Raw genomic sequence first — 54,987 nt, 5'->3', positions numbered from 1 at the left:
ATCATGCGAATCCTGGGGAGCAGACAGTGATCGATCGGTGGGCAGCTTTACAGCACACCCCCAAAACCCGGAAAATGGCCGGAAGATTCAATGATAGCCCCGACAAGGATGGCGCAACAAGCGAACCAACCTCTTCCCGCCGGTTTCAAGATCGACGAGTACTGCATCGAGCGTCAGCTCTCGATGGGCGGTTTTTCGATCGTGTACGTCGCTGCCGACCGCGACCAGAAGCGTGTCGCGATCAAGGAGTACCTGCCAAACACCCTCGCCCTGCGCAGCGAGGGACGAACGGCACCGATCATTTCCGAGGAGCATCTGCCAGCCTTCCGCTACGGCATGAAGTGCTTCTTCGAGGAGGGAAGGACGCTGGCCGCACTTTCTCACCCGAATGTCATCAGGGTGCTCAATTTCTTCCGCGCCAACGATACCGTCTACATGGTCATGGAGTACGAGCACGGGCGGACGCTGCAGGATCTGATCCAGAAGAGTCCGGCGGTGGTGACGGAAAACTTCATACGCAACGTGTTCACCAAGATGCTCAACGGGCTGCGCGAGGTGCACGCGCACCGCCTGCTGCACCTCGACCTGAAGCCGTCGAACATCTACATGCGCAACAGCCACACGCCGGTGCTGATCGACTTTGGTGCCGCCAGGCAGACCCTTGCCTGTGACACGCCGATGCTGAAGCCCATGTACACGCCCGGATTCGCCTCGCCCGAGCACTACAACCGGCGCGACTTGCTCGGCCCGTGGAGTGACATCTACAGCGTCGGCGCATCGATGTACGCCAGCATCTCGGGCAGCACGCCGCAGCCGGCCGACGAACGCCTGGAGAAGGACCGTCTGGTCCCGGCCATGGTGCGCTGGCAGGGCCTCTATTCGGATCAGCTGCTCGAGACGATCGACTGGTGCCTGAGCCTGAACCACGGCTACCGCCCGCAAAGCGTCTTCGCGCTGCAGAAAGCGCTCACCGAGCCCGTCATCGCGCCCGCGTCGACCTCGGTCGGGCAGAAGGACAGCCTCCTGCGGCAGGTCGTGGGCAAGCTGAAGAAGACAAGGGACCAATGAAGTTTACCATCTACCAGGATTCTCGGACCGGCAAGCGTGCCAACAATGAGGACCGCCTCGCCTACTGCTATTCACGCGAAGCCCTGCTGATGGTCGTCGCCGATGGCATGGGAGGTCACTACTATGGCGAGGTGGCTGCACAGATCGCCGTCCAGACGATGACCGAGGCGTTCCCCAGCGAGTTCAAGCCGCGCGCCCGAGACCCATTCATGTTTCTTCAGAAGGGAATGCAGAATGCCCATCACGCGATTCTCGACTTTGCCGGCAAGCACCACCTGCTCGACTCGCCGCGCACCACCTGCGTCGCCTGCATCATCCAGAACAACGTCGCCTACTGGGCACACTCGGGGGATTCGCGGCTCTACCTGATCCGCAACGGCAAGGTTCTTGCACAGACCAAGGACCACTCGCGGGTGCGCATGCTGGTCGACCAGGGAGTGATCAGCGAGGCCGAGATGATCACCCATCCGGAACGTAACAAGATCTACGGCTGTCTGGGGGGCAAGCAGACGCCAGAGATCGAGTACTCGCGCAAGGCCACCCTCGAAGCTGGCGACCTGCTGGTCCTGTGCACGGACGGGGTCTGGAGCGCGTTCCCGGGTGACATGCTGGCGGTTGCTCTGAAGTCGGCCGACCTGATGCGGACGGTGCCGACGCTGCTCAACCAGGCCGAGACCCGTGGCGGCCCGACTGCCGACAACCTCTCGATCATTGCCGTGCGTTGGGGCGACACCTACAACGACGACAGCGGTCTTGGCAGCAGTGGACTGGTTTCGACGAAGACGATGCCGCGGGATACGGTGACGACCCGCCTGGACGAATTCGGGCGCCACCCGAACCGCAAGACCGACCTCAGCGACGACGAGATCGAACGGGCCATCGAGGAGATCCGATCGACCATCCAGAAGTACTCGAAATAGGAGTCTGCATGCGTCCCAGCCAACGTCAGCCGTCGCAACTCCGCCCGGTGCGCATTGCCCGCAGTTTCACCTGCCACGCCGAGGGGTCTGTACTGATCGAGATGGGCGCGACGCGAGTGCTGTGCACCGCAAGCGTCGGTGACAGCGTGCCACCATTCCTGCGCGGCCGCGGACAGGGCTGGGTGACGGCCGAATACGGCATGCTGCCCCGTTCCACCCACACCCGCACCGGGCGTGAGGCGGCGAAGGGCAAACAGAGTGGCCGCACGCAGGAGATTCAGCGGCTGGTGGGCCGTGCGCTGCGCGCGGTGACTGATCTGCAAGCGCTCGGCGAGCGCCAGATCACCCTCGATTGCGACGTCCTGCAGGCCGACGGCGGTACCCGCTGCGCAGCCATCACCGGCGCCTGGCTGGCGCTCAACGATGCCTGCGTGCACTTGCTGGACAGCGGCCGGATCGCCGTCAATCCGCTGCGTGATCACGTCGCAGCCGTGTCGGTGGGAATCTACCGCGGCGTCCCGGTACTTGATCTCGACTACGCCGAGGACGCCAACTGCGAAACCGACATGAACGTCGTGATGACCGGCGAGCGTGGTCTGGTCGAGGTGCAGGGGACGGCCGAGGGTGACCCCTTCTCGCGCAGCGAACTGAACCACTTGCTCGACCTCGCGGAAAAGGGAATCGTCGAACTTGTTGCCCACCAGAAGGTTGCTCTCGGCCTGTGAGACCCGCCATGAAACTCGTCCTCGCCTCCAACAATGCCAAGAAACTCGGCGAACTCGACGCGATCCTCGCGCCGCTGGGCTGGGAACCCGTGCCACAGGGGCTGCTTGGCGTTGTCGAAGCCGAGGAGCCGCACGGGACCTTTGTCGAGAATGCCCTCGCCAAGGCCCGCCATGCTTCGCGGATGACCGGCCTGCCGGCGCTCGCGGACGACTCCGGACTGTGCGTGGACGCCTTGGGCGGCGCTCCCGGGGTGCACTCCGCACGCTTTGCCGGCGATCCGCGATCGGACGCTCGCAACAACCGGAAGCTCCTCGCCGAACTGGGCGACAACTGTCAGCGCAGCGCCCGCTTCGTCGCGGTGATCGTCTTCGTTCGCCAGGCCGATGACCCGCAACCGATCATCGCCGAGGGTGAATGGGCAGGCGAGATCCTGCGGGAGGAGCGCGGCAACGATGGTTTCGGCTACGACCCGCTGTTCTACCTGCGCGAACTCGATCGCACCGCCGCCGAACTCGAAGCGGGCGAGAAGAACCGCCGGTCGCACCGCGGCCAGGCCCTGGCCCGCCTCGTCGAGCGTCTGCAGAACCGGCGCTGATGCCCGCCACGCGCGAGCGCAGCTTCATTCCGCTGCGCGCCGCCGGTGGCGGCCGTGCGGAGTTTCGCCGGCAGCCACCGCTATCGCTCTACGTCCACATCCCGTGGTGCGTGCGCAAGTGCCCGTACTGCGACTTCAATTCACATGCGCTGGCAGCCCAGGGCGCGAAGACGGCAGCTTCTCCGGCGATCCCGCAGGACGACTACCTGACCGCCCTGATCGCCGATCTCGAATCGGCCCTGCCGCTGGTCTGGGGTCGCCGTATCGACAGCATCTTCATCGGCGGCGGTACGCCCAGCCTGCTCTCCGGAGGGGCGGTCGAAGAGTTGCTGGCAGCGCTGCGCAGCCGCCTGCCGCTGCTGCCCGGCGCCGAAATCACGCTCGAGGCGAATCCCGGAACGATCGAAAGCGGCAGCTTCGCCGCCTACCGGGCCGCCGGGGTCAACCGCCTGTCGCTCGGCGTCCAGAGCTTCAATCGGCAGCATCTGCAGGCACTCGGCCGCATCCACGACGGTCATCAGGCCCGCCAGGCGATCGCTGAGGCGGTGCGCCACTTCGACAACCTCAACCTCGACCTGATGTACGGCCTGCCCGGGCAGGAGATCGAGCAGGCGCTGGCGGACATCGAAACGGCGCTGTCGTTCGCACCGGCCCACCTCTCCTGCTATCAACTGACGATCGAAGCCAATACCGCCTTTGCCGCCCAACCGCCGCTCCTGCCGGAACCCGACCTGTGTGCCGACATGCAGGATGCGATCGAAGGAAGACTGGCGGCGGCCGGTTACCGGCATTACGAAACCTCGGCCTTCGCGCAACCCGGTCGCCAGTGCCAGCACAACCTCAACTACTGGCACTTCGGCGACTATCTGGGCATCGGCGCCGGTGCGCACGGCAAGCTGACCCTGCACGACCGGGTGCTGCGCCAGATGCGCTGGAAGCGGCCGGAGCAGTACCTGGCGCAAGCCGCGGCCGGCACGCCGGTCCAGGAAGAGTTCACGGTCGCCGCCGCCGAGCTGCCCTGCGAGTTCATGCTCAATGCGCTGCGCCTGGTCGATGGCTTCGACGCACGACTGTTCGAGTCGCGCTGCGCCCTGCCGCTGCAGCTCATCGAGCCGCAACTGCTGCAGGCCGAACGCGCGGGACTGCTCGAACGCAACGGGCAGCGAATCGCGCCCACCGAGCAGGGGAGGCGCTTTCTCAACCGGATGCTCGAATTCTTCCTCGTCGACCGGGACTGACTTTCGCCGCCAGCCGGCGCAGCGACGGACTGCCGCGACTACGGTTTCAGCGCGTCGACCGCCTGCCGCAGTTGCTGGTGAAGCGCTTCGCTGGGCAACCCCTGCGCCTCGCGAACGCGGATCTGGCGCAGCAGATCGGCCGCCTGAGCCGCCGCCAGGCTGCGCTCGCGCGCTGCCGCGGCCCCGCCCGATGGCTTCCCGCCGACCACGGCCGAACCCCCCGCCGCGCCGCCCGGCGCACCATCGACGACCACCTGCACACGTTCCGCCGCGGGCTGCGCACGGCGAGCCGTGATGACCATCGAGCGCGGCTGGTAGGGCCGTGGCATCGGTCGCTGTGCCAGCGGCTGCGGGCTGCCTCGACGCAACTCGCCGACCGCGGCACGCAAGCGTTCGTGCAGTTCCGCACTGGGCCGCCCCTCGGCCTCGGCTGCCCTGATCTCCCGCATGATCGCCTCCACCGTCGGTGGCAGCGCCGCCGATCGACTCGCTTCGCCAAAGCTCTCCGGTGGTGCCTTGACCACCACGGCGAACTCTTCCGGCGACGCAATCATCTTCGCCAGACGGAGATGGTTGTAGCGCATCGCCATCGTCAGCGCATTGTCGCCCCAGTCGCTCTGCAGGCTTGCGTTGGCCCCCGCTTCGAGCAGTTCACGCGCCTGCTCGAGATGTCCTTCGCGCGCCGCCATCATCAATGGCGTGGCGCCGTTGGGCGCCCGCGCGTTGACGTTGGCGCCCCGCGCGATGAGATCCCTGGCCACCTTGCCATGGCCGTTGAAGGCGGCATAGTGCAGCGCGCTCCACTGGTTGCCCTGACGATCGAGCGGGGCACCCCGGTCGAGCAGCCACTGCACTGCCGGCAGATGTCCGCCCCAGGCCGCGAGTTGCAACGCCTGCTCCCCATGGCGATTGACCCGCCGCACGTCGGCGCCGTGCTCGACGAACAGCGCCATCATCTCGATGTTCCCATACCAGGCGGCAACCATCAGGCCGGTACCGATGTGCGCCGCCTCGTACTCCGGGTTCAGCCCCTGCTCCAGCCAGCTCCGGACGGTTCGCAGGTCACCCCGCTCGACCGCGAACTCGAAGCTGGCCGGACTGGGTGTCGGCACCTGCGCCGCCAACGGCGACGCCAGCAGGCAGCAGATCAGCAGCAGGCAGGCGCCCGGCCTGGCCAGCGAGTAGCTCACGGTCCTTTCCTCCACCCGGTTCCGGTCACAGCCATCAGTCACTCCTCGCGTTGTCGCCTTCGGCACTTTTGCTTCACAATGTCAGGCTCATGTCGTTTCAGCTCCTTCCCGCGCTTGCCCTGTCGCTCCTTCTGCACGCCGCCGTGCTGTGGTGGAACGTTGTCGCATTCGACTTTCGGCCAGCGCCGACGCCACGGCTGCAGGCCTCACTGCAACCGCCAATCCGGCCGGAGCCCGCCAGTTATGATCCGCTGCTGAAGAACACGCTGTCGAGCGGCGATCCGTCGCCGGCAACCGCGACACCGCCACCGCAACCGACCGCCACGCCGACGTCGCGGGCAGTGGCGCGACGTCAGGTCGAGGCCGCACAACGCAAGATCTCGCAACATCTTTACTATCCACCCGAAGCCGTCGCTCGTGGCATCGAGGGCGAGGTCCGCCTGCTCCTCCGGCTGGGCGACGATGGCAGCATCGTCGACGTCCAGGTCGCTGCCGGCAGTGGCCACGCCATCCTCGACCAGGCGGCGGTGAAGGCGGCCTATGCGATGGGGCGGGCCAACTGGGCGCAGTCACGCGAGCTGATCCTGCCGGTGATCTTCCGCCTGCAGTGAATCCTGCCGCCGGCGGAAGATCAGATCCCACACTCCGTGCCCCAGGCGCAGGCCTCGCTGCTCGAAGCGGGTCGGTTGACGATCGGCGGGACGCGGCGCAAAAGCGGTCGCCGTGTTCTCCAGCAGGCTGTCGGCCGACAGGACGGCCAGCATCTGCTGTGCGTACTCCTCCCAGTCGGTGGCACAGTGGATGTAGCCGTCCGCACGCAGGCGACCGGCGAGCAGTTCGACGAAGGCCGGCTGCAGCAGGCGCCGCTTGTGATGGCGCGTCTTCGGCCAGGGATCGGGGAAGAAGATGTGCACGCCGTCGAGCGAGCCCGGCGGCAGCATGTCACGCAGCACCTCGACGGCGTCGTGCTGGACGATGCGCAGGTTGGTCAGCCCCATTTCGGCGACCAGCTTGCACAGGCTGCCGACTCCGGGCGTATGCACTTCGACGCCGAGGTAATCGTTCTCCGGATGTGCCGCGGCGATCGCCGCCGAGGTCTCGCCCATGCCAAAGCCTATTTCGAGGATGCGGGCTGCCCGACGCCCGAACAGCAGGTCGAGGTCCACCGCCGCCGCACGATAGGGCACGCCGATCCGCGCCATCATGTGCTGATGGTAGCGCTGCTGGGCATTCGACAGGCGCCCCTGCCGCCGCACGAAACTGCGGATGTGCGCCGCACGGCCGGTGCGCTCCACATCTTCGCTACCGGCCATGGCTAGGAGCCGATCAGGCCGCTCGTCGGTGATGAGGGGTCCGCCGAGTAATGCTTGCGTGCCATACGTCCGGCCAGGAAGGCCTCGCGCCCTGCCTCGACAGCCTTCTTCATCGCACTCGCCATCAGTACCGGATCCCGCGCATGGGCAATGGCGGTGTTCATCAGCACGCCGTCGCAACCGAGTTCCATCGCGATCGCCGCATCGGATGCCGTACCGACGCCGGCATCGACGAGCACGGGCACCTTCGCATTGTCGATGATCAGGCGCAGGTTCCAGGGATTGACGATCCCCATCCCGGAGCCGATCAGCGAGGCGAGAGGCATCACCGCGACGCAACCGATGTCCTCGAGCATGCGGGCCTGGATCGGATCGTCGGCACAATAGACCATCACCTCGAAGCCCTCGCCGACGAGCGTCTGCGCCGCCTTGAGCGTTTCCGGCATGTTCGGGAAGAGCGTCGCCGGATCGCCCAGGACCTCGAGCTTGCACAGCGGGTGCCCATCGAGCAGTTCGCGCGCCAGGCGCAGGGTCCGCACCGCATCGGCCGCTGTGTAGCAGCCGGCGGTATTCGGCAGGATGGTGAACTGCGACGGCGGCAGCACGTCGAGCAGGTTCGGCGCAGCGGCATCCTGGCCGATGTTGGTGCGACGGATCGCGACGGTGACGATCTCGGCGCCGGCAGCTTCGATCGCTGCCCGCGTCTCGGCAAAATCCTTGTACTTGCCGGTACCGACGAGCAGGCGCGAGCGGTAGGTCCGGCCAGCGACCGTCAGGCCATGGATTGCAGGATGCATTGGTCTTTCACTGGTTGATGGGGCTCAGCCGCCACCGACGGCAACCACGATCTCGATCCGGTCACCATCGAGCAGCGCGGTCTCGCCGTGCAGGCCACGCGGAACGATCTCGCCGTTGCGTTCGACAGCGATCCGCTTGCCGCCGTACGCGAGGGCCGCGATGAGTTCGGCGACCGTCAGCGACGAGGGAAAGCTGCGGCTTTCGCCGTTGATCACGAGTTCCATAGGGGGTCCATTCTAGCACGCCGCCCGACGGCAGCACGTTTGCCGCCGCGGCGGGTCCGGCACTCGGGCGCCGCACGGCGAACAAGAATCCTGCTGAACGACAGCGGGCGTTCGCTGTCTCGTTGCATCATCGTTCACGCTCGACTTCATGAACCTCCTGCGCCCCCGGCTCCTTTGCTGCGGGCTGCTGCTCGCCGGCTGCACCGGCATCCCGGACGGCATCGAGCCGGTCGGCAACTTCCAGCTCGAGCGCTACCTCGGCAAGTGGTACGAGATTGCCCGCCTCGACCATTCGTTCGAGCGAGGGCTGAGCGACGTTTCGGCACGCTATCGACTGTTGCCGGACGGCAGCATCGAGGTGCTCAATCGCGGCTACAGCGCGCAACGGCAAGGCTGGAAGGAAGCGATCGGCAAGGCCTTGCCACTTGGCGATGGCAGCACCGGATCGCTCAAGGTCTCCTTTTTCGGCCCGTTCTACGGCGGCTACCACATTGCCGCGCTCGATGAGCGCGATTACCGTTGGGCGCTGGTCGTCGGCCCAAACCGCGACTATCTCTGGATCCTGTCGCGCGAGCGCGAGCTGGCGCCAGGGATCCGGCAGTGGCTCGTCGACAAGGCCAGCGCGCTCGGTTTCGACACCAGTCGCCTGATCTGGGTCAGCCAGGAGCGCCCGGACGCCTGACCGTGACGCAGGCGCCGGGGCAGACAGGGATGCCCGGCGGCAGCAAGCGGGCGATGCGGCGAATCGGTCGTATGGTCGATTGATTCACAGTCTGCGGGCGGAGCGTGGCCGGCGAGGGCCGGGCGGCGTACCGCCGCCGCGCTAGGCAGGCTCGAACGGCGGCGCGAGGACGATCCGGAAACCGATGTCGCCGTCGCGCTCGTCGGGCGGGAAGGCTTCCCGCCTGCCGCAGCGCAGATCGCCCGGGAAGTCGAGCCACGATCCGCCACGCAGGGCGCGTGGCTGATTGCCACCGACCTGCGTGTTGCCCGGCACATGATACTCGTTGAGGCACCACTCCCAGACGTTGCCGGCCAGATCGTAGACACCAGCGGCCGCCCCGAGCGGATACATCCCGACGGCAACGGTACGGCCAACACCGCTCTCGTGACTGTTGGCGAGCGCCGGCTGCCAGTCGTCACCCCACGGGTAACGGCGACGACTGGCGCCCCCTTGGGCAATCCACTGCCACTCCCACTCCGTCGGCAGACGCACCACCTGCGCGCCCGCGAGGCCCCAGCGTGCGCTGAGCCAGCGACAGAAAGCGACCGCATCGGCCCAGCAGACGTTGATCGCCGGGTAGTTGTTGCCCGCCCAGCGCGCCTCGCCCGGCTGCTTGCGCTGCACCAGCCGCCGCCACCAGCGCCGGTCACGATAGCCGTCGCTGGCCATGACGAAGGCGCCGTACTGCTGCCAGGTGACCGGATAGCGCGCCACGCGCAGGGGATCGACGACGAAGCGGTGCTGCACCAGTCCTTCGATCTCGACCTCGCCGGCAGCGATGTCGACCCAGGCGATGTCCGGCAGACCGTCGGCAGCGAGGCCAACGCCACGCCGAGGATCACCCATCTGGTTGAGGCGCAGACCGATTTCCTCACGGCGCTCATGCGTCGTACCGTCGACCGCCAGTTCGTCGATGAGGATCAGCGGCTCCGGTCGCAGGAAACCGTGCAGGTACTTCTCCATGCCGGCGGCGAGTCCGCGCCAGGCGGCGATGCCGGCATCGCCGAAATCCTCGTCGCCTGGTGGCGTCGGCCGGTGGGCAAGTTCGTGCAATGCCAGCAAGGCCGGTCGCTGCTGCTCCCAGTGCCAACGCCCGGCACTTCCCTCGCTGCCGCCGGCAGCCTGCTGCCACGCGCTCGGCTCGCCGCTGCGACGCCAGTCACGTGCCGCCTGTTTGGCCTGCCGGCGCAACGCCAGGCTGTCGCGATAACGGGTGCACCACTGGCGCAGGCGTGGCCAGTGGCTGAGCAGCGTCTCATGCGCGAGCTCGATATGCCTCTCGTCGCTATCGACGATGAAGCCCTGCCGGCGCAGCAGATCCACCAGACGCGCCAGCGGCGGATCGGCGCGCAACGCAGCAACGTCGAAGATGCGGCGTGCAGGTACCTGGTCGATCACCGTCGCCAGTTCGGCGAACAGCCGTGAGCACGCCGCATCCAGTTCGACGTCGTGCGCGATCAGGCTCTCGATGTCGGCGGCGACACTGCCGACGGCGCTCGCCAGGCCGCCCATGCGCTGATAGGCGTCGAGAGTCAGGCCTTTTTCGGGATGGCGCTGCTCGTAGAGCCGCTCCAGGGTCAGCGAGATCAACGGCAGCGCCCCACGGGCAGCGATCGCCGCCGGCAGCAGGACGGCCAGCAGATCGGCCTGCACCGGCACCCCCAGAGCGGCCGCCGGTCCGGTGATGATGGCAAGCAGCGCCGCCTCGTCGGTGACGGGGTCGAGGACGAGCAGAGAGGCACGCAGGAGATCCTCGCCGAGCCACTCCAGCAGACGAGCCGTGAACTCGCTGCGCACGGTCAGCACGATGTGCAGCGCATCGACGCCGAGCAGTGACTCGACGAGGACGCGGAAACGGCGCGCACTCGCCAGCGGGGTGCCGGTGAACAGATCCTCGAACTGATCGAGCAGCAAGAGCGCCGGCTGCGGCATCTGGCGCAACGACGTCGCGATCGCCTGCGACAGGCGATCCTCACTGGCTGCCGACAGATCATGCGCGAGCAGCGCGGCCCGCAGATCAGTGCGTGCCGGCAGTGGCCCCGAGCGCAGCAGGAGTTCCCCCAACTGCCGAAACGGGCTCGCCTGCAGCTCGCATGGAAGGTAAGCGAGCCCACCCGGCCTCTCGGCCAGTCTGGCGACGACACCGGCGGCGACGAGCGACGACTTGCCGACTCCGGATCGGCCAACGATGCTCACCAGGCGGCTGTCGGCCAGTCGCGCGAGCACGCGCTCGGTGTCGCGCTCGCGGCCGAAGAAGAAGCGCTGTCCGGCCGGTCTGAAAGCGGCCAGGCCGGGATAGGGATTGACAACACCCTCCGCGGCAGACGCCCCACTGACCGAGTGCCGCCTGCCGGCCTTCCCGTCCGGTGCGGCCCGCTTGGCGTTCATCGGCTGGGCCTCGGCTGCCGGGTCTGCGAATCGATTGCCTGCCGACCAATCATCTCGTTCCGCCTGCTGCTCGACCACTTGGCCACCATTGTACGGAGCTCGACCAGGGTTGGCCAGCTCGAACGAAGTGCAAACAGGGATGGTCAGGAAGCCCGTCGCCACCCCTGCCGCAGCGTATGTGGAATATGTCCTTCAGCGCGCCGGCAGGCCGCCGATAGAATTCAAACATGTCCAGACAGATCCCACCCGCCACACCGGAAATCAACCGCCTGCGTGCCGCGGCGGCACTCATCCCGATCATCGAGGCCGGCCTCGAAGCATCCCGGTTCACTGCCGAACGAGCCGCTCTGATGGCATCCTTCTGCGAATGGACGACGCAGGAGCCCTACGAAGATCCCGAAGCCATCCGCCTGGCGGAAAGAGTCCGCCATGGTCTGCAACGCATCAAGCTGCCGCTCGCTGCGCGCTGAACACGAACGGCGGCGGCCATCGGGTGACCGCCGGCGGGGCCATTCAGGTCGGCGCTGAGGCCGCTTCGGCGAGGTCCGGGCGAGTCAGCAGTGCCAGGGCATCGGCCAGGTTGCGCACCGTGCGGTCAGGATTGTGCAGCTTCTCGAGGCCGAAGAGACCGATGCGGAAGCTGCTGAAATCGGCCGGCTCGTCGCACTGCAACGGCACGCCGGCAGCGGTCTGCACGCCGATGGCGACAAACCGGCGACCCGACTGGATCTCGGGATCATCCGTGTAGCTGACGACCACTCCCGGCGCCTGGAAACCCTCGGCAGCAACGCTCGCGAAGCCCTTGCCGGCCAGCAGCGCACGCACGCGCAGACCGACCTCCTGTTGCTCCTGGCGGACGCGCTCGAAACCGTAGTTCTCGGTCTCGCGCATGACGTCGCGCAGCGCCGCCAGGGCATCGGTCGGCATGGTGGCGTGGTAGGCGTGTCCTCCGTTCTCGTAGGTTTCCATGATCTGCATCCACTTTTTCAGGTCGCAGGCGAAGCTGCTGCTGCTCGTTGCGTCGATGCGGGCACGTGCACGCTCGCCAAGCACGACCAGCGCGCAACAGGGAATCCCGGTCCAGCCCTTTTGCGGCGCGCTGATCAGGACATCGATGTGGTGCGCGACCATGTCCACCCAGATCGCACCGGAAGCGACGCAGTCAAGCACGAACAAGCCGTCGACGGAACGTACCGCCTCGCCGATCGCACGCAGGTAGTCGCTCGGCAGGATCATGCCCGATGCGGTTTCGACATGCGGCGCGAAGACGAGGTCCGGTTTCTCTTCCAGGATGCGCGCCACCACCTCCTCGATCGGCGGTGGAACGAAGGGCGAGTGCCTCTCGTCGCCGACCCGCCGCGCCTTGAGGACAATGCTCGCCGACGGGATCTGCCCCATTTCGAGAATCTGCGTCCAGCGGAAGCTGAACCAGCCGTTGCGGATGATCAGGCACTTGCGGCCGCTCGCGAACTGGCGCGCGACGGCTTCCATGCCGAAGGTTCCGCTGCCGGGCACGACGATGGCCGTCGTGCCGTTGTAGACCGTCTTGAGGATGCGCCCGATGTCGCGCATGACTCCCTGAAAGCGTTGCGACATGTGGTTGAGGGAGCGATCGGTGTAGACCACCGAATACTCGAGCAGACCCTCTGGATCGGGTTGGGGCAGCAGTGCAGGCACGATTGTCTCCAGTTCTCTGGTTGGGTTTGTTGATTGGATTGCGGCTGACGAAGGAGCGCGAGCATAACGCCAAGTCCGCCCCCGGCGCTAGTCGGCGCCCTGCCTCCCGGGGCCATCACAGATCCTTTAGAATTCGCCGAACGCGCAGCGCCGCTGCCAGCGGCGCCGTGGTCGCACCCACCACACCGGAAACGCCCATGGCCGGAGCCAGCCTGCTCGCCCTGATCGATGACATCGCCACCGTCCTCGACGATGTCGCCCTGATGACCAAGGTGGCAGCAAAGAAGACCGCCGGTGTCCTCGGCGACGACCTGGCGCTGAACGCGCAACAGGTGTCGGGCGTGCGCGCCGAGCGCGAACTGCCCGTCGTCTGGGCGGTTGCCGTCGGTTCCCTGAAGAACAAGCTGATCCTGGTGCCCGCTGCCCTGGCGATCAGCCGCTTCATGCCTTGGGCGGTGACCCCGCTGCTCATGCTGGGCGGCCTCTACCTGTGCCTGGAAGGGGTCGAGAAACTGGCGCACAAGTGGTTGCAGCACGCGCACGACGGCAATGCTGACGCAGCCGAACTGGCGGCCCTCGCCGGCGGCGACGCCGACCTGCGGGCCCTCGAGGCCGACAGGATCAGGGGCGCCATTCGCACGGACTTCGTGCTTTCGGCCGAAATCGTCGTCATCGCCCTCGGCACGGTCGCCGGACAGCCGTTCACGACGCAGGTGGCCGTGCTTTCCGGGATCGGTCTGCTGATGACCGCCGGGGTCTATGGCCTCGTCGCCGGCATCGTCAAACTCGATGACCTCGGCTGCCACCTGCTGAAGCGACCCGGCGTGCTGGCGCAAACGATCGGTAATGGCCTGTTGCTGGCTGCGCCGCGACTGATGCGCGCACTGACGGTGCTCGGGACGGCAGCGATGTTCCTCGTCGGCGGCGGCATCCTGACGCACGGCATCGCGCCGCTGCATCACGCCATCGAGCATGCGGCGGCGCTGGCGGGCGAGGTCAGGCTGGCAGGCAGCGCCCTCAGGATGCTGACCTCGGCCCTGCTCGACGCCCTCATCGGCATCTCCGCCGGCGGCCTGGCATTGCTTGGCGTGAAGGCCATCGCCGCGGCGCGGCGAGTGCTCGGCGCTGCCGGCAGGACGCCGCCGAGCGCCTGAACCCGCCCAGCCCCCTAGCTCCTGGGCAGGCGGCCCATGAGGAAGAACTCCTCGTTCGGCCGCATCGAGGTCATGTTGGCCAATCGATTCGACATCGCGAAGAAGGCGGCTACCGCACCGATGTCCCAGATGTCCGGGTCGGCGAAACCGTGCTCGCGCAGTGCCGCGAGATCGTCATCGCCGATTTCAGCCGAATGCAAAGCCACTTTCAGGGCGAACGTGAGCATCGCCCGCTGCCGCGGCGTGATATCCGCCTTGCGGTAATTCACCGCCACCTGGTCGGCCAGCAACGGATTGCGCGCCCGAACGCGCAGGATCGCTCCGTGTGCGACGACACAGTACTGGCACTGGTTGGCACCACTGGTTGCCACGACGATCATCTCGCGCTCGGCCTTGCTGAGCCCGCTCTCCTTCTCCATCAGCGCGTCGTGGTATGCGAAGAAGGCGCGGAACTCATCGGGGCGGTGGGCCAGCGTGAGGAAGACGTTGGGAACGAAACCGGCCTTCTCCTGCACCTCGAGGATGCGGTTGCGGACATCCGCGGGCAATTCGTCGAGCGCGGGCACGGGGAAGCGACTGATCGGTGAGTGCATGGCCATCTCCATGGTGGGCGGGTGGTTCGATCGCGACATGATACACAATGGCCGCGACCGGCAGAGAAAGCGCCGGCCGGGACGCCGCTGTCAGACGCTCCTCGCCGCCACCCAAGCGATCCCTGACGCCCGGTGCCCGGGGCCCGGTGACGGCTGGCGGCGACCGCGCGCGCGACATCGGATCGTTCGCCTCCGCCACCAGCCGCGCCGGAAATCGCGGCGGCAGCGCCAGTCGGAAAATGCTGTCGCGGCGGCTGCGGAACGGGTTAGACTGCAGTCTTCCTGCAGACTGCCGAGCCGAACCGATGACTCCATCACCGCTGCGATCCCTTCTCCTGCTTCTGCTGCTGCTTTTCCTCGGTGGCTGTGCCAGCCGCCCGGTGAATCCGCCTCTCGCCGAGGCCGACCCACATGCTGGTTACCGTTTCCAGGTGCGCCACGCGCAGCAGGCCAAGGGAAAGGAAAATCTGGTCATTCTCGCCTTCTCGGGAGGCGGCACGCGCGCCGCGGCATTCTCTTACGGCGCGCTCGAGTTTCTCCGGCGTACCGAAGTGGTGGGACAGCAGGGCCAGACTGTCCGCCTGCTGGATACAGTAGACATCATCACCGGCGTCTCCGGCGGCAGCTTCACCGCGCTCGCCTATGGACTCTACGGCGACCGCCTGTTCGCCGAGTACGAACATCGCTTTCTCAAGCGCGACGTGCAAGGCGAGATCATCGCCCGTGTCTTCAGCCCAAAGAACTGGGGCGCCCTCTGGTCGCTCGGCTGGGGTCGTTCTGAGCTGGCGGCCGAACTGTACGACGAGATCCTGTTTCAAGGAGCCACCTTCGGCGATCTGGATCGTGGCCGCGGACCGCTGATCCTGGCGTCGGCGACCGACATCTCGACCGGCGCCCGTTTCGTCTTCAACCAGAAAACCTTTGACGTCATCTGCTCGGAGCTCAATGCCGTACGACTGTCGCGCGCCGCCGCAGCATCGTCGGCAGTACCGGTGGTCCTCTCACCAGTGACGCTCAACAACTACGGTGGCACCTGCCGCACGCAAATGCCCCCGTGGGTGAAACTCTTCACCGACGCCGCCGAGCCGCCACGACCGGCGGCACGGGCGATCCGTTCTCTGCGCGACCTGCAGGGCTTCGGCGATGGCGCCCACCGACCTTTCCTGCACCTGGTCGATGGCGGCGTCTCGGACAACGTCGGCATGCGCGCGGTACTCGACGCGCTCGAAATCTCGCAAGCGCTGCACGAGGCCGGCGCACCAACGCCGCTCGATGGCATCCGCCGCGTCATCGTCTTCATCGTCAATTCACTCTCCTCGCCGCCGACCGACTGGGACGAATCGGAGAGCCCACCGGGCCCCGTCAGCATCCTGCTGAAGTCGGCTGGTGTGCCGATCGACCGCTACTCCTATGAAGCGGTCGAACTGCTGCGGGACATGGCGGCGCGCTGGAAGACCCTGCGCCTGATCGGCCAGTCGTCGGCAATGGCTGCCAACAGGGATCCCGCAGTGGCCTCGGCTCTGCGCGTTCCGGATGCCGAGATCTATGCCATCGACGTGTCGTTTGGCGAGTTGCACGACAAGGAGGAAGAGGCTTATCTCAACGCCCAGCCGACTTCGTTCGTGCTGCCCGACGAGGCCGTCGATCGTCTGCGCGCGGCGGCGGGACGGATCATCATGGACTCGCCCGAATTCCAGCGAGTGCTGCGCGACGTCGGCGCGCGCATCGTCGCCGACCCGGCGCCGCCGCCGGTATCGACGGGTGCGCGCATGCCGTAGAACGGACGGGCAGCAAGGCCGCCGTTCCCGGAGGGCAGGCGAGCGCGCGACCTGCCGCCGACCATGTCCGTCGCGCCCATCGCCCGCCGTCCGGATACCCAGTGGCCCGATCCCGCGTCGGTAGTGTCTGCCTGACCGAGGCGGCAATCCTATGTCGGGCGACTTGAAGGCCAGCGCAGCACCCCTGTTGCCAGAGCCGTCCCGAGCACGACGATGGCGCCACCGAAAAGCATCCCGGCATCGAGGCGCTCGGCAAGGAAGATGCTGCCCCAGATGATGCCGAAAAGCGGGATGAGGAAGGTCACGGTCACCGCACGCGCGGCGCCAACGTTGGCGATCAGTCGGAAGAAGATGAGGAAGGCGAAAGCGGTGCAGCCCACGCCGAGCGCGATTGCCGCCGCCCACGCCAGGCGGCCGGGCGACTCCGCCGGCCAGAACCAGAGCGCCAGGGGCGTCAGGACAATCGCGGCGGCGATCTGCGAACCGGCGGCGCTGACCAGCGCCGGCACCTCGCCGAGAAGCCGTCGCGTCAGATGGGCGGCAAGGCCGTAAGACAGGGTGGCCAGCAGCATGGCGATGATCGCCCAGCCGCTGCCGCCGGGCTTGAAGTCCGCCTGCCCGACGGCGAGCACGAGAACACCGACGAAACCGACGACGAGGCCGGCAGCACGCGCCGCGCCGAGGCGCTCGCGCAGCCACACGGCGCCGATCAGCGCGGTAAAGATCGGCACAGTCGCATTGAGGATCGACGCCAGACCGGCGGTGATCGACAGCATCGCCCAGGCGATCAGCGCAAAAGGCAGCGCCGAGCTGAAGACACCGACGACGACGATGCCGACCGCGTGCGCGCGCAGGGCCCCGACCTGCCGCCGCAGCAGCAGCACGGGCGCCAGGCAGGCCGCTGCCACCGCAACGCGCAGCCAGATCAGCGGCAGCGGACCGAAGGCCGGCGCCGCGTAGCGCATGAACAGGAAGGAGCCGCCCCAGAGAGCGGCCAGCAGGACCAGGTCGCACAGGTCGCGCACGCGCATCAGTTCGCCCTCTCCACAGACACCCGCTGAGCCGCCGGCGTGACCGACCCCAGCAATCGGACTGCCGCCAGCCAAAGAAGCAGGTCGCCGGCGCTGACCTGTCGGCATGCGGGCGACGCACTCCGACCACATCGCCGACACCCCGGCACGCCGTGCCCCCGGCTCACCTTCCGCGACGCGCCTGAGACTCCCGACCGGGGCCGGCCCTACGGACCGAAAATGCGCGAGCCTACGGCATGCAGCTGCCCGCTGTCCAGGGAATCCCGCTTTGTCACCCGCCGGCAATGCCTGTTATCCTGCGCAGTGGCCGCACTCTTCCCGGCAGGCGAGCGGTCCGACCGCCCCACCGGCGACCCGGCGCGATCGCCCGCATCTGCCGACGCAATCACTGGCCGAGCGCCGCCGCGCCGAGCGGCCAACCCGCCGCGATGCCGCACTGCCACCAGCAGCGGCGTCACCACCAGCCAGAGTGAAAACGAATGAGTTATACCTTTGCCTCTGCCACCATCCTGCTGATCCTCATCACCGACCCGATCGGCAACATTCCCATCTTCGCCAACGCGCTGCGGCACGTGGCGCCGGCTCGGCGGCCGTGGGTGATCCTGCGCGAGGTGCTCATCGCTTTCGTCCTCCTGCTGCTCTTCATGTTCGTCGGCGAGGCTTTCCTGCGCCTGATGAACCTCAGCGAACTGTCGCTGCAGATTGGCGGCGGCGTGATCCTCTTCCTGATCGCGCTGCGGATGATCTTTCCGTCGCCTGGAACCAATGCCATCGACCCCGCAGGGGAACCGCTGATCGTGCCGCTCGCCGTTCCCGCCATCGCCGGACCGTCGGCACTGGCGACCGTTCTGCTGCTGGTGTCGCAGGCACCCGATCGCCGGCTGGAATGGATCGGCGCCCTGTGCATCACGATGGCGGTCAGCGCCATCATCCTCGTCCTCGCCGAGCGCATTCAGCGCATCGCCGGTGAGCGCATCGTCATCGCGCTGGAACGGCTGATGGGTCTGGTGCTGGTGGCAATGGCAATCGAGATGATCCTGCGTGGCATCAAGACCTTCGCCCTGCAGATCTCACAGGCTCACCCCTGAGACTTCGCCGCTTGCGCTGCCGTCCCGGGCAGCGCGCAGCAACGGCCGCGCACAAGGAATGCGGCATGGTGGGGATGCTCGCTCGCCAGGATCAGGAAGCACGCTGACGACGCCGCCATGCGCGGATCAGATACAGACGCCAGACGACACTGGTCACCAGGAAGCCGAGCGCCGAGAGGCTGCTGGCGAGTGCGATCAGGCCGACTGCCAACGGCTTGGAAACGGCCAGCATCCAAACCTGCATCGCCGCCGCCCAGCCGGTGAACGCGCCGGCACTGAACGCGGGAGGGGCGACGAAGCCGCTGCTGTCGCCGATCAGCAGGCGACCGAACTGGTAGGCGACGAGGTAGAGCGGCACGATGGTGAACGGGTTGGTGTAGAGCGTGACGAGCAGGGCAAGCGGCAGGTTGACGCGCAGGAGCAGGGCGCTGACCGCCGCGCCGATCATTTGCAGCGGTCCGGGAATCAGGCCGCAGAACATGCCGACGGCAACCGCCCCGGCCGCCGAGTGACGGTTCAGATGCCACAGCCGCGGATGCAGAAGCCACGGCGCGAACGGACGCAACCAGCGGTTGTTGCGGATCGAGTCGTGGTCGGGAAGGTACTTTCTCAGGAAACGGCGCATGCCGGCATTATCGCAGGCTGCGCCCGGCGATGGTCGATCGCGCGGCGGCGACGCTGCAAGCGACTCCACTGGCGCCGGCAGGCCGGATGCGCGCGCTTGCCGGCCCAGATCAAAGACAGGAGCACAGCACGGGCGCAGACTGGCGGCCCATTCCCATCACCACCGGAGACCACCATGCACGCCTGCGATCAGCCCCGTATCGATGCCATCCACGCCTTCGACGCTCGCGGTGTCGCGAAGCGCTTTCGCCACGCGGCGATCTTCGGTGCTCTCGATGTTCTGGTGCCGGGAGAGACCATGCGCTTCTGCAACGACCACGACCCCCTGCCACTGCTCGCGCAGCTCCAGAGCCGCTATGGCAGCGCATTGCAGGTCAGCTACGTGCAGCGTGAACCCGGCGCCGTCGTCATCGACTTCCTGCGAACCGCTTGAGGACCCCTGTCGTCTGCCGTATGCGCCCGCCTGTCCCCGGCTGCATGCGCAGGCCGTGAAGCCGGCGCGGTGTACCGGCACGCGCTCAGCCGGGCGTACGGAATGAGATCTTGCTGATCTACCTCGGTCTCGCGGCCCTGGCGAGCTTCGTCGCCGCGCTGGTGTTGCTGCTTCTCGGCCAGGCATCGCTGCCAGCGATCACACACCTGCTGCTGGCGGCGGGAATCATGCCGCTGATCTTCGGCGCCATCACCCATTTCATACCCGTCCTGACGCGCAGCAGCGCCGCACCACGAAGCCTGCTGCTGGCGCCGATCCTCCTGCAGCTTGCGGGCGTGGTGTCCGTTCTCGGCGTCCTCGGCGAAGCGCCACCGCCAGCCCTCACGACCGCAGCCAGCGGCACGCTGCTGCTGGCTGCGGCTCTCGCCGCCTGGATGAACCAGCGCGCGAGGCGGGCGCTCGGCACCCCGCATCCGTGCTGGCACTGGTACTTGGCAGCGGTCAGCATGCTTGGCGTGGGGCTGCTGCTGGTAGCCGCCATGGCACCGTGGCCACAGGCGCGCAACACACTAAGGCTGCTCCACCTGCACCTCAACGTCCTCGGCTTCGTCGGCCTGACCGCCTTGGGAACGCTGCAGGTCCTGCTGCCAACCGTACTGAACACCGCCGACCCGACCGTCAGCCAGCGCCTGCGGCGACACTTGCCAGTCGCGGTTGGCGCCGTCCTGCTGATCGCCATCGGTGCGGCCCTATCGCTGCCCTTGGCGCTGACGGGCGCTCTCCTGCTGTCAGTCGTCGTCCTCACTCTTGGGCGCGCCATCCTGACTTGCCACGGCTGGCGCCGGCTGCTCGGCGATGGTGCGGCGGCGCCCCTTGCCGGCGCACTGGCAGGGTTTCTGCTGCTGCTTGCCCTCGGAGCCGGCCACGCTGTCGGAACGCTCGACGGCCGTGACAGCACCCTCGCCTTCATCGTCGGCTTTCTCCTGCCCCTGGTCACCGGCGCCCTGACGCACCTGCTCCCGGTCTGGCTGCTGCGCGGCAAGCGGACGGCGCGTCGTGACCGGCTGCACACCGCCCTGCGCCACGGCGGCACGCAACGGGCATCACTGTTCCTGACAGCCGGCGCTCTGCTCGGCCTCGACATTTCGGCTGGCCTGTGGCCAGCACTGTTGGCGCTTCTCCACTTTCTTGGAGTTGCTCTGAGGGCGCTCTGCACAGACCGAGAGTAACCCGACAATGAGCTATTTTTGTACTTTAAAACAACATACTCCGAGAGTTTTGTGAAAAAAGTCTCAAGATCTGCGAGGTGCCTCCGTTGACCGGGATATGATCCACTCGGTCAAGCACCAACCACGGAGCGAGAGATGTTCAAGCACGATCATTTCCCTCAGATGCACTCATCGCGCCATGCATCGCGTCGGCTGCATCGTCGTCCGGCCCTCCCCGGCGACCTGCCGACGGGCCACTCGCATGCTGCGAGCGCCGTCGCGGAAGGCGGGGCGCACCACAGGCGGATGCGGCGCAGCAGGATCATGGCGACGCAAGCGACGATGCTCGAGCTGCTGGCAGCCGAGGCACGCATCGCGGATCTCGAGCGTGCCCTGAGCAGCGCGGAGGCGGCAGCGATGACCGATACGCTGACCGGCGCGCTCAATCGCCGTGGCTTCGAGCAGGCGCACGGGCGTGAGGTCGCCCGCTCGCGCCGCAACGGAAGTCCGCTGGCTCTGGCCCTGATCGACCTCGACGATTTCAAGCGTCTGAACGACACGCTTGGCCATCACGCCGGTGACGAGGCACTGATCCATCTCGTCCGCATCCTGCGCTCTGCACTGCGGCCATCCGACGTCCTCGGCCGGTTCGGCGGTGAGGAATTCGTCGTGATGCTGCCCGACACCGGGCTCGACGCGGCCGTGACCGCCCTCATCCGCTTTCAGCGCCAACTCGCGGACTGCCGCGTCGCGGGCAGTGGCGTCGCCTTGACCTTCAGCGCCGGCGTCGTCGTGCAGGAACCCGGCGAGTCACTCGTCGACTCGATCGAGCGCGCCGACGCCGCGACCTACGCCGCCAAGCGGGCAGGAAAGAACCGCGTACTCGCCGGCTGAGGCCTGGCGGCGTCGCACGCCGCCGGAGCAAGGGCCTGGATCGGCATGGTAGACTGGGTGCTCTCCCATCTGCCCGACAGCCATAGCCATGCGCTACATCTCGACTCGTGCCCAAACCGCCGGTGCGGCGGATTCGTCCAACCGAACGTTCTCGGAAATCCTCCTTGGCGGTCTGGCACCTGACGGAGGCCTCTATCTCCCGGCCAGATACCCCAGGATCGACGAGTCCGATCTCGCCCAGTGGCGCGAGTTGTCCTATGCCGATCTGGCCTGCGCCGTTCTGGCGCGTTTCATCGATGACATTCCGCTCGACGATCTGCGGACCCTGACGCACAGGACCTACACACCCGCCATCTACGGCAACGGGCGCAACGATTCCGCTGCCGGCGAGATCACGCCGCTGCGCTGGCTCGAGCCGCCGGCGCAGGGACGTGGCGAGGGCGGACTGGCGATCCTTGAACTGTCCAATGGGCCGACCCTGGCCTTCAAGGACATGGCCATGCAGTTGCTCGGCAACCTGTTCGAGTACGTCCTGGAGCGCAACGGCGAGGAGATCAACATTCTCGGCGCCACTTCGGGCGATACCGGCTCGTCAGCCGAGTACGCGATGCGTGGCAAGCGCGGCGTGCGCGTGTTCATGCTCTCGCCGCATCAGCGAATGAGCCCCTTCCAGCGCGCCCAGATGTACTCGCTGCAGGATCCCAACATCTACAACATCGCAGTGCGCGGAACGTTCGACGACGCCCAGGACATAGTCAAGGCGGTGTCGAACGACCAGGCGTTCAAGACGCGCTACCGGATCGGTGCAGTCAATTCGATCAACTGGGCACGCGTCGCCGCCCAAGTGATCTACTACTTCAAGGGGTACTTCGCAGCGACGCGTGAGCTCGGCGGCAGCGGCGGGCGACAGGTCGCCTTCGCCGTTCCCTCGGGCAACTTCGGCAACATCTGCGCTGGCCATATCGCGCGCATGATGGGGCTGCCGATCGGCCGTCTGGTCCTGGCAACGAACGAGAACGACGTCCTCGACGAGTTTTTCCGCAGCGGCGTCTACCGCCCGCGCGCCACCAGCGAAACCGCAGCCACCTCGAGTCCGTCGATGGACATCTCGAAGGCTTCCAACTTCGAGCGCTTCGTCTTCGATCTGGTCGGCCGCGACCCGGACCTCATTCGCCAACTGTGGTCGCAAGTCGACGCCGGCGGCAGTTTCGACCTGTCGTCAATGCCCTGCTTCGCCCGTTTGCCCGACTTCGGCTTTGTCTCTGGTCGCAGCACACATGCCGACCGCCTTGCGACGATACGCCGCACCCATGACCGTTACGGACTGGTCATCGACCCGCACACCGCCGACGGGCTCAAGGTCGGCAGCGAATACCGCACGGCCGATATGCCGATGGTCGTTCTGGAAACCGCCCTGCCGGCGAAGTTCGAGGCGACGATCGTCGAAGCGCTCGGGCACAGACCCGATCGACCCGCAGGCATGGAAGGCCTCGAGACACTGCCGCAGCGCGTCGAGGTCATGGACGTCAATGTGAACCAAGTACAGCGCTTCATCGCGCGACACGTGCAGTGAAGGGGCGCCGACCGGGCTTCAGAGGTAGATGACCGCTGGGAAGACGGCCGCAGCCAGGACCAGGACCAGCCATTCGAGATTGTGTCGCGCCAGGAACCCCGTGAAGTGCATGATCAGTATCGTGATCGCCAGTACGTAGAACAGCGCAAATAGCATCAGACCACCCTCTCCCTGTTGGCGGAAGCCACAACCTCCGGCCCGCTCGCGTCGTCCGGATGATATCACCGCGGCAGCCGCAGTTGGCAGCACGGACATCCCGCTGCCGCGGTGCTGCCCCCATGCGGCCCACCGCTTGAAGGCGTGGCCGGTCAGCCCTGGAAACGCATGGACAGATCGAGCGCCCGGACATCCTTCGTCAGGCCTCCGATCGAGATGCGATCCACACCGGTTTCGGCGATTGCGCGGACGGTCTCGAGGCTGACGTTGCCCGATGCCTCGAGCACCGCGCCGCCAGCCGCAAGCGCCACCGCCGCGCGCAGCTGATCCAGGCTCATGTTGTCCAGCAGGACCATCTCGGCACCACAGGCGAGCGCCTGGCGCAGCTCGTCGAGGTTCTCGACCTCGATCTGCACGAACTGGCAGACCCCGCCGCTGGCGGCTGCGACCTGCTTCGCCGCCGCCAGGGCCGCAGCGATGCTGCCGGCGGCAAGGATATGGTTCTCCTTGATCAGGATTCCGTCGTAGAGACCGAGCCGATGATTGCCGCCACCACCGCAGCGGACGGCATACTTCTGCGCCAGCCGCAGTCCGGGAATCGTCTTGCGCGTGTCGACCACCTGCGCCCGTGTCCCCGCAACCCGCCCGGCATACTCCCCGGCCCTGGTCGCGACGCCGGACAGCAGTTGCAGGAAATTCAGAGCGCTGCGCTCGCCGGTCAGCAGGGCACGCGCCGGTCCCTCGACCTCGCACAGCGACTGGCCCGGCCTGATCCGTTCGCCATCACCCGCCTGCCAAGCGATCCGCACCGCCGGGTCGAGTTGCCGGAAGCAGGCGGTGAACCAGGCAGAACCGCAGAGGATGGCGTCCTCGCGCGCAACGACCGTCGCCCGCCCGATCCCCGCAGCCGGTACCAGTTGCGCCGTCAGGTCGCCGCTGCCAACATCCTCGGCCAGTGCTGCGGCAACATTGCGCTCGACTTCGCCTTCGAGCATGGCTGCAAAGGTCATGAGGAATCCCGTACACTGGCGTCAACTGCGCGGATCTTATCACCAATAGGAGGCACCAATGCTCGATCTGTTGCTCGTCACGACGGGCGTCCTGCTCGCCCTGGCCTTTGCCGGAGGCCTGGTTTACCTGTACGTGCAGGACGTGACGCAGGAAAAGCACGCCGTGCTGCGCAACTTCCCGCTCGTCGGCCATCTGCGCTATCTGTTCGAGAGTCTGGGCGAGTACTTCCGGCAGTATTTCTTCCTTGGCGACCGCGACGAAATGCCCTTCGACCGGGCAACGCGGAGCTGGGTCTATCGCATGGCGAAGAATCAGGGCGGGATCATCGGCTTTGGCTCGACCTACCGCATCCACGAGCCGGGCGCACTGGTATTCGTCAACGCACCCTTCCCGGTCCTCGACGAGGAACAGCGACCGACACCGCCACTGCCGATTGGCGAGGGTTACTGCACCACCCCGTTCAGCGGTCGCTCGCTGGTCAACATCAGCGCCATGAGTTTCGGCGCCATCTCGCGACCCGCGGTGCGTGCGCTGTCGCGGGGCGCTGCCGCCGCCGGCTGCTGGCTGGACACCGGCGAAGGAGGCCTGTCACCCTACCATCTCGAGGGCGGCTGCGACATCATCTTCCAGATCGGCACCGCCAAGTACGGCGTCCGCGATGCCAGCGGACAGCTTTGCGACCAGCGGCTGAGTGAACTGGCAGCGCACGAATGCGTCCGAGCCTTCGAGATCAAGCTGTCGCAGGGAGCGAAGCCGGGGAAAGGGGGCGTCCTCCCGAGCACCAAGGTGACACCCGAAATCGCCGAGATTCGCGGCATTCCCCTCGGCAAGGATTCGCTCAGCCCAAACCGTCACCGTGATGTCGCCAACATCGACCAGTTGCTCGACCAGGTCGAACACGTGCGCGCGATCACGGGCAAGCCGGTCGGTGTCAAGACCGCGATCGGCGGCAACGCGTTCATGGACCAACTGACGGGGGCCGTCAGGCGTCGGGGGCTGCATGCCGCACCGGACTTCCTGACGATCGATGGCGGTGAGGGTGGCAGCGGTGCGGCGCCGCAAGCCTTGGCCGACCACATGGCGCTGTCGATCGACGAAGCGCTGCCGCTGGTGGCCGATGCACTGATCGCCAGCGGCCTCAAGCAGCGCATTCGCCTGATTGCCGCCGGCAAGCTGGTCACGCCGGCGCGCGTCGCGTGGGCACTCGCAGCCGGTGCCGACTTCGTCAACACGGCACGCGGTTTCATGTTCTCGCTCGGCTGCATCCAGGCCCTGCGCTGTCACGCCAACACCTGCCCAACCGGCGTCACCACCCATGACCCCCGCCTGCAACGCGGCCTGGTCGTCGAAGACAAGGCGGAACGGGTTGCCGCCTACTGCCGCAACATGAACCGGGAGATCGCGATGATCGCCCACTCCTGCGGTCTTCCGCACGCGCGCGGACTGCGCCGCGAGCACGTACGCATCGTCCAGCCCTCAGGACGCAGCATCGCGCTTCACACTCTCCATCCCTACCCCGACACCCCGATGCAATGAGCGGGTTTGAGGAAGTCTTCGCGAGCAGCGCGAGATGCACGGCGCGGGCGAGCGAACCACTCGCCATTCCGGCCAGCGCGCACTGCCCGGATCGCTGCTGGCTGCGGCTCAGTCGTCGGACCGTCCGGGCAACCCCGTCGGGTCACAGTCCTTCGGCGACCCATGCGTCGCTCGGCAGATCGGGCACTCCGGGAGTGATGACGAATCGCGTCAGCGCGCGCGGGTTCATGAGGCCGACCCCCCCTTGCACCAGCCGATAGTGGAGCACCGGCCGTTCGAAGAGGCCGGTCAGGTTCATCAGCCGTTCGGCTAGCGCCGGCTTGCGGACGCCCTCGGCGGCCATGTACAGCACGTGGCCACCGATGAAGAAGAACTCGATCCGCGCGCTGAAGTGGTCGCCGTCCAAGCCACCAGAGAAGGGTTCGACACGCTGCTCCGGCGTCAACGCGCACAGGCTCAGGTTGTGCTGACCGGGCAGATGGGCTGCAAGGTCGCGTGTCGTCTCGATCTCGACACAGGCGATCGCGGCAGGGGCAAAAACCTCGGTTTGCGCTCCCGAACCGATGATCAGCGGCTTGCCGCTGAACAACTGCCCGCCACGCCGCAGGCTGTCGACGATGGCCGACAGGCTGGTTTCGTCGGTGGGAACGAAACGCCGCGCACGGTTCGCGGTGGTGATCACGGTAATGTGGCTTGTCATGCTGGCACTCCATCGATACGCAGCACTGCCGGCTGCCACGGCTGGCGCTGTCAGTCAGCCGTACGGTTCCTGCCCTGCACCCACAGCACGTCGCCGCAACCAGCTGTGCGGTTGAGCGCGCGACCAAGGACGAACAGCAGATCCGACAGGCGATTGAGGTATTTTCGCGCGAACTCGGAGACGCTCTCGCTGCTGGCCAGACTCACCACGTGCCGCTCGGCGCGGCGGCATACCGTCCGTGCCAGATGGGCCAGCGCTGCGGCGCGGCTGCCGCCGGGCAGAATGAAGTCCTTCAGCGGTGGCAGGTCGTCGTTGAAGCGCTCAACGAGGGACTCTAGGCGTACCACCTGCGCATCGCTGATCATGTTCATACCGGGAATGCACAGTTCTCCGCCGAGATCGAAGAGGTCGTGCTGCACGCCGGTCAGGGCGTTCCTGACCTCGTCAGGAATCTCTTCCGCCAACAGCACGCCGATGGTCGAATTGAGTTCGTCGACCTGGCCGATCGTCTCGATGCGCAGACTGTCCTTGGCCACGCGCGTACCATCTCCGAGGCCGGTGGTACCGGCATCACCGGTCCGCGTGACGATCTTCGACAGACGATTGCCCATGCTGGCTTTCCTGATCAAAATATTCCCGATTATAGAACAAGGAACCGCCGTGACTGGGCCTGTGCTGAACCTGAGTGCCAATCTGAGCTTCCTGTTCACCGAGTATGAGTTCGGTGAACGTTTTGAGCGGGCTGCACGAGCGGGCTTCCGCGGCGTCGAGTACATGTTCCCCTACGCCTGCGATGGCGATGAATTGCGCACGCTGCTGCGTGGGAACGGCCTGGTGCAGGTCCTGCACAACCTGCCTGCTGGCAACTGGTCGGCCGGCGAACGAGGCATTGCCTGTCTGCCGGGACGTGAGGCCGACTTCCGCGAATCGGTCGCGCTGGGCATCGACTTCGCACGCACGCTGGACTGCCGGCAGCTCAACTGTCTTGCCGGGATCGCACCGGCCGGCGTTCCCGACGAAGAGCTGCGCGCGACCCTGACGCGGAACCTGCGCTACGCCTCCGGACAACTGGCGAGGCATGGCATCCGGCTGCTGATCGAACCGATCAACAGTCGCGTCGACATGCCCGGCTTCTGGCTCGACACCCCCGCCAAGGGACTTGCATTGATCGCCGAGCTGGCAATCCCCAACCTCTGGCTGCAATACGACATTTACCACGCCCAGGTGATGGCGGGAGACCTGGCACGAACGATCGCAGCCAACATCGATCGCATCGCGCACTTCCAGCTGGCCGACAACCCGGGCCGCAACGAGCCCGGCAGCGGCGAGATCAACTATCCGTTTCTCTTCGAACTGCTTCGTCGCCTCGGCTATGGCGGCTGGCTGGGCTGCGAATACCGGCCAAGGCGCGGGGATACTGAAGGCAGCCTCGGCTGGGCGCGCGAATGGCTGGCCCCCCGTGCGACCGCCGAGCGCTCGCCGGGCGTACCGTTCAGCCCGCGCCGACCTTGACGCCTCGCAGCCGACTGCGGCAGACCGCAGCGGGAAAGGTGCTCAGCCTTCGGCAAAGGCCTTGCAGAAACGGAGGTCTTCAGAATAGGGGAAGAAATCGTCGACGTGGCCAGCGCGGATTCTTTCCTGCGTAGTCTGCCAGAAGCGGACGCTCAACAACGCACGATGGTACTTCAGGAAGGCCGCGCGGACCTTTGCCGAACCAAGCAGGAAGCTCGCGAACTCCTCCGGGAAGACGTCGTGCCTGCCGACGGAATACCAGGGCTCGCCGGACATCTCCATCTCGGGATACGGCGGCTCCGGGATGGCACGAAAGTTGATGTCGGTCATGTACTCGATCTCGTCGTAGTCGTAAAAGACGACGCGTCGGTAGCTGGTCACACCGAAGTTCTTCCACAGCATGTCGCCCGGAAAGATGTTTGCGATCGCCAGCTCCCTGATGGCATTGCCATACTCGCAAACGGCCTGATCGATCTCCGCGGGTGTTGCCGCGTCCAGGTAGATGTTGAGCGGCGTCAGGCGACGCTCGATGTACAGGTGCTTGATCACCAGATTGTCACCCTCTTCCTCGATCAGCGACGGCGCCAGCGTGCGCAAGGCGTCGAGGAGTTCGACCGAAAAGCGCTTCTTCGGCAGCAGAACCTGCGAGAACTCGAGCGTATCCGCCATGCGGCCGACCCGGTCCACCTGTTTGACCATCAGATACTTGCGCTTGACCGTGTCGCGATCCATCTCCTTGCTCGGTCCGAACACATCCTTGATCAGCTTGAAGACATAGGGGTAGGAAGGGAGAGTGAACACGAGCATCACGAGGCCGGCAATACCCGGCGCGATGACGAACTGATCCTGCGAATGCCGAAGATGCTGCTTCAGGTCGCGGAAAAAGAGGATCTTGCCCTGCTTGCCGAGGCCGAGCATCGTGTAGATCTCCGACGGGGGCTTGTGCGGCATGATGCTGCGCAGGAACTGCACGTAGCCCGACGGCACCTCCATGTCGACCATGAAGTAGGCGCGTGAGAGGGAGAACAGGATGCTGATCTGCGCGCTGTCGAGCAGGATGGTGTCCACCACCAGCTCGCCGGCCGGCGAATGCACGACAGCCACGGCAAACGGGTACTCGGCGTGGCCGTTGATTCCCTTGCCAAAGATGTAGGCTCCCTTGTTGCGATAGAAGGCCGAATGCAGGACCTCGATCTGGGCGTTGGCCTCGGCCACCGGCCACTCGCCCATCCGCTGCCTGAGCGTCCGCATGATGTAATCGACGTCGCGATCGAGGTTCTCGAAAGGACGCTGCCAGTCGCAGTCCACGATGATCTGCCGGACCGTCCGACGCAGTCCGCGCTGCGCCGGATAGTAGCTGCGATAGACCGGCGGGTAGGACTGGATGTACTCGGTCGACACCGCCGGCCGGGCGAAGATGTAGTCGTTGTTGAAGTAGGTTCGATGCAGGATCTTCGTGCACACCGAGTTGAAGAAGGTCTCGGCGAGCTCGGGCTGCTTGTGGTTGATCAGCTGCCCGATGTAGAACAGCTTGAGCTGCTGCCAGGTCGCGTCGTCGAGAGCCTCCGCACCGTAGTTTGCGCACAGCAACTCGGCGGTCTCGCTGACCCGATCATCGTAGGAACGGATACGCTCGCGGACCGCATCATGAACGCCCTTCCAGTCCGCCGCCTCGAAGAGCAGCTTGGCCTGCTGGCCGTAGTGGCGAATGATGCGGTAGTGCCGGTTGAAACCATCGATCATCGCCTCGGCGATACGGCGTGGAAGCAGGTTGTCAATGCTCGGAAGATCCATGGCCAGCACTCGCAAATCCAACACGCCGGCATTCTAGCACCGCGCCTGTTGCGCCGCACCAAAGGCGCTGCGGGCAGCGCTCCGGACCACGGCGGCGACGGCTGGAGCACTCTGCGCGAATCGCCTCGAAGCCCCCTCTACGAGCCAGCCGGCAGAACATTCGCCACTGGCAAATCGTCGGCTTTTGCTAGATAATCGCGCGTGGCGCCGCTGGATGGTTTGCTTCTGACAGAGTCCCTCGAGCCCACGAACAATCAGCAACGCGACAGTCCCGGTTCGGGTGCCAGCACCGCAGGCCGGGAGCAGCGGCGCTGGCACCCGAAGCGGATGTTTCACCCACACGACATTACACGGAGTTGGCATGAGCGCAAGTCTGATCAAAGTCCCACAAGGCGGCCAGAAAATCGTTCCGGGGCAGGCTGTCCCCGACAATCCGATCATCCCGTTCATCGAGGGCGACGGCATCGGCATCGACATCACGCCGGTGATGATCAAGGTGGTCGATGCGGCAGTAGCCAAGGCCTACGGTGGGGCGAAGAAGATCTTCTGGATGGAAGTCTACGCCGGCGAAAAGTCGACGCAGATGTACGGCTCCGACGTCTGGCTCTCCCCCGAAACCCTTGGCGCACTCAAGGAGTTCTCGGTATCGATCAAGGGGCCGATGACGACGCCGGTCGGTGGTGGCATCCGCTCGCTGAACGTGGCGCTGCGCCAGGAACTCGATCTCTACCAGTGTGTTCGCCCGGTGCGCTACTTCCGGGGTGTGCCCTCGCCGCTCAAGGATCCGGCCAAGACGAACATGGTCATCTTCCGCGAAAACACGGAGGACATCTACGCCGGCATCGAGTGGGAAGCGAATTCCGAGGGCTGCCGGAAGGTCGTCAAGTTCCTGCAGGATGAGATGGGCGTGAAGAAGATCCGCTTCCCGGCCAGTTCGGGAATCGGCATCAAGCCAGTGTCACAGGAGGGTACCGAGCGCCTCGTTCGCGCAGCCATCAAGTACGCGATCAGCAACAAGCGCAAATCGGTGACGATCGTCCACAAGGGCAACATCATGAAGTTCACCGAGGGCGCCTTCCGTGACTGGGCTTACGCGCTGGCGAAGAAGGAGTTCGGTGGCGTCGAGATCGATGGTGGGCCGTGGCTCAGGCTGCCCAATGGCATTGTCATCAAGGATTCGATCGCCGACGCGTTCCTGCAACAGATCCTGCTGCGCCCGGCGGAGTACGACGTGATCTGCACGACGAACCTGAACGGCGACTACATTTCGGACGCGCTGGCCGCCCAGGTCGGTGGCATCGGCATCGCTCCGGGCGCCAACATCTCCGACGCCTACGCCTGTTTCGAAGCGACGCACGGCACGGCACCCAAGTATGCCGGTCTCGACAAGGTCAACCCGGGTTCCCTGATCCTCTCGGCAGAAATGATGCTGCGCCACCTCGGTTGGTTCGAAGCCGCAGACCTGATCATCGCCTCGATGGAAGCGGCGATCGGCGACAAGGTCGTCACCTACGACTTTGCGCGCCTGATGGATGGGGCCACCGAGGTCTCCTGCTCGGAATTCGGCGACGCCATGATTGCCCGCATGTAGGGAGTCGATGCGACGCAAGCCTGGCTTGCCGCACCACGAGGGACCCCCGCGAGGGGGTCCTTTTTTTCTTTTCTCGGTCATCGGGTGAGCACGTCCCAATGGCCTTCTTGGCATCATCCCGCTCGCTTGCCCGTCAGTCGCAAGCCCTCGGCAGGCCCTTGCCCAGTCGCGCGGACGATGCGGTAGAATCGCCCACAACATCGGAGCGACGGCATCCCACCGTTCTGGCCCGGCGATGTCGCCCTGGATTCCACGCCGCCAGGTGCCGGGGAAAGGATCGGCTGCGCGGCCAGTCTCCCGAGGGGGGCGCGGCGGCCGGCCACACCCTGCACCGCGAGCGCCGTGCGTCGCAACCACCAACTGCCCAGAGGGAGGCCACCGATGAATCGCCGGACCAGTCTTTCCGTGGCTGCACTGCTCCTCCTCCCCCTCAGCGCCAGCGCCAGACCGCTGCCGGATGATCCGCTCGAACGCCGGTGCTGGCTGCAGTTCACCGCTGACCGCGCCGCCGTCAACCTGTTCGCCGACTCGACGCCGGTAACGTTCTCCAACCTGCGCGACGGTTTCCAGGTTCGCAGCCCACTGTGGGTCGAGTTCGGCATCCGCGGCATGGGCGTGATGCCTGCCGGCAACAAGCGCGAGCAAACCGGCCACCACCACTTGCTGATCGACACCCCGCTTCCGGCATCGGTTGCCGAACCGATTCCCTTCTCCGACAAGCACCGGCACTTTGGCAAGGGACAGACAGCGGTCGCGCTGGACCTATCGCCCGGACCGCACAACCTGCGCCTGCTCTTTGCCGATCACGAGCATCGCCCATATTACGTCTTCAGTCGCAAGATCAACATCATGGTGACGGGTAGCCGAAAGGACTTGCCGAAGCCGAAGATCGACCCGGCTCGCTTTGCCGAAACCTGCCAGGCGTGGTACCAGGATGAAGTGACGACGCCACCGGTGGCAGAGAAACTCGTCTACGTGAAAAACCTGCGCAACGGCGAGACGGTCGGCGCCCCTTTCCTGCTCAAACTTGGTGTCGTCGGGCTCGGTGTCGCAGCGGAAAGGACGGCCATCGCAGATACCGGGTTCTTCCAGATCGACGTCAGACAGAATCGCTCCGTGCTGCGGAGCCTCCGGCTGAGTGACGGCCAGACCGAGACAATCCTTGATCTCGAACCTGGCGACTACGATCTCGACCTCACCTTCCTGGCCGGCAACGGCCAGCCCCTGTTGCGCGACCAACTGCAGGTCACGGTCACCAAGCGCCAGACGATGACCCGCCCGTGAAGGACCGGACGATCGCCAGATGCGTTCCCCGTGGAGGTGGCGGGCGCGGTGGCCGCAGCGATGGTAAGATGCATCGAACCGATTGCGACCTGCGACCCTGAACGGCTCGTGCCTGCCGGTTGGGACCAGCCTGCGGGCTCCCAGAGAGGCCCGGTCGCCGTTCGAATTCCGCTTGAACCGGGCAGGAAAGCTTGTGAGATGACGAAAGCCTTGCGCCAGACCGCCGTATCGATGATCTGCATGCTCCTCATCACCATGAGTGGCTGCAGCCGGGAGCCAGAGAGCAGCATCCCGACGGCACCGCCAGCCATCAGCGTCGAAGAGCCGCCAACCGAGGCGCCCGCCTTGGCAACCGCCGCCGCCCGCGGTGATCTGGCCGCCATGAGGGCGCAGCTCGACGCAGGAGCCGAGATCGACGACACCGACACCCTTGGCAGGACGGCCCTGCACATGGCTGCTTTCTACGGCCGTACCAGAGCCAGCGAACTGCTGCTCAACAGCGGCGCGAATATCGAAGCCCGCGACCGCATCGGCATGACGCCGCTGCATGCAGCGGTTGTCGCCGGTGGAAGACTCGAGGTGGAACTCTTGCTGTCGAGGAAGGCCGCTGTCGATGCGCGCAGCGAAACCGGCCAGACTCCACTGCATCTGGCCGCGGCAACCGGCCAACCGAGGGTGGCGCGCGTCCTGGTCGAGAACGGCGCCGATACGAAGAGCAAGGACAAGAGCGGCAACACGCCGCTGTTCTACGCCTCGCGCAACAGGCACCCGGTCACCGCGGAACTGCTCCGACAGTACGCCGCGCGGGATTGACCCGGAAGTGGGTGGCGAGGCAGCGGCAGCGATAGTGACGACGACGCCCCGCCGGCACGGGGCTGTCAACTCGCCGCCCGATCGCTCGCGTCCACGCCATTCTTCTCGTCCGCTCAGGATTTCCTGGTCGCTTCGTCGCGCAGTTCACGGCGCAGGATCTTGCCGACGTTGGTCTTTGGCAGCTCACTGCGGAATTCGACCTGTCCCGGAACCTTGTAGCCGGTCAGATGCTCGCGACAATGGGCGATCAGCACCTCGGCCGTCAGTGCCGGATCCTTCTTGACCACGAAAATCTTCACCACCTCGCCCGACTTCTCATGCGGCACCCCGACTGCCGCCACCTCCAGAACGCCGGCGTGTTGCGCGACCACGTCCTCGACCTCGTTCGGGTAGACATTGAAACCGGAGACGAGAATCATGTCCTTCTTGCGGTCGACAATCCGCACGAAACCCTTCTCGTCCATCACGGCGATATCGCCGGTGAGAAGGAAGCCATCCGGCATGATCACCTTCGCCGTTTCCTCCGGACGGTTGTAATACCCCTTCATCACCTGCGGGCCACGAATGCACAGTTCGCCGCGCTCGCCGAGTGGCACGTCCCTGCCCGCATCGTCGCGAATCGTGACCTCGGTCGACGAAATCGGAACACCGATGGCACCATTGTAGGCCGGGATGTCGAGCGGATTGATGGTTGCCGCCGGCGAGGTTTCGGTGAGACCGTAGGCCTCGATCAGCGGCTTGCCGGTCACCTGCTTCCATCGTTCCGCCACCGCCTTCTGCACCGCCATGCCACCGCCGAGGGTGACCCTGAGGTGCCCGAAATCGAGCGCGCAGAAGGCATCGTTGTTCAGCAGCGCGTTGAACAGCGTGTTGACACCCGTAATGACGGTAAAGCGATGCTTGGCGAGTTCGCCGACGAAACCGGGAATGTCGCGCGGATTGACGATCAGCAGGTTGCTGGCACCAATCTTGAAGAACGTGAAACAGTTCGCCGTCAGGGCAAAGATGTGATACAAGGGCAGCGCCGTCACGACCATGTGCTGTTCGTCGCCAAGCGCGGGATTGATCCAGGCGTGCGCCTGCGCAAGGTTGGCAAGGATGTTTCGATGCAACAGCATCGCCCCTTTCGAGACGCCAGTGGTACCCCCTGTGTATTGCAGGAAGGCCAAATCCTCCTGCTGCACGCTGACCGCCTTCAGTTCGGCAGCCGCCCCCTTGCCGAGTGCCGTCCGGAAATTGACCGCCCGCGTCAGGGTCCAGGCGGGGACCATCTTCTTCACGTACTTGACGACGAAGTTGACCACCGCTCCCTTTGGGAAGGGAAGCATGTCACCCAGACGAGCCACGATGATGTGCTTGACCGGCGTCCGGGCGACCACCTGTTCGAGTGTCACGGCGAAGTTCTCGAGAATGACGATCACTTCGGCACCCGAGTCCTTGAGCTGGTGTTCGAGCTCGCGCGGCGTATACAGCGGGTTGACATTGACTACGACATAGCCCGCGCGCAGCGCGCCGAAGATGCAGATCGGATACTGCAGGACATTCGGCATCATCAGCGCCACGCGTGCGCCCTGCGGCAGCTTGAGAACGGATTGCAGGTAAGCGGCAAAATCCCGTGACAGCTTGTCGAGTTCGCCGTAGGTGATCTGCGCCCCCATGCTGATGTAGGCGACACGATCGCGATACTGACCGACACTCCTCTCGAACAACTCACCGAGCGACTGGAAGTCGCTCAGGTCCACCTCTGCTGGCACACCCTTCTGATAGCTCTGAAGCCAGATTCTTTCCACGGTTCTCCTCCTGTGGTTACCTTGTCCAATATTTTCACTCTTGCATGCCCATCAGATCCACGGCCACTCCAGCCGGCCGGGCAGAAGCGTCCTGATGAACGCAAGCCCACACCATTCTAGAGGATTTGCCCTGACGCTGCTGCCCGAATGGCTGTTTCCCGGCTACCGCAGCGAACGGGTGATCGATCGATGCACATCGTTGCTGGTCAGTCAGCACTCGCCGTCGCCACCAGGAACGAGCGGCAACCGGATCAACGCTCCAGATATCTCAGCTTGTCCGGCTTGCCGCTCCACTCGTCGGCATCCGGCAATGCTTCCCGGCGCTCTGAAATGACCGGCCAGATCTGTGCCAGTTCCGCATTCAGGGCAATGAACCCTTGTTGCGCCTGCGGTACATCATCCTCGGCGAAGATTGCTTCCGCCGGACACTCCGGGACGCAAAGGGTACAGTCGATACACTCTTCGGGATCGATCACGAGGAAGTTCGGCCCTTCATGGAAGCAGTCGACCGGACAGACGTCGACGCAATCCGTAAACTTGCATTTGATACAGTTCTCTGTAACAACGTACGCCATGATTGTGTTTCTGAAGATATGAGACGAAGACGACTATAACGTAATTGCAGCGGTTCAGGCCAACGCACGGCTTCCCTTGGCGAGTTTTTTTCGCTAGCATTGCGTGGCTAGCCGATTGGAGTCCAGGTCGCTCCCAGGGCAGCCCCCCGTCTGCGCTCACCAAGCTCCCCATCCAAGATCCCGCAAGAGGCTTTGAATGAACGAACACATCCATCACGTCACGGACGACAGCTTCGCTGCCGACGTGTTGCAGTCGGCAGAACCGGTTCTGGTCGATTACTGGGCAGAATGGTGCGGCCCGTGCAAAATGATCGCGCCGCTGCTCGACGACATCGCCACCGACTATGCGGGCCGCCTGAAGGTCGTCAAGCTGAACATCGATGACAACCAGAGGACGCCGGCAAGCTACGGCATCCGGGGCATCCCGACGCTGATGCTGTTCAAGAACGGCAACGTCGAGGCGACGAAGGTGGGGGCTCTGTCACGCGCCCAGTTGGTCACTTTCATTGACAGCAATCTCTAAAGCCACTACCCTCGCGGCCTGATGGTACCGGGGGCCGACGCGAATCTCCCGCTCGAAGCCCCCCCGCCCGGTCCAAAGCGTTCAGGCACTCTCGCTCTCTTGCATCAGTCCTAGCCGTCCTCGCGCGGCGGTCGCCGCACATCCCGGGTCGATCTGCCTGCGAGCGGTCGCCCGGCCATTCCCTCATTTCTCGTCAGCACATGCAACTATCCGAACTCAAAGCGCTACATGTCAGCCAGTTGCTCGATATGGCGGTCAACAACAACATCGAGGGCGCCAATCGCTTGCGCAAGCATGAGCTGATCTTTGCCCTGCTGAAGAACCAGGCCCGCAAGGGGGAAAGCATCTTTGGCGACGGCACGCTCGAAACCCTTTCCGACGGTTTCGGCTTCCTCCGCTCGCCGGACACCTCGTACCTCGCAAGCACCGACGACATCTACGTCAGTCCGAGCCAGATCAGGCGCTTCAACCTGCACACAGGGGACACCATCGAAGGGGAGATTCGAACGCCCAAGGAGGGGGAGCGCTATTTCGCCCTGGTCAAGGTCGACCGGATCAACGGCGAGACACCAGAGGCATCGAAGAACAAGATCCTGTTCGAAAACCTGACACCACTGCATCCGGCCGAGCATCTGGAACTCGAACGGGACATCCGCGGCGAGGAGAACATCACCAGCCGCATCATCGACATCATCGCGCCCATCGGCAAGGGACAGCGGGGGCTGCTGGTAGCCAGCCCGAAGAGCGGCAAGACCGTGATGATGCAGCACATTGCGCACGCCATCACCAGCAATCACCCGGACGTCTCGCTGATCGTGCTGCTCATCGATGAACGCCCCGAAGAGGTGACCGAGATGACACGCTCGGTGCGTGGAGAGGTCGTGGCATCGACCTTCGACGAGCCGGCGACCCGCCATGTACAGGTTGCCGAAATGGTCATCGAGAAAGCCAAGCGCCTGGTCGAACACAAGCGGGACGTCGTCATCCTGCTGGACTCGATCACCCGCCTGGCGCGCGCCTACAACACGGTGCAGCCGGCGTCCGGCAAAGTCCTTACCGGCGGTGTCGACGCCAATGCACTGCAGAAGCCGAAGCGTTTCTTCGGTGCCGCGCGCAACATCGAAGAAGGCGGCTCCCTGACCATCATCGCCACCGCCCTGATCGATACCGGCAGTCGGATGGATGACGTCATCTACGAGGAGTTCAAGGGCACGGGCAACATGGAGATCCACCTTGATCGCCGGATGGCGGAAAAGCGCGTCTACCCAGCAATCAACGTCAATCGATCGGGCACGCGCCGGGAAGAACTGCTGCTTAAACCGGACGTCCTGCAGAAGATGTGGATCCTGCGCAAACTGCTCTACAACATGGACGATCTCGAAGCGATGGAGTTCCTGCTGGACAAGATCAAGGCAACGCGCAACAACGGCGAGTTCTTCGACTCGATGCGCCGCTGATCCGCGGCGAAAGCGGCCATCGATTCCGTTCCCGTCGGCCCCGGACCAATGGCGTGCCTGACGCAGCCAGCCGGGGCAACGGCAGATTGCAGCCGAGCGAGAAATCGCGGATAATCCGGCCCTGCGGAGAGACCGACCACCCGCGCAAGGCCCATTGCCGATGGCGCGGCTGATAGCGCGCCATTTCCAACGTACCGGAAGAACAACAGATGAAAGAAAAGATTCACCCCGCATACAACGAGATCACGGTGAGCTGCTCCTGCGGCAACGTCTTCACCACGCGATCGACGATGAAGAAGGCGCTGCACGTCGAGGTCTGTTCAGCCTGCCATCCGTTCTACACCGGCAAGCAGAAGATCATCGACACGGCGGGTCGGGTCGAGAAGTTCAATCAGAAGTACGGCGCCATGCGCAAGACGGCCTAGGTCGAACGGCGGGTTCGACCAGGAAGGCAGCCCCCAGGCTGCCTTTTTCGTTTCCGCCAGACATGCGCCTCCGGCACTAGAGCCCAGATGCTGGCAACCGCGCAGCCGGCTCGCCTACGGGGCCTCACGCTGCCGCCCGGCGGCTGGAGCCTGGCCGTCCTGCTCGCGCTTTACGTCCTGCCGGGCCTGATCGGCCACGACCCTTGGAAGAACGACGACGCGGTGACCATCGGCGTCGTGCACGAGATGCTGTCGAGTGGCAACTGGCTGACACCCGGACTCGCCGGCCGCCCTTATCCTGACGCCCCCCTTTACTACTGGCTGGCCGCGAGCAGCGCCTACCTGTCATCCTGGCTGCTGCCGCTGCATGACGGCGCCCGCCTGGCCAGCGGAGCATGCACATTGCTGGCGCTGGCATTCATCCTGCTCGCGGGGCGCGAACTGCATGGCCGCACCGAGGCGCCAGCGGCGCCTCTGCTGCTCGCCGGCAGCATCGGCTTCCTGTTCCACGCGCATGAAGCGCAACCGATGCTGGCGACGCTGGCGGCTCATGCGGCCACCTACTGGGGCCTGACGCAACTGGCGCGGCGACCGCGCCGCGGCGCCATCGTTTTCGCCATCGCCCTTGGCCTCGGTCTCCTGACCAACGGCTTGGCAGCGATGCTGCCCCTGCTGCCAGTCGCCGCCTTCGTCGCTTGGCGCGCCGACAACCGGCAACGTGTGGCCCTCCTGCTGGCGGCCTCCGTCCTGCTGGCCACCCTTCCTGCGGCCACGTGGCTGGCGGCTCTGGCGTTGCGCGACCCGTCCTACCTGGCCGCCTTCAGTCTCACAGAGCTGAGCCAGCTCGCCGGCACGGCGCAACCGTGGCCACGACTGCTGCGCCTCCTGCTCATGCTGCCCTGGTATGCCTGGCCGGCCTTCCCACTCGCCGCTTGGGCTCTGTGGGCAAAGCGAAGGCATCTGCCGAGCACGCCGCTTGCCCTGCCCCTCTTCGCCCTGCTGTCCGCGCTACCCATGATCAGCTTCTGGCTGGATGCGCGCAGTGCATCGGCGCTGCTGCTGCTGCCACCCTTGGTGCTGCTCGCAGTTCCCGGAGTCAGCTCGCTGCGGCGGGGCGCCGCAAACGCGTTCGACTGGTTCGGCATGATCACCTTCAGTATTCTGGCAGTGCTTGCCTGGATTGGCTGGTGCGCCATGGTTTTCGGCTGGCCGGCGACTCTGGGCCGGCAGTCCCTGCGCCTGGCACCCGGTTTCATCGCCCACTTCAGCGTCGTCGCCGCCGGCTTCGCACTGTTGGCGACGGCCGCGTGGTGCTGGCTGATCGCCACCACGGCGCGCTCACCGATGCGCGGCATCATGCACTGGATGGCGGGACTGACGCTCTTCTGGCTACTGATCGCTACCCTCTGGATGCCCTGGATCGACCACATCAAGACCTATCGTCAGGCCGCCGCATCACTTGCCAGAAACCTGCCGGCAGGCTATGGGTGCATCGTGAGCGTCAACGTCGCGGATCCCGTATTGGCCTCACTAGACTACTTCGAGGGTATTCGCACGGTGTCAGCGGCATCGCCCGCCGCTGCGCACTGCCAGTTGTTCCTGTTCCATGGCTCACCCAAGGACGGCGGTCTGACGGCAGGGCGGGACTGGCGAAAGATATGGCAAGGAGGCCGCCCCTCCGATCGCCGCGACAGCGAGAAGTTGCAGCTCTACGTGCGCGGTGGCAAGCGGAGCACCACAGCCGGCACCTGAGGGGTAGTGCAGAAATCGTCGCGAGCGGGCCGAGATGGAAGGCACGAGCGAGCGACGAAACACGTCCGATCGCCAGGCAAGGAGGGAGCGAGTGGGCGACGCCGCAGGTCAGTCGCGCAGTGGAGTCATCACAATCTCTGAGTCGCCGGAACGAACGCGCACTCTCCTCCGCTCATGCCCGGATGAAGTTCTCGCGGTAGTACTGCAGTTCGCTGATTGACTCACGGACGTCTGCCAGCGCCGTGTGATCGGCCTTCTTCACGAACGCTCTGGCGACCTCGGGTTGCCATCGCCGGCAGAGCTCCTTGAGCGTGCTGACGTCGAGATTGCGATAGTGGAACCATGCCTCCAACTGTGGCATGTAGCGCAGCATGAATCGACGATCCTGGCCAACCGAATTGCCGCACATCGGACTCGCCCCCTGCACCACGTGTACTCGCAGAAAATCCAGCGCCGCCGCTTGGACTGCAGCCTCGTCGAGCCGCGACGCCCTGACCCGCTCGATCAACCCCGAGCGACCGTGCGTCTTGCGGTTCCACTCGTCCATTCCATCGAGACAAGAGTCCATCTGGTGCACCACCCAGACTGGTGACTCGGCGATGGTCACCAACTGGTCGTCGGTAAGGACCATCGCCAATTCGATGATGCGATCCCGCTCGGGGTCGAGCCCCGTCATTTCCATGTCCAGCCAAACGAGGCGATTGTCGGCCTGTGCCATATAATCCGATCTGGTCCCGAAAAGCGCCATTGTGTCACAGCCCCATGCCAAACACCTTCTCCCTTTCGTTCATCGTCGCCCTGCTGCTGATGTGCGGTTGCCGACTGTGGTTGACGCAGCGCCAGATGAACTGCGTCATGGCGCACCGGGCAGCGGTCCCCGCCGGCTTCGCCGATCGGATCGATCTCGGGGCGCATCAGAGAGCGGCTGACTACACGCTGGCCCGCAGCCGCTTCGGCCGGGTCTGCCTCTGCGTCGAAATGTGTCTGCTGCTCCTGCTCACGTTCGGCGGCGGTCTGCAAGCGATCCACGACTTCTGGTCGCCGCGTCTCGACGACCTGGCTTACGGCGTCGCCGTGATCCTCAGCGTCGTGATGATCTCGGCCGTGGTGGACCTGCCGCTGACGATCCATAGGCAGTTCGTCATCGAAGAGCGCTTTGGCTTCAACCGCATGACGGCAGCCCTGTTTCTCGTCGACCTGGCGAAGCAGGCCGTGCTCGGACTGGTCATCGGTGCCCCGGCAATACTTGCGGTGCTTTGGCTGATGGAACGGATGGGGCCGTGGTGGTGGTTCTACGTCTGGCTCTTCTGGTGCGCGTTCAATCTCCTCCTGCTGCAGCTCTACCCGAGCTGGATCGCCCCCCTGTTCAACAGGTTCTCCCCGCTCGACGACGACGCCCTCAAGGCGCGCATCGAAGCACTCCTCGCACGCTGCGGCTTTGCCAGTTCCGGGCTCTTCGTCATGGATGGCTCGAAGCGGTCCAGCCACGGCAACGCCTACTTCACCGGCTTTGGCCAAAGCAAGCGGATCGTCTTTTTCGACACCCTGCTCGCCCGCCTGCAGCCAGGCGAGATCGAAGCCGTACTGGCGCACGAACTCGGTCACTTCCAGCATCGTCACGTCGTCAAGCGAATGATCATGCTGTTCGCCATCTCGCTCGCACTCCTCGCCCTGCTGGGTCAGCTGATCAATGCCGAGTGGTTCTTCAGTGGCCTCGGTCTACGCGACAGGAACATGGCTCTCGGACTGCTCCTCTTCTTCCTCGTCGGCCCGGTCTTCACCTTCCTGCTTACCCCTCTGCTCAGTCTGCTGTCGCGCCGGGACGAATTCGAAGCCGATCGTTACGCCGCGACGAACGCCTCGGCGGAGGGCCTCGTCGCGGCGCTGGTGAAGCTCTATGAGGACAATGCAGCCACCCTGACGCCAGACCCGTTACACTCGCTTTTTTATGACTCCCATCCACCCGCTGCACTGCGCATCGCGCGCCTGCAGAGAACCTGAGAACCAGCGACGACGAGGAGGCCACACGATGTCAGGACAACAGGATCTGGCTGCTGATCGCTGCCGTCCGCTGCGCGGTACTGAGCACGCCATCGACCCGATGCAGGCAACCCAAATGCTCGTCGACCTGCCGGGCTGGCAGATCGACGCCACCGGCGTTCTCTGGAAAAGGTTCGGCTTCGACAGATACACCGGCGCCGTCCTTTTCGTGAACATCGTCGCCGGCCTGGCTGAACGCGAAAATCACCACCCCGATCTCGAGGTCGGCTATGGCCACGTGATTGTCCGCTACAGCACCCACGACGTCGGCGGGCTGTCGCGCAATGATTTCGTCTGTGCGGCCAAGATCGAGGCACTGGCGGGAATTTGACCGTAACCGGAACGGTCGTCGCCGCCTACGGGCGACAGTATCGTGTCGAGCTCACCGACGGCGCGACCGTGCTCTGTGTGCCTCGCGGCAAGAAGGGCGAGTTCGTCTGCGGCGACGGCGTCATGATCGACAGGCTCGACTCGCAACAAGGAGTGATCCAGGCACTCGCACCACGGCAAAGCCTGCTCTATCGCTCCGACGCCGGCCGCGAGAAACTCATTGCAGCCAACGTGACGCAGATCGTCATCGTCGTCGCCACCGAACCGCCGTTTTCGGACGAACTGGTCACCCGATGCGTCGTCGCCGCGGAAAGCCAGGGCATCGCCGCCCTGATCGTCCTCAACAAGTGCGATCTCGAAGACCGGCTGGCCACAGCGGCCGCCATGCTGGCGCCGTACGAGAGGCTCGGCTACCGCGTCCTCAGACTGACTGCGCGGCGCGACGCCAGCCCGCTCACGGAGCATCTTTCGCATCACCTGAGCCTGCTGATCGGGCAATCCGGCATGGGCAAGTCCACACTGATCAATGCCCTGATCCCGGGCGCGCGTGCCCCGACGCGCGAGCTATCCCACGCGCTGCACACCGGCAAGCACACGACGACCCACGCCCGCCTCTATCGCCCGAACCGGCATGCGGCAATCATCGACTCGCCCGGGCTGACCGCCTTCGGGCTTCACCACCTGTCGTCCGCAGAGATTGCGGAATCCTTCATCGAGTTGCGCCCGCTGCTCGGCAGTTGCCGCTTCCGCAACTGCCGCCATGACCGGGAACCGGATTGCGGAGTCCGGGCTGCGCTGTCACGCGGGGAAATCGACCCCCGCCGCTTCGCTGCCTTTCGCGCACTTTGCGCCGAGATCAACTGACCTTCCACGAGGAGCCCTCGCATGAGCGACATCCGCATCCGCCGCCTTCACGGCAAGAGCCTCGCCGAGGCACGCGCCTCGGCCGAACACATGGCGACCGAATTGAACGAGGAATTCGACCTGAGCCATTCCTGGAACGGGAATGTCATGCGCTTCAAGCGTCCCGGTGTCTCGGGTGACCTGACGGTCGACGAACGGGACGTCGCTCTCAACATCCACCTCGGACTCCTGCTCTTCGCCCTGAAGCCCACGATCGAACGCGAGATCCACCGCTTCTTCGACGAGAACTTCCCCGTCTGAAACACGCCGGGCTCTGGATTGTGCTTTCTCAGCCTGCCCGCAACTGCTCCACGAGCGCGACGTATTGGTGCATCGCATCTTCGCCGGCGGTGCCCTGCAGCGCTGCCCAGGCATCGAACTTGGCACGGCCGACCATGTCGGTGAAACCCGGGCGCCTGCCGGCGACGTCGCCATCGGCAGCCTGCTTGTAGAGCGCGTACAGCTTCAACAAGGTGGCATTGTCGGGGCGCTCGGGCAATGTCTTGGACTGGGCCACGGCGGCCTCGAACTGGGCTTTCAGGTCACTCACTCTGGTTTCTCCGGTTGATGGTCGGTTGCGACGCTATTATATGGTCTTGAGTTTTCCCGGGGGTCGCTGCGATGAGCGCGCGCGAACGAGTCTCCAGCGTCGACACCGCCTGGCTGCGAATGGATCGGCCGGAGAACCTGATGCAGATCGTGGGCGTGATGGTTTGCCACGGCCGCATCGATGACGAGCGACTGCGACGAACGGTTGCCGGCCGTCTGCTGCGCTACCGCCGCTTTCGCCAGGTCATCCAGGAAGACGCTGACGGCCTCTGGTGGATCGACGATGCCGACTTTGCCATAGCAGCGCATGTCCGCCGTTCGCTTCTGCCACCACCCGGTGGCAAGGTCGAACTGCAGAACTTCGTCGCCGAGATGGCCAGCGTGCCGCTCAATCCGGCACGTCCACGCTGGGAATTCAACGTCGTGGAAACGGCCGACGGCAACTCTGCGATCGTCATCCGCATCCACCACGCGATCGCCGACGGAATCGCCCTCATTGGCGTCATCCACTCACTCACCGATGAGCGGGCCGATGCGCCGCCGCAGACGGGGCAACTGGACACAGAGGCAGGCGCGCCGCCGACGCCCGATCGCGACACGGCGAACGACGACACGGGCTCCGCCATCTGGCGCACCGTGTTCGAGCCGCTCGTCGATCTCGCACAGGCGTCGCTGAGTCTGGGCGGCAACCTCTGGGGGCAGTACCAGGGTCTGCGACGCGATCCCGCAGGTCTGCGTGATTACACCAGCGTAGTCCGGGCAGTCGCCGAGGAGATCGGCAGGCTCGCCCTGATGCCCGGTGACACACCGACCCGTTTCAAGGGAACGGCGTGTACCATCAAGCGTGTCGCCTGGTCCCAGCCGCTGCCGCTGGCTGAGATCAAGGCCGTCGGCCAAGCGCTCTCGTGCTCGGTCAACGACCTGCTGCTCGCCGCGGCCGCCGGTGCCATGCGGGGCTATCTGGTACACAAGGGCGATGCCGTGGAAGGGGCGGAGATTCGCGCCATGGTCCCCGTCAACCTGCGCCGAGCGGGTGATGGCGAGGAACTCGGCAACCACTTCGGCCTGGTCGCGCTCGAGTTGCCGCTCGGCAGCGACAACCCGCTCGTCCGCCTCCATGCAACGCGCGCCAGGATGGCTGCCTTGAAGGCGTCGTATCAGGCGATGCTGACCTTCGCCCTGCTCGGCGCGGCCGGCATGGCACCGCGCTTCATCGAGGACCAGATCCTCAGGCTGCTGACCAGCAAGGCGACGGCGGTGATGACCAACGTCCCGGGGTCAGCCGAGGCGCGCTTCCTCGCCGGCTGCCAGATCGAGCAGCAACTGGCTTGGGTGCCACAAGCCGGCGACATCGGTGTCGGTGTCAGCATCCTGTCCTACAATGGCCGCGTCCAGTTTGGCCTCATCACCGACCGGAACATGGTCGACGATCCGCAATGGATTGCCGACCAGTTCGGCCGCGAATTCGAGAAGCTGCTCTGGCTGGCATTGCTCGAAACACCCGAACGGCTGGCTGATCCGCTGCTCGTGGCGGACGACGTGAACGCCCTGAGCAAGCGGCACGACGCTCACGCGGCTTCCTGAGCCAACCGCGGCGGTCGTGGGTGCCCCCTGCTGCGCGGCCGGTCTTCGTCACGCAACGAGTCCGGTACGACTTCCCCGACGATCGCTCAATCGGCGAGTTCGGCCTTCGCAGCCTCGACGTCGAGCCGCTCCATGGCGTCCAAAGGAACGCAGGCGGCCGCTTCCTGGTAAAGCCGCTCGGCCTCCTTCATCTTCGCCTTGCCGAACATCAGGAGCAACGCGTTGGCGTACTCGATGCGGGTGATCGCCGACTCGGGGTTGAGTTTCATCGCCGTATCGAGGAGATCCTTGCCGACATCCTTCTTGACGCCGTAAGTGATGCCGCCGACCAGCGCACCAACCTTGTCGATCACTTCAGCATGATAGGCGCCGAGGGCAAGATGAGCGTCGGCATGCGCGGGTTGCAGTGCCAATGCCTGTGTCAGGCTGTGCTTGATCTTGCCACCCAGCCCCTGCGCCAATGCCTTGACGACCGAGATGCTCTGGCTGTAGCGACCGAGCGCGAAGGCATGCAGATACCATGCGTTGGCATCGTCCGGCGTCTCTTCCTGCTGCTCCTCGCAGCGCTGTGCCACCTCGTTCAACAGGCTCAGCTTGCGCTCGTCGTTGGTCTCCAGATAGCTGGCGTAGATCGTCGCCGCCTTGTTGGCCACGTTGTAGCCAGCCCGGCCGCAGGCCAACCCGGCGGCGACCGCCTGCTCGAAATCACCGGCGTGGTAACCCCGCCAGGCATCCTGCAGCTTCGCGTCGGCCGGGAATGGCTCACAGTCGCCACGATGCAGACGAGCCCAGTTCTTTTGCAACGCCGGGCCGGAATGGTTGTACGCCTTGTCGGGATACGGAAACTTGGTCCATGCCATTGGACATCCTCCTCGATGGGTTGGGAAAGAACGCTCACCCGCGTCGGATCAGGCCGCGAGGTACTCCTGTGCGAGCCTGTCGAGCAGGCCCTTCGATTCTCCGACCAGAAAGGGCGACAACATCGCCATCACCTGATGGACTCCACGTCCGATACGGCCGCTTTCGAGCTTGCCGCGCGGATCGCAGGCGTACTCATAGGACAGCCAGTAAGTGGCGATGACCGTCATGTTCGTCGCCAGCGCCCGCAACTCGTCCCTGCTGGCGCGCATGGCGCCAGCAAGAACGAGACCCTCGCAGAGCGTCGTCGCCGTCCGCACCTTGTGCAGGAGAATCTGTCGGAAATGGACTTCCAGCAGACGGTTGCGCGTCAGCAGGTCATTCAGGTCGCGGTAGAAGAAGCGGTACTTCCAGATCTGCTCGAAAAGCAGATGCAGGAACAGCCAGATGTCTTCCACGTCGGCCGGTCGCCGGGTGGGCGCAGCGAGCGTGTCCTCGATCTCCCGCTCGAAGACGGCAAAGATCGACTCCAGAATTTCGTCCTTGTTATGAAAATGATAATAGAGATTGCCCGGACTGATGTTCATCTCGTCCGCGATTACCGTCGTCGTGACGTTCGGTTCACCGAAGTCGTTGAACAGGCGCAGGCTCGTCTCGATGATCCGCTCGCGCGTACGCCGCTTCGGCTTCCTCTCCATCAGCTCTCCGTGTCGACCTCTCCACGGAAACCAGAATAGCACTCTGCGTGGTGCCAGGGAATCCTTGTCGACAGTACCGCCAGCCGGGCGCCACGGCGACGCGAGTGCCTCAGTCTCCCTGCGTCCGCAACCAGCGCTCGAGATCCGCCAGGGAGGCTTCGAGCGCGCCCGCGCTCGTTGCCAGGTCGGGCCGGCGCTTGTGCGGCAGCAACGAACGGCTGTGGTCCTTGAGCACACCCAGATTGAGCTCGATGCCGTGGCGGGCAAGGATCGGCCGCAACTCGTGCCGGCGACGGTAGAGATCGCTGCGCGTCCGCTGATAGGCATGCTCGCAGAGACGGCTGCGCCCACGATAGCTGAAGACGTTGGTGAAGAACATGTCTACATCGTCGCGGGTCGGCTCGAACAGGACGACATCGCGTCCCTTGAATTCGTGCCGATAGCGATCCATCCCGGTGCGCATCCGCGAATGGATGATGGCGCGAAAGGTCTGCGACAGAACTACCGGCAGGCCGCCGTCGACGAGGTGCTCGGGCGCATGCGGAGGATTCTCGTGCAGCGGTCGCTGGGCAGCCAGTCGCGAGTCGAAGGGTACGAGCGGGTTGATGCAGATGAGGAGTTCGGCACCGGCCTGCAGTGCCACGGACGCGTGCAGCGTCTTGATCAGGGCGCCATCGACGAAGTAGCGTTCGCCGATTCGCACTGGCGGAAACAGTCCCGGCAGCGCGGCACTGGCCTGCACTGCGACCGAAATCGGCACGTCGGCGTGCTCGGGCGATCCAAAGGCAACCGACTCACCGGTGTCGAGGTCGGTCGCGACGATGAACAGCCGCTGCTTCAGCTGCCGGAAATCGTTCGTGCGGCCACCACTGGAGAACAGCCGGCGGAGCAGTCGATCGATGCCGGCGCTGTTGAAGACGCCGGCCGGAATGGCATGACTCATGCTCTGGAAGGCCTCGATCGGCCGTAGATGCCACGGATCCGACAGGTACTGGCGAAGCGACGACCAGAACAGGACCGGCACTGCCAGCGCCCGCCGCACGTACTCCCCGAAGGCGGGCCGCAGCAGCATCTCGGGATCGAACACCTCGTCCGTGTCGTTCTCGACCAGCATCCGCGCCAGCTTGTCGGGCCCAAGCCCGTTGGCCACCGCCGCCGCGATGAAAGCACCCGAACTGACGCCGACGTAGATTCCGAAGGCAGTGAAGTCGACGCCCTCGAGCGCCTCTGCCAAAGCTGCCATCGCGCCAACCTCATAGATTCCCCCAACCGGGCCACCGCCGGCAAGCGCGAGGCCAATCAATGGGTGCATCGTCGCAGCGTTCATCGGTCGTTCCTTTGGCGATGGGGAAACGGCATGCAACAGTCGCTGGCCGACGGCTTCGCGAGCAAGCCCGTCGACTTCGCTTCGACAGCGACGTCAGAAGTCCACGGCGGCAAGCCAAGCATGCTGCGGGCTTGCCCACTCGCGGAGTGCAACCGTCCCCACGGAGTTGGCCGAGCCCGAAACGAGAAGCGGGCAGCGGGACGTAGCGGTCCCGCACGCACCAGCCTACTCGCCGGTCTGTGGAATCGTGTTCAGAACGTCGGCCGGCGTCACCGGCGGCGGCGCCTTGGCCGTGGTCGGTTTGGCAGCGGCACGGCGTGGTGCCGCCCGTACCGTCGCCGGCTTGCTGGCGGGAGCCTTCTCTTCCAGCCCGGCGACCGCGCTGTCGGTAGCCGGCGCTGTCGGCCTGGCGGCCCGCGCAGCCGCCTTCGGCGCGGCCTTCCCTTCGGTCAGCGCCTGCACGGCCGCGCTCAATTCGACGACGCGCCGCGACAGCCGCTCGATATCCTGCTTGCTCGGAACGCCGAGGCTGCCCAGCGCACGCGCCACGCGGTCCTCGAAGACCTGCTCGAGCCGGTCCCAGGTACCTGCTGCCTTGCCGGCCACCTGCGCGATCCGCTCGTCGGTCATCTTGCGTGTCCTCGACTGGATGCTCTCGCCTTCCTTCACCAGCGCCTCGAAGACCTTGCCGCCTTCTTCCTGTGCCTTGGCAAAGGCGCCAAGGCCCGCCAGCCAGATCTGCTGGGCCGATTCCTTGACGGTCGACGCCAGTTGGTTCTCGCTCACATCACCAGCCAGTTCCTTGAGTTTCCTGCCCATTTCGGTCTCCTTAAAGACGATAATCAAGAGGTCAACAAGTTTTTCGCTTGCCCTGGGAAGAGAGTCTAGTGACAATATCTAGAGGACGCACACTAAAGGTCGGCGCAAGCTTCTCCAGCCGAGGGCGATGGGAGAGCACGCAACATGACCACAGACTACCGACATGAGGAGAATGGGATGATCTACTTCGTCACTGGCGCCACCGGGTTCATCGGCAAGCGGCTCGTCGCCAGGCTGCTCGCGCGCCCGGAAGCCACCGTCTATTTCCTGACGCGCGCCGTCGAGCAGCCCCGCCTGCGTGAATGGTACGACTACTGGGGCTGCGACGAAAGCCGGGCCATCCCGATCGTCGGCGATCTGACACAGTCCGAACTCGGTGTCGCGAAGGCGGACGTGCACAAGCTCAAGGGCAGGATCGACCACTTCTTCCACCTGGCTGCGATCTACGATCTGAAGGCAGGCGCCGAGGAGCAGCAGCGAGCCAACGTCGACGGCACCCGCAACACCGTCAGGCTGGCCGAGGAGCTCGCTGCCAGGCACTTTCACCTCGTCAGTTCGATTGCCTCCGCGGGTCTCTTCGAAGGACTCTTTCGCGAGGACATGTTCGAAGAAGCGGAGAACCTCGAGAATCCGTACTTCCGCACCAAGCACGATTCCGAAGGCATCGTTCGCCGTGAGTGCAAGGTCCCGTGGCGCATCTTCCGTCCAGCGATCGTCGTCGGTGACTCGCGCACCGGCGAAATGGACAAGATCGACGGCCCTTACTATTTCTTCAAGCTGATCCAGAAGATGCGCCGGATGTTCCCGTCGTGGATGCCGACGATCGGCATCGAGGGCGGGCGCATCAATGTCGTGCCGGTCGACTTCGTCGTCGCCGCGATGGACCACATCGCGCATCTCGAGAACGAGGATGGCCAGTGCTTCCATCTCACGGACCCGACCCCGATGCGCGTCGGCGACCTGCTCAACACCTTCGCCCGCGCGGCACACGCGCCGGAAATGGCGATGCGCATCAATGCCGCCCTGCTCGGCTTCATCCCTCGCTCGATGCGCAAGGCGATGTTCGCGCTGACACCGGTGCGGCGCATCCGCACGGCGGTGATGAAGGATCTCGGCCTGCCCGATGACATTCTCGATTTCGTCAACTACCCGACGCGTTTCGACTGCCGCGAGACGCAGCGCGCGCTCAAGGGCAGTGGCATAGCGGTTCCGCCGCTCGAGAGCTATGCCTGGCGCCTTTGGGATTACTGGGAACGACATCTCGACCCCGACCTGTTCATCGACCGGACGCTGCGCGGACAGATCGAGGGCAAGGTGGTACTGGTCACGGGTGGCTCGTCCGGGATCGGCAAGGCGACGATCCGCAAGATGGCCGAAGCGGGGGCGATTGCCGTGACGATTGCCCGTGACGCGAAGGCGCTCGACGAAGTCCGCAAGGAGTTCGAGGAAGCCGGGCTGCGCCTGATCACGCACGCAGTGGACGTGGCCGACCCGCAGCAGTGCGAGGCTTTCGTCAAGTTCATGAACGAGGAGCATGGCGGCGTCGACATCCTGGTCAACAACGCCGGCCGTTCGATCCGCCGTGGCATCGAGAACTCCTTCGACCGCTTCCACGACTTCGAGCGGACGATGGAGGTCAACTACTTCGGCGCCTTGCGACTGACCATGGGGTTCCTGCCGGCGATGATCGCCAGGCGCAAGGGCCACGTGATCAACATCTCGTCGATCGGTGTCCTGACCAATGCGCCCCGCTTCTCCGCCTACGTCGCTTCCAAGGCAGCGATGGACGCCTGGGCGCGCTGCGCGGCGTCGGAGTTTGCCGATCGCGGCATCGAGTTCACCACCATCAACATGCCGCTGGTGAAAACCCCGATGATCGCCCCGACCAAGCTCTACGATCAGGTGCCGACGCTGACCCCGGACGAAGCCGCCGACATGATCGTCGAAGCGATCATCCACAAGCCGGTCCGCATCGCCACCCGACTGGGGATCTTCGGCGCCCTGCTGCACTCGCTGACGCCGAAGGTGGCGCAGATCGTCATGAACACCAGCTTCCGCATGTTCCCCGATTCCAGCGCCGCCGCGCACAAACCCAACGAGCCCGCGCCGCAGACGGCGGATCAGGTCGCCTTCTCGCAGATCATGCGCGGCATCCATTTCTGATCGGCTGTCGGTTGCATTCGTCCTGGCGTAGCGCCGCGCGGGCATCGGCGAGGCGCCGGACGATCGACGCACGGTGCTTGCAGAGCGATCTGCCGGCCCCTTCGACGCATATCCATAACACCACCACGCCAAGCCAGTTTTCGGACACCGATCACCATGAGCACGCCGACCACGAAACCCGGCCCGGAGAACGACCCACGCCAACTCCTGAAAGAGTTGCAGGAACGCTTCCCGGTCTTCCGCGAATGCCAGGCACTGGCGATCGGCATCGACAAGCAACTGCTGAGTTGCCTGCCGGGCGTCGATCGCAGGACGCTGCGCATTGCCCTGGCGATGCATACACGCTCGTTGCGTTACCTGAAGACGCTGGCGGGAGCCACCGAGCGCCTCGGTCTCGATGGCCAGCGAAGCGGTGAGGTCACCGCGGCACACCGCGGTCATGCTGCCGAAGTGGTGAAGGAGCGACTGCAGAAACAGGCGGAAGAACGCAAACAGCAGCGCGCAGCGAAAGAACAGGCACGGCGGACCGGCGAGAAACTGGGCCTGCTCGTGGAGAAGTTCAACCGCAACCGTTAGCCACTCCGTGGCAGCCTCGCGCTTCCGCCGCAACGAGGCTCGCGGTCGCGGATGGGCGGTGGGACGCAAGCAGCCACGGCACATCAGTGTGGCAGAAAACCATGGATCACTTGCTCAAAGACAGTACAAAGATCGAGCTCTACGCCTGGCTCGATGACGATGCCGAGCTGCCGGGCTGGGACATCCTGGTCGGCAATCCGTTCGGTCGCTCGTTGCCGGAAGACCAGTTCACGACAGTCCAGAACTACTTCGCCGAGTACCATCTCGAGTATTTCCGGCAACGCCTGTACCGGCAGTTCCCGAGCCGCCTGCATGCCCTGCTGCTCTTTGCCACCCGCATCGACGCCGAAACCTTTCGCCAGAAGCACCCGACGCGTGTCTTCGGCAAGGCGCTCGTGCGTGCGCGCAGCAAGGGCGCCTACGTCTGCTCCTTCCATGACTCGAGCTGGCTAGACTACCTGCGGCTGCCGCACAGCCTCAGCCTGGCGGCCCTCGACGAGATTGCCAATCACTACTGGCGCGGCGCCCTGGTCGAGGAGGTCGGCCTGACCTTCCTCAATGAACGATGGCGCGAACCGCCGGTCATCGAAGCCCTGTTCCAGGGAACGCTCGAAACTGTCACCCGCCGCGCGGAGAGCGGCTGGCTGCCGGGGTTTTCATGAATCCGCAGCGGACGGGACTCCGTGCCTGCGACGGCCCTTGTGCGTCGACGCGACGCAGAGCACTTGGCAGCACCCGCCAACGTTTCAGCAACACTTGGGCGGGGACCGGGCAACGGCTCCCCAGCGCTCGTGTCGCGCAGCACCGCACACCCTGCCGGGTCATCGGCGGGTCACGCGAAACGATCGAGCACGTCGGCAGCCAGGTCGGTCGATCCGCGGTCGACGTCGTTGCAAGGATGTGACAGGCTTTCGCCACATGAGCGGATCTCGTCCCTCTCTCATCATCGCCGGTTCTCGCGAATTGGCGCTGCAGATCGCGGTGCACGCCGCCACATGGGGCGGATTCGATGTTGCCGGGTTCCTGGATGACCGGCGCCCGGCAGGCGAGGATGTCGGTCCTGCGAAGGTTCTGGGGGGGACTTGCGATGCGGCGGCCGTGCGCGGAAACGCATGGCCGTCGTTCCTTGTCGGGATCGGCTACCAGAGCATGACTGGGCGCGCGCTGGTGTACGGGCGGCTGCTCTCCGCCATGACTCCGGCGACGCTCATCCATCCGTCCGTGGTGCGCGGACCGATGACGGACGTCGGCCCCGGTTCCGTCGTTCTCGGCGCCTGCTCGCTTGACCTGCGCGCCCGGATCGGCAGCAACGTGTTCGTCAACCCCGCGTGCTCGCTGTCGCACGACTCCGTCGTGGGAGACCACTGCTTCCTGGCACCCGGTGTCGTGATCGCCGGCAATGTGCTGATCGACGAGGCTGTGTTCCTGGGCATTCGGACGGTCGTCTCGGACGGAATCCACATCGCGTCCGGGGTGCGCACCGGCGCCGGCGCTGTCGTCGTACACGACCTGGACGCGCCCGGCCTCTACGTCGGCACGCCAGCGCGCCGCGTCCGCGACTGAAACGCTGTCCCGAGACCGCCCCAGCGTGGCGACGCGGCTTGCTCCGACGCCACGCTGGTTGCGGCCTTGACGAGATCAGCAGGGCGCCGCAGTCGAGTGACCGGATGCAACGCTGGCCGATGCGGTCGAATCTCCGTACGGCAACAGGCGCTACTCGCGGCGGCAGTTCGGCAGCACGGCAGCAGGGTTAAACGCGTGATTTATTTGGCTGGATGCATGTGATCCACGCGTTATCATTTGCAGCGTCCTGATCGGTGAAACGCGACTGCAGGACAGCAGCCGCCCATACCGGTCGCCACAGCATTCGCCATCAATACCATAGTGGAACACCACCGACCATGCCAACACCGTTGCACGCGCTGATCCAGGGCCCACCGCAGCCGATTGTTGAGGCGCCACGACCACAGATCAGCATCGTTTCCACCCTGTACCGTTCGCGGCCCTTTCTCGAAGACTTCCTCGACGGCTGCCTCGAGGCTCTGCGCCGGCTCGCCATCAGCGACTTCGAAATCGTCCTGGTGAACGACGGCTCACCTGACGATTCCCTCGACTACTTGCTGGCACGCCGCCACGACTTGGCGGAACTCGTGGTCGTGGACCTGTCACGCAATTTTGGCCATCACCATGCCATGCAAGCGGGCCTGCGGCAGGCACGTGGCGACCTGGTTTTCCTGATCGACTGCGATCTCGAGGTCTCCCCGTTGAGCCTGTGTTCATTCCACGACAAACTGCGCGAGACCGGCTGTGACATCGTCTTCGGTTATCAGGAGAGGCGCAAGGGGGGCTGGTTCGAACGGATCAGCGGCGGCCTCTTCTGGAAGGGATTCAACCTCCTGAGCGAAACCAGGATTCCCGAGAACATCGTCACCGAGCGCCTGATGAACCGCCGTTTCGTCGACGCGCTACTGCAGTTGGGCGACCACAACCTGTTCCTCGGCGGGATGATGAGCTGGACCGGCTTTCACCAGATCGGCATCGCAGTGGGCAAGAGCCAGCGCGAGGGAGCGAGCACCTACACGCTCCTGAAGCGCGTCAGCCTGATGGTCAACGCGGTCAGTTCGTTCTCGGCGCAACCCCTGGTCTGGCTGTTCAACTTTGGCGCCCTCGTCACCGCAGTCAGCTTTTCCTACGTCATCTACCTGATGATCAGAAAGCTGCTGTTTGGCGATGCCCTGATCGGCTTCACTTCGGTCATGGGGCTGATGGCGCTGAGCCTGGGAATCCTGACCATGGCCATCGGGCTGGTCGGCGTCTACCTGGGCAAGGTCTTCACGCAGGTCCAGAACCGGCCGAACTATATCGTCAAGGACATCCACCGGTGATGCGTAGAGCTCCCACGCGCCGCTTGCCGCGCTGCCGCCGGACGCCACCCCCCGCCATCGTCGGCTGCAGGGCGCGCGGCCCGGTCGAACGGAACCCGG

The 54,987-nt window shown here is 65.1% G+C and carries 57 protein-coding genes (1 of these 57 only partly in view); 34 read left to right on the top strand and 23 right to left on the bottom strand.

Annotated features, from left to right (window positions below):
- A protein-coding gene (locus NFW30_RS04195; protein WP_295355917.1) for a YicC/YloC family endoribonuclease crosses the window boundary here: on the bottom strand, positions 1–5 show its 5' portion. The gene continues 862 nt to the left of window position 1, outside the view; the window shows 5 of its 867 coding nt (coding positions 1–5); its start codon is at positions 3–5; the stop codon falls past the left edge of the window.
- A gap of 103 nt (positions 6–108) precedes the next feature.
- Here NFW30_RS04195 and NFW30_RS04190 point away from each other — a divergent pair, with 103 nt between their 5' ends.
- From NFW30_RS04190 to hemW, 5 genes are read left to right on the top strand one after another with little or no spacing between them, the layout of a single operon-like run.
- Complete coding sequence (locus NFW30_RS04190; RefSeq protein WP_295355943.1) at positions 109–1,068, top strand: serine/threonine-protein kinase; 960 nt, start codon at positions 109–111, stop codon at positions 1,066–1,068.
- The gene (locus NFW30_RS04185; protein WP_295355916.1) at positions 1,065–1,988 is read left to right on the top strand and encodes a protein phosphatase 2C domain-containing protein; all 924 of its coding nucleotides are present in this window, start codon (positions 1,065–1,067) and stop codon (positions 1,986–1,988) included. Before NFW30_RS04190 ends, NFW30_RS04185 begins: the two co-directional genes overlap by 4 nt.
- Before the next feature lie 8 nt (positions 1,989–1,996).
- A complete protein-coding gene (gene rph, locus NFW30_RS04180) occupies positions 1,997–2,713 on the top strand; it encodes a ribonuclease PH (RefSeq protein WP_295355915.1) in 717 nt (238 codons plus the stop codon).
- Between the two features lie 8 nt (positions 2,714–2,721).
- Complete coding sequence (rdgB, locus tag NFW30_RS04175; RefSeq protein WP_295355914.1) at positions 2,722–3,309, top strand: RdgB/HAM1 family non-canonical purine NTP pyrophosphatase; 588 nt, start codon at positions 2,722–2,724, stop codon at positions 3,307–3,309.
- Complete coding sequence (gene hemW, locus NFW30_RS04170) at positions 3,309–4,547, top strand: radical SAM family heme chaperone HemW (protein WP_295355913.1); 1,239 nt, start codon at positions 3,309–3,311, stop codon at positions 4,545–4,547. The genes rdgB and hemW overlap by 1 nt, the downstream gene beginning before the upstream one ends.
- 38 nt (positions 4,548–4,585) lie before the next feature.
- Here hemW and NFW30_RS04165 read toward each other — a convergent pair whose 3' ends face one another.
- Positions 4,586–5,737, bottom strand: coding sequence for an ankyrin repeat domain-containing protein (locus NFW30_RS04165; RefSeq protein WP_295355912.1), 1,152 nt, complete (start codon positions 5,735–5,737; stop codon positions 4,586–4,588).
- An 89-nt stretch (positions 5,738–5,826) separates the two neighbouring features.
- On the opposite strand from NFW30_RS04165, the gene NFW30_RS04160 reads away from it, so the two are divergent.
- Positions 5,827–6,348 carry an energy transducer TonB gene (locus NFW30_RS04160; RefSeq protein WP_295355911.1) on the top strand — a complete coding sequence of 174 codons (522 nt, stop codon included), beginning with the start codon at positions 5,827–5,829 and terminating at the stop codon, positions 6,346–6,348.
- Here NFW30_RS04160 and trmB read toward each other — a convergent pair.
- From trmB to thiS, 3 genes are read right to left on the bottom strand one after another with little or no spacing between them, the layout of a single operon-like run.
- Positions 6,307–7,050 carry a tRNA (guanosine(46)-N7)-methyltransferase TrmB gene (gene trmB / locus NFW30_RS04155; RefSeq protein WP_295355910.1) on the bottom strand — a complete coding sequence of 248 codons (744 nt, stop codon included), beginning with the start codon at positions 7,048–7,050 and terminating at the stop codon, positions 6,307–6,309. The genes NFW30_RS04160 and trmB overlap by 42 nt on opposite strands.
- 2 nt (positions 7,051–7,052) lie before the next feature.
- On the bottom strand, positions 7,053–7,847 hold the full coding sequence (locus NFW30_RS04150; RefSeq protein ID WP_295355909.1) for a thiazole synthase: 795 nt from the start codon (positions 7,845–7,847) through the stop codon (positions 7,053–7,055).
- A gap of 24 nt (positions 7,848–7,871) precedes the next feature.
- Positions 7,872–8,072 carry a sulfur carrier protein ThiS gene (thiS, locus tag NFW30_RS04145; protein WP_295355908.1) on the bottom strand — a complete coding sequence of 67 codons (201 nt, stop codon included), beginning with the start codon at positions 8,070–8,072 and terminating at the stop codon, positions 7,872–7,874.
- A 148-nt stretch (positions 8,073–8,220) separates the two neighbouring features.
- Here thiS and NFW30_RS04140 point away from each other — a divergent pair, with 148 nt between their 5' ends.
- Complete coding sequence (locus tag NFW30_RS04140) at positions 8,221–8,754, top strand: lipocalin family protein (protein ID WP_295355907.1); 534 nt, start codon at positions 8,221–8,223, stop codon at positions 8,752–8,754.
- Positions 8,755–8,895: 141 nt separating this feature from the next.
- Here the strand turns inward: NFW30_RS04140 and NFW30_RS04135 are convergent, their stop codons facing one another.
- Positions 8,896–11,184, bottom strand: coding sequence for an SUMF1/EgtB/PvdO family nonheme iron enzyme (locus NFW30_RS04135; RefSeq protein ID WP_295355906.1), 2,289 nt, complete (start codon positions 11,182–11,184; stop codon positions 8,896–8,898).
- A 227-nt stretch (positions 11,185–11,411) separates the two neighbouring features.
- On the opposite strand from NFW30_RS04135, the gene NFW30_RS04130 reads away from it, so the two are divergent.
- On the top strand, positions 11,412–11,654 hold the full coding sequence (locus NFW30_RS04130; RefSeq protein ID WP_295355905.1) for a hypothetical protein: 243 nt from the start codon (positions 11,412–11,414) through the stop codon (positions 11,652–11,654).
- Positions 11,655–11,697: 43 nt separating this feature from the next.
- On the opposite strand, the gene NFW30_RS04125 is transcribed toward NFW30_RS04130, so the two are convergent.
- Positions 11,698–12,861, bottom strand: a complete 1,164-nt coding sequence (locus NFW30_RS04125) for an aminotransferase class V-fold PLP-dependent enzyme (protein ID WP_295355904.1) — start codon at positions 12,859–12,861, stop codon at positions 11,698–11,700.
- A 197-nt stretch (positions 12,862–13,058) separates the two neighbouring features.
- On the opposite strand from NFW30_RS04125, the gene NFW30_RS04120 reads away from it, so the two are divergent.
- Positions 13,059–14,015: a DUF808 domain-containing protein gene (locus NFW30_RS04120; protein WP_295355903.1), complete on the top strand. Its 957-nt coding sequence runs from the start codon at positions 13,059–13,061 to the stop codon at positions 14,013–14,015.
- Between the two features lie 14 nt (positions 14,016–14,029).
- On the opposite strand, the gene NFW30_RS04115 is transcribed toward NFW30_RS04120, so the two are convergent.
- A complete protein-coding gene (locus NFW30_RS04115; protein ID WP_295355902.1) occupies positions 14,030–14,608 on the bottom strand; it encodes a peroxidase-related enzyme in 579 nt (192 codons plus the stop codon).
- 305 nt (positions 14,609–14,913) lie between these two features.
- On the opposite strand from NFW30_RS04115, the gene NFW30_RS04110 reads away from it, so the two are divergent.
- A complete protein-coding gene (locus tag NFW30_RS04110; RefSeq protein ID WP_295371778.1) occupies positions 14,914–16,386 on the top strand; it encodes a patatin-like phospholipase family protein in 1,473 nt (490 codons plus the stop codon).
- A gap of 149 nt (positions 16,387–16,535) precedes the next feature.
- Here NFW30_RS04110 and NFW30_RS04105 read toward each other — a convergent pair whose 3' ends face one another.
- Positions 16,536–17,417 (bottom strand): DMT family transporter, encoded by an 882-nt coding sequence (locus tag NFW30_RS04105; protein WP_295355900.1) that lies wholly within the window; start codon positions 17,415–17,417, stop codon positions 16,536–16,538.
- A gap of 479 nt (positions 17,418–17,896) precedes the next feature.
- Between NFW30_RS04105 and NFW30_RS04100 the strand changes: the two genes are divergently transcribed.
- The gene (locus NFW30_RS04100) at positions 17,897–18,505 is read left to right on the top strand and encodes a MarC family protein (protein WP_295355899.1); all 609 of its coding nucleotides are present in this window, start codon (positions 17,897–17,899) and stop codon (positions 18,503–18,505) included.
- A gap of 91 nt (positions 18,506–18,596) precedes the next feature.
- Here NFW30_RS04100 and NFW30_RS04095 read toward each other — a convergent pair whose 3' ends face one another.
- Positions 18,597–19,130 (bottom strand): DUF2062 domain-containing protein, encoded by a 534-nt coding sequence (locus NFW30_RS04095; RefSeq protein ID WP_295355898.1) that lies wholly within the window; start codon positions 19,128–19,130, stop codon positions 18,597–18,599.
- A gap of 174 nt (positions 19,131–19,304) precedes the next feature.
- Between NFW30_RS04095 and NFW30_RS04090 the strand changes: the two genes are divergently transcribed.
- From NFW30_RS04090 to thrC, 4 genes are all read left to right on the top strand, one after another.
- The gene (locus NFW30_RS04090; protein ID WP_295355897.1) at positions 19,305–19,562 is read left to right on the top strand and encodes a DUF2249 domain-containing protein; all 258 of its coding nucleotides are present in this window, start codon (positions 19,305–19,307) and stop codon (positions 19,560–19,562) included.
- Between the two features lie 110 nt (positions 19,563–19,672).
- Entirely contained in the window at positions 19,673–20,791 is a 1,119-nt protein-coding gene (locus tag NFW30_RS04085; protein ID WP_295355896.1) for a hypothetical protein, read from the top strand.
- A gap of 303 nt (positions 20,792–21,094) precedes the next feature.
- Positions 21,095–21,664, top strand: coding sequence for a GGDEF domain-containing protein (locus NFW30_RS04080; protein WP_295355895.1), 570 nt, complete (start codon positions 21,095–21,097; stop codon positions 21,662–21,664).
- An 88-nt stretch (positions 21,665–21,752) separates the two neighbouring features.
- The gene (thrC, locus tag NFW30_RS04075) at positions 21,753–23,237 is read left to right on the top strand and encodes a threonine synthase (RefSeq protein WP_295355894.1); all 1,485 of its coding nucleotides are present in this window, start codon (positions 21,753–21,755) and stop codon (positions 23,235–23,237) included.
- Positions 23,238–23,255: 18 nt separating this feature from the next.
- On the opposite strand, the gene NFW30_RS04070 is transcribed toward thrC, so the two are convergent.
- Both NFW30_RS04070 and nadC read right to left on the bottom strand, forming a co-directional pair.
- Entirely contained in the window at positions 23,256–23,393 is a 138-nt protein-coding gene (locus tag NFW30_RS04070) for a hypothetical protein (RefSeq protein WP_287461646.1), read from the bottom strand.
- 152 nt (positions 23,394–23,545) lie between these two features.
- A complete protein-coding gene (nadC, locus tag NFW30_RS04065) occupies positions 23,546–24,403 on the bottom strand; it encodes a carboxylating nicotinate-nucleotide diphosphorylase (RefSeq protein WP_295355893.1) in 858 nt (285 codons plus the stop codon).
- Positions 24,404–24,461: 58 nt separating this feature from the next.
- On the opposite strand from nadC, the gene NFW30_RS04060 reads away from it, so the two are divergent.
- Entirely contained in the window at positions 24,462–25,940 is a 1,479-nt protein-coding gene (locus tag NFW30_RS04060; RefSeq protein WP_295355892.1) for an FMN-binding glutamate synthase family protein, read from the top strand.
- Positions 25,941–26,082: 142 nt separating this feature from the next.
- Here the strand turns inward: NFW30_RS04060 and NFW30_RS04055 are convergent, their stop codons facing one another.
- Positions 26,083–26,640 carry a hypothetical protein gene (locus tag NFW30_RS04055; protein WP_295355891.1) on the bottom strand — a complete coding sequence of 186 codons (558 nt, stop codon included), beginning with the start codon at positions 26,638–26,640 and terminating at the stop codon, positions 26,083–26,085.
- 50 nt (positions 26,641–26,690) lie between these two features.
- Positions 26,691–27,251 carry a cob(I)yrinic acid a,c-diamide adenosyltransferase gene (locus NFW30_RS04050; RefSeq protein WP_295355890.1) on the bottom strand — a complete coding sequence of 187 codons (561 nt, stop codon included), beginning with the start codon at positions 27,249–27,251 and terminating at the stop codon, positions 26,691–26,693.
- 61 nt (positions 27,252–27,312) lie between these two features.
- Here NFW30_RS04050 and otnI point away from each other — a divergent pair, with 61 nt between their 5' ends.
- Positions 27,313–28,152 (top strand): 2-oxo-tetronate isomerase, encoded by an 840-nt coding sequence (otnI, locus tag NFW30_RS04045; RefSeq protein WP_295355942.1) that lies wholly within the window; start codon positions 27,313–27,315, stop codon positions 28,150–28,152.
- A 42-nt stretch (positions 28,153–28,194) separates the two neighbouring features.
- Here the strand turns inward: otnI and aceK are convergent, their stop codons facing one another.
- The gene (gene aceK / locus NFW30_RS04040; RefSeq protein ID WP_295355889.1) at positions 28,195–29,946 is read right to left on the bottom strand and encodes a bifunctional isocitrate dehydrogenase kinase/phosphatase; all 1,752 of its coding nucleotides are present in this window, start codon (positions 29,944–29,946) and stop codon (positions 28,195–28,197) included.
- A 361-nt stretch (positions 29,947–30,307) separates the two neighbouring features.
- Here aceK and icd point away from each other — a divergent pair, with 361 nt between their 5' ends.
- From icd to NFW30_RS04025, 3 genes are all read left to right on the top strand, one after another.
- Positions 30,308–31,537 carry an NADP-dependent isocitrate dehydrogenase gene (icd, locus tag NFW30_RS04035; RefSeq protein ID WP_295355888.1) on the top strand — a complete coding sequence of 410 codons (1,230 nt, stop codon included), beginning with the start codon at positions 30,308–30,310 and terminating at the stop codon, positions 31,535–31,537.
- Positions 31,538–31,918: 381 nt separating this feature from the next.
- Positions 31,919–32,821, top strand: coding sequence for a DUF4399 domain-containing protein (locus NFW30_RS04030; RefSeq protein ID WP_295355887.1), 903 nt, complete (start codon positions 31,919–31,921; stop codon positions 32,819–32,821).
- 198 nt (positions 32,822–33,019) lie between these two features.
- Complete coding sequence (locus tag NFW30_RS04025; RefSeq protein WP_295355886.1) at positions 33,020–33,634, top strand: ankyrin repeat domain-containing protein; 615 nt, start codon at positions 33,020–33,022, stop codon at positions 33,632–33,634.
- Positions 33,635–33,747: 113 nt separating this feature from the next.
- Here NFW30_RS04025 and fadD read toward each other — a convergent pair whose 3' ends face one another.
- Together fadD and fdxA are read right to left on the bottom strand one after the other, a co-directional pair.
- On the bottom strand, positions 33,748–35,424 hold the full coding sequence (fadD, locus tag NFW30_RS04020) for a long-chain-fatty-acid--CoA ligase FadD (RefSeq protein ID WP_295355885.1): 1,677 nt from the start codon (positions 35,422–35,424) through the stop codon (positions 33,748–33,750).
- 251 nt (positions 35,425–35,675) lie between these two features.
- Positions 35,676–35,999, bottom strand: coding sequence for a ferredoxin FdxA (fdxA, locus tag NFW30_RS04015; protein WP_295355884.1), 324 nt, complete (start codon positions 35,997–35,999; stop codon positions 35,676–35,678).
- Positions 36,000–36,195: 196 nt separating this feature from the next.
- Here fdxA and trxA point away from each other — a divergent pair, with 196 nt between their 5' ends.
- The 4 genes from trxA to NFW30_RS03995 all read left to right on the top strand — a co-directional run bounded on the left by trxA (position 36,196) and on the right by NFW30_RS03995 (position 40,156).
- A complete protein-coding gene (gene trxA, locus NFW30_RS04010) occupies positions 36,196–36,522 on the top strand; it encodes a thioredoxin TrxA (RefSeq protein WP_034933209.1) in 327 nt (108 codons plus the stop codon).
- A gap of 200 nt (positions 36,523–36,722) precedes the next feature.
- Positions 36,723–37,979 (top strand): transcription termination factor Rho, encoded by a 1,257-nt coding sequence (gene rho, locus NFW30_RS04005; RefSeq protein WP_295355883.1) that lies wholly within the window; start codon positions 36,723–36,725, stop codon positions 37,977–37,979.
- A 209-nt stretch (positions 37,980–38,188) separates the two neighbouring features.
- A complete protein-coding gene (gene rpmE / locus NFW30_RS04000) occupies positions 38,189–38,404 on the top strand; it encodes a 50S ribosomal protein L31 (RefSeq protein WP_295355882.1) in 216 nt (71 codons plus the stop codon).
- Positions 38,405–38,491: 87 nt separating this feature from the next.
- Entirely contained in the window at positions 38,492–40,156 is a 1,665-nt protein-coding gene (locus NFW30_RS03995) for a glycosyltransferase family 39 protein (RefSeq protein WP_295355881.1), read from the top strand.
- Between the two features lie 172 nt (positions 40,157–40,328).
- Here the strand turns inward: NFW30_RS03995 and orn are convergent, their stop codons facing one another.
- Positions 40,329–40,874: an oligoribonuclease gene (orn, locus tag NFW30_RS03990; protein WP_295355880.1), complete on the bottom strand. Its 546-nt coding sequence runs from the start codon at positions 40,872–40,874 to the stop codon at positions 40,329–40,331.
- A gap of 44 nt (positions 40,875–40,918) precedes the next feature.
- Between orn and NFW30_RS03985 the strand changes: the two genes are divergently transcribed.
- Genes NFW30_RS03985 through NFW30_RS03970 form a run of 4 tightly spaced genes read left to right on the top strand, consistent with a single transcriptional unit; the run spans position 40,919 to position 43,690 of the window.
- Positions 40,919–42,157, top strand: coding sequence for a M48 family metallopeptidase (locus NFW30_RS03985; protein WP_295355879.1), 1,239 nt, complete (start codon positions 40,919–40,921; stop codon positions 42,155–42,157).
- Between the two features lie 28 nt (positions 42,158–42,185).
- Positions 42,186–42,527, top strand: a complete 342-nt coding sequence (locus NFW30_RS03980; protein ID WP_295355878.1) for a 4a-hydroxytetrahydrobiopterin dehydratase — start codon at positions 42,186–42,188, stop codon at positions 42,525–42,527.
- Entirely contained in the window at positions 42,524–43,390 is an 867-nt protein-coding gene (gene rsgA / locus NFW30_RS03975; protein WP_295355877.1) for a ribosome small subunit-dependent GTPase A, read from the top strand. The genes NFW30_RS03980 and rsgA overlap by 4 nt, the downstream gene beginning before the upstream one ends.
- Positions 43,391–43,411: 21 nt before the next feature.
- Complete coding sequence (locus NFW30_RS03970) at positions 43,412–43,690, top strand: polyhydroxyalkanoic acid system family protein (protein WP_295355876.1); 279 nt, start codon at positions 43,412–43,414, stop codon at positions 43,688–43,690.
- Between the two features lie 28 nt (positions 43,691–43,718).
- Here NFW30_RS03970 and NFW30_RS03965 read toward each other — a convergent pair whose 3' ends face one another.
- Positions 43,719–43,979: an acyl-CoA-binding protein gene (locus NFW30_RS03965; RefSeq protein WP_295355875.1), complete on the bottom strand. Its 261-nt coding sequence runs from the start codon at positions 43,977–43,979 to the stop codon at positions 43,719–43,721.
- Between the two features lie 71 nt (positions 43,980–44,050).
- Between NFW30_RS03965 and NFW30_RS03960 the strand changes: the two genes are divergently transcribed.
- On the top strand, positions 44,051–45,562 hold the full coding sequence (locus NFW30_RS03960) for a wax ester/triacylglycerol synthase family O-acyltransferase (RefSeq protein WP_295355874.1): 1,512 nt from the start codon (positions 44,051–44,053) through the stop codon (positions 45,560–45,562).
- An 86-nt stretch (positions 45,563–45,648) separates the two neighbouring features.
- Here the strand turns inward: NFW30_RS03960 and NFW30_RS03955 are convergent, their stop codons facing one another.
- From NFW30_RS03955 to NFW30_RS03940, 4 genes are all read right to left on the bottom strand, one after another.
- Positions 45,649–46,422, bottom strand: coding sequence for a hypothetical protein (locus NFW30_RS03955; RefSeq protein ID WP_295371775.1), 774 nt, complete (start codon positions 46,420–46,422; stop codon positions 45,649–45,651).
- Between the two features lie 48 nt (positions 46,423–46,470).
- On the bottom strand, positions 46,471–47,118 hold the full coding sequence (locus NFW30_RS03950) for a TetR/AcrR family transcriptional regulator (RefSeq protein ID WP_295357649.1): 648 nt from the start codon (positions 47,116–47,118) through the stop codon (positions 46,471–46,473).
- A 109-nt stretch (positions 47,119–47,227) separates the two neighbouring features.
- Positions 47,228–48,445: a patatin-like phospholipase family protein gene (locus NFW30_RS03945; RefSeq protein ID WP_295357645.1), complete on the bottom strand. Its 1,218-nt coding sequence runs from the start codon at positions 48,443–48,445 to the stop codon at positions 47,228–47,230.
- A 225-nt stretch (positions 48,446–48,670) separates the two neighbouring features.
- Entirely contained in the window at positions 48,671–49,264 is a 594-nt protein-coding gene (locus NFW30_RS03940; RefSeq protein WP_295357635.1) for a phasin family protein, read from the bottom strand.
- Between the two features lie 177 nt (positions 49,265–49,441).
- Between NFW30_RS03940 and NFW30_RS03935 the strand changes: the two genes are divergently transcribed.
- The 5 genes from NFW30_RS03935 (at position 49,442) to NFW30_RS03915 (ending at position 54,888) form a co-directional block, all read left to right on the top strand.
- Complete coding sequence (locus NFW30_RS03935) at positions 49,442–51,427, top strand: SDR family oxidoreductase (RefSeq protein WP_295357652.1); 1,986 nt, start codon at positions 49,442–49,444, stop codon at positions 51,425–51,427.
- A gap of 156 nt (positions 51,428–51,583) precedes the next feature.
- On the top strand, positions 51,584–52,003 hold the full coding sequence (locus NFW30_RS03930; protein WP_295357632.1) for a ProQ/FinO family protein: 420 nt from the start codon (positions 51,584–51,586) through the stop codon (positions 52,001–52,003).
- Positions 52,004–52,104: 101 nt separating this feature from the next.
- Positions 52,105–52,665, top strand: coding sequence for a hypothetical protein (locus tag NFW30_RS03925; protein ID WP_295357629.1), 561 nt, complete (start codon positions 52,105–52,107; stop codon positions 52,663–52,665).
- Positions 52,666–52,921: 256 nt separating this feature from the next.
- Positions 52,922–53,566: an acetyltransferase gene (locus tag NFW30_RS03920; RefSeq protein ID WP_295357626.1), complete on the top strand. Its 645-nt coding sequence runs from the start codon at positions 52,922–52,924 to the stop codon at positions 53,564–53,566.
- A gap of 338 nt (positions 53,567–53,904) precedes the next feature.
- Positions 53,905–54,888, top strand: a complete 984-nt coding sequence (locus NFW30_RS03915; RefSeq protein WP_295357623.1) for a glycosyltransferase family 2 protein — start codon at positions 53,905–53,907, stop codon at positions 54,886–54,888.
- Positions 54,889–54,987: the final 99 nt, after the last annotated feature.

Source organism: Accumulibacter sp., assembly GCF_023806635.1.
GTDB lineage: Bacteria > Pseudomonadota > Gammaproteobacteria > Burkholderiales > Rhodocyclaceae > Accumulibacter.
The sequence above is the reverse complement of the archived record's forward strand: the minus strand, read 5'-3'. Positions and strand labels throughout refer to the sequence as shown.

What these genes read in the sequence shown, in the direction of transcription:
- NFW30_RS04190 (WP_295355943.1), top strand. Translation starts at nt 109, where the DNA reads ATGGCGCAACAAGCGAACCAACCTCTTCCCGCCGGTTTCAAGATCGAC.
- NFW30_RS04185 (WP_295355916.1), top strand. Translation starts at nt 1,065, where the DNA reads ATGAAGTTTACCATCTACCAGGATTCTCGGACCGGCAAGCGTGCCAAC.
- rph (WP_295355915.1), top strand. Translation starts at nt 1,997, where the DNA reads ATGCGTCCCAGCCAACGTCAGCCGTCGCAACTCCGCCCGGTGCGCATT.
- rdgB (WP_295355914.1), top strand. Translation starts at nt 2,722, where the DNA reads ATGAAACTCGTCCTCGCCTCCAACAATGCCAAGAAACTCGGCGAACTC.
- hemW (WP_295355913.1), top strand. Translation starts at nt 3,309, where the DNA reads ATGCCCGCCACGCGCGAGCGCAGCTTCATTCCGCTGCGCGCCGCCGGT.
- NFW30_RS04160 (WP_295355911.1), top strand. Translation starts at nt 5,827, where the DNA reads ATGTCGTTTCAGCTCCTTCCCGCGCTTGCCCTGTCGCTCCTTCTGCAC.
- trmB (WP_295355910.1), bottom strand. Translation starts at nt 7,050, where the DNA reads ATGGCCGGTAGCGAAGATGTGGAGCGCACCGGCCGTGCGGCGCACATC.
- NFW30_RS04150 (WP_295355909.1), bottom strand. Translation starts at nt 7,847, where the DNA reads ATGCATCCTGCAATCCATGGCCTGACGGTCGCTGGCCGGACCTACCGC.
- thiS (WP_295355908.1), bottom strand. Translation starts at nt 8,072, where the DNA reads ATGGAACTCGTGATCAACGGCGAAAGCCGCAGCTTTCCCTCGTCGCTG.
- NFW30_RS04140 (WP_295355907.1), top strand. Translation starts at nt 8,221, where the DNA reads ATGAACCTCCTGCGCCCCCGGCTCCTTTGCTGCGGGCTGCTGCTCGCC.
- NFW30_RS04135 (WP_295355906.1), bottom strand. Translation starts at nt 11,184, where the DNA reads ATGAACGCCAAGCGGGCCGCACCGGACGGGAAGGCCGGCAGGCGGCAC.
- NFW30_RS04130 (WP_295355905.1), top strand. Translation starts at nt 11,412, where the DNA reads ATGTCCAGACAGATCCCACCCGCCACACCGGAAATCAACCGCCTGCGT.
- NFW30_RS04120 (WP_295355903.1), top strand. Translation starts at nt 13,059, where the DNA reads ATGGCCGGAGCCAGCCTGCTCGCCCTGATCGATGACATCGCCACCGTC.
- NFW30_RS04115 (WP_295355902.1), bottom strand. Translation starts at nt 14,608, where the DNA reads ATGCACTCACCGATCAGTCGCTTCCCCGTGCCCGCGCTCGACGAATTG.
- NFW30_RS04110 (WP_295371778.1), top strand. Translation starts at nt 14,914, where the DNA reads ATGACTCCATCACCGCTGCGATCCCTTCTCCTGCTTCTGCTGCTGCTT.
- NFW30_RS04105 (WP_295355900.1), bottom strand. Translation starts at nt 17,417, where the DNA reads ATGCGCGTGCGCGACCTGTGCGACCTGGTCCTGCTGGCCGCTCTCTGG.
- NFW30_RS04100 (WP_295355899.1), top strand. Translation starts at nt 17,897, where the DNA reads ATGAGTTATACCTTTGCCTCTGCCACCATCCTGCTGATCCTCATCACC.
- NFW30_RS04095 (WP_295355898.1), bottom strand. Translation starts at nt 19,130, where the DNA reads ATGCGCCGTTTCCTGAGAAAGTACCTTCCCGACCACGACTCGATCCGC.
- NFW30_RS04090 (WP_295355897.1), top strand. Translation starts at nt 19,305, where the DNA reads ATGCACGCCTGCGATCAGCCCCGTATCGATGCCATCCACGCCTTCGAC.
- NFW30_RS04080 (WP_295355895.1), top strand. Translation starts at nt 21,095, where the DNA reads ATGGCGACGCAAGCGACGATGCTCGAGCTGCTGGCAGCCGAGGCACGC.
- thrC (WP_295355894.1), top strand. Translation starts at nt 21,753, where the DNA reads ATGCGCTACATCTCGACTCGTGCCCAAACCGCCGGTGCGGCGGATTCG.
- NFW30_RS04070 (WP_287461646.1), bottom strand. Translation starts at nt 23,393, where the DNA reads ATGCTATTTGCGCTGTTCTACGTACTGGCGATCACGATACTGATCATG.
- nadC (WP_295355893.1), bottom strand. Translation starts at nt 24,403, where the DNA reads ATGACCTTTGCAGCCATGCTCGAAGGCGAAGTCGAGCGCAATGTTGCC.
- NFW30_RS04060 (WP_295355892.1), top strand. Translation starts at nt 24,462, where the DNA reads ATGCTCGATCTGTTGCTCGTCACGACGGGCGTCCTGCTCGCCCTGGCC.
- NFW30_RS04055 (WP_295355891.1), bottom strand. Translation starts at nt 26,640, where the DNA reads ATGACAAGCCACATTACCGTGATCACCACCGCGAACCGTGCGCGGCGT.
- NFW30_RS04050 (WP_295355890.1), bottom strand. Translation starts at nt 27,251, where the DNA reads ATGGGCAATCGTCTGTCGAAGATCGTCACGCGGACCGGTGATGCCGGT.
- aceK (WP_295355889.1), bottom strand. Translation starts at nt 29,946, where the DNA reads ATGGATCTTCCGAGCATTGACAACCTGCTTCCACGCCGTATCGCCGAG.
- icd (WP_295355888.1), top strand. Translation starts at nt 30,308, where the DNA reads ATGAGCGCAAGTCTGATCAAAGTCCCACAAGGCGGCCAGAAAATCGTT.
- NFW30_RS04030 (WP_295355887.1), top strand. Translation starts at nt 31,919, where the DNA reads ATGAATCGCCGGACCAGTCTTTCCGTGGCTGCACTGCTCCTCCTCCCC.
- NFW30_RS04025 (WP_295355886.1), top strand. Translation starts at nt 33,020, where the DNA reads ATGACGAAAGCCTTGCGCCAGACCGCCGTATCGATGATCTGCATGCTC.
- fdxA (WP_295355884.1), bottom strand. Translation starts at nt 35,999, where the DNA reads ATGGCGTACGTTGTTACAGAGAACTGTATCAAATGCAAGTTTACGGAT.
- trxA (WP_034933209.1), top strand. Translation starts at nt 36,196, where the DNA reads ATGAACGAACACATCCATCACGTCACGGACGACAGCTTCGCTGCCGAC.
- rho (WP_295355883.1), top strand. Translation starts at nt 36,723, where the DNA reads ATGCAACTATCCGAACTCAAAGCGCTACATGTCAGCCAGTTGCTCGAT.
- rpmE (WP_295355882.1), top strand. Translation starts at nt 38,189, where the DNA reads ATGAAAGAAAAGATTCACCCCGCATACAACGAGATCACGGTGAGCTGC.
- NFW30_RS03995 (WP_295355881.1), top strand. Translation starts at nt 38,492, where the DNA reads ATGCTGGCAACCGCGCAGCCGGCTCGCCTACGGGGCCTCACGCTGCCG.
- orn (WP_295355880.1), bottom strand. Translation starts at nt 40,874, where the DNA reads ATGGCACAGGCCGACAATCGCCTCGTTTGGCTGGACATGGAAATGACG.
- NFW30_RS03985 (WP_295355879.1), top strand. Translation starts at nt 40,919, where the DNA reads ATGCCAAACACCTTCTCCCTTTCGTTCATCGTCGCCCTGCTGCTGATG.
- NFW30_RS03980 (WP_295355878.1), top strand. Translation starts at nt 42,186, where the DNA reads ATGTCAGGACAACAGGATCTGGCTGCTGATCGCTGCCGTCCGCTGCGC.
- NFW30_RS03970 (WP_295355876.1), top strand. Translation starts at nt 43,412, where the DNA reads ATGAGCGACATCCGCATCCGCCGCCTTCACGGCAAGAGCCTCGCCGAG.
- NFW30_RS03960 (WP_295355874.1), top strand. Translation starts at nt 44,051, where the DNA reads ATGAGCGCGCGCGAACGAGTCTCCAGCGTCGACACCGCCTGGCTGCGA.
- NFW30_RS03955 (WP_295371775.1), bottom strand. Translation starts at nt 46,422, where the DNA reads ATGGCATGGACCAAGTTTCCGTATCCCGACAAGGCGTACAACCATTCC.
- NFW30_RS03950 (WP_295357649.1), bottom strand. Translation starts at nt 47,118, where the DNA reads ATGGAGAGGAAGCCGAAGCGGCGTACGCGCGAGCGGATCATCGAGACG.
- NFW30_RS03945 (WP_295357645.1), bottom strand. Translation starts at nt 48,445, where the DNA reads ATGAACGCTGCGACGATGCACCCATTGATTGGCCTCGCGCTTGCCGGC.
- NFW30_RS03940 (WP_295357635.1), bottom strand. Translation starts at nt 49,264, where the DNA reads ATGGGCAGGAAACTCAAGGAACTGGCTGGTGATGTGAGCGAGAACCAA.
- NFW30_RS03935 (WP_295357652.1), top strand. Translation starts at nt 49,442, where the DNA reads ATGATCTACTTCGTCACTGGCGCCACCGGGTTCATCGGCAAGCGGCTC.
- NFW30_RS03930 (WP_295357632.1), top strand. Translation starts at nt 51,584, where the DNA reads ATGAGCACGCCGACCACGAAACCCGGCCCGGAGAACGACCCACGCCAA.
- NFW30_RS03925 (WP_295357629.1), top strand. Translation starts at nt 52,105, where the DNA reads ATGGATCACTTGCTCAAAGACAGTACAAAGATCGAGCTCTACGCCTGG.
- NFW30_RS03920 (WP_295357626.1), top strand. Translation starts at nt 52,922, where the DNA reads ATGAGCGGATCTCGTCCCTCTCTCATCATCGCCGGTTCTCGCGAATTG.
- NFW30_RS03915 (WP_295357623.1), top strand. Translation starts at nt 53,905, where the DNA reads ATGCCAACACCGTTGCACGCGCTGATCCAGGGCCCACCGCAGCCGATT.